At 55.8% G+C, this 56389-nt stretch carries 57 protein-coding genes, 2 tRNA genes, 1 other RNA gene and 1 pseudogene (1 of these 61 cut by a window edge); 36 read left to right on the plus strand and 25 right to left on the minus strand.

Annotated elements, in window-relative coordinates; translation table 11 throughout:
- The first annotated feature begins 117 nt into the window (after nt 1–117).
- Nucleotides 118–849 (plus strand): site-specific integrase, encoded by a 732-nt coding sequence (locus tag V7730_RS11210; protein ID WP_335747681.1) that lies wholly within the window; start codon nt 118–120, stop codon nt 847–849.
- A gap of 40 nt (nt 850–889) precedes the next feature.
- Here V7730_RS11210 and V7730_RS11215 read toward each other — a convergent pair.
- Nucleotides 890–966, minus strand: a tRNA-Ile gene (locus V7730_RS11215).
- A 114-nt stretch (nt 967–1080) separates the two neighbouring features.
- Between V7730_RS11215 and purM the strand changes: the two genes are divergently transcribed.
- Genes purM through rnd form a run of 3 tightly spaced genes read left to right on the plus strand, consistent with a single transcriptional unit; the run spans nt 1081 to nt 3938 of the window.
- Complete coding sequence (purM, locus tag V7730_RS11220; RefSeq protein ID WP_335747682.1) at nt 1081–2127, plus strand: phosphoribosylformylglycinamidine cyclo-ligase; 1047 nt, start codon at nt 1081–1083, stop codon at nt 2125–2127.
- Nucleotides 2127–2723, plus strand: coding sequence for a phosphoribosylglycinamide formyltransferase (gene purN / locus V7730_RS11225; protein WP_335747683.1), 597 nt, complete (start codon nt 2127–2129; stop codon nt 2721–2723). The genes purM and purN overlap by 1 nt, the downstream gene beginning before the upstream one ends.
- 57 nt (nt 2724–2780) lie before the next feature.
- Entirely contained in the window at nt 2781–3938 is a 1158-nt protein-coding gene (gene rnd / locus V7730_RS11230; protein WP_335747684.1) for a ribonuclease D, read from the plus strand.
- Here the strand turns inward: rnd and V7730_RS11235 are convergent.
- Nucleotides 3935–4459, minus strand: coding sequence for a hypothetical protein (locus tag V7730_RS11235; RefSeq protein WP_335747685.1), 525 nt, complete (start codon nt 4457–4459; stop codon nt 3935–3937). The two genes, rnd and V7730_RS11235, sit on opposite strands and share 4 nt — an antisense overlap.
- A 131-nt stretch (nt 4460–4590) precedes the next feature.
- On the opposite strand from V7730_RS11235, the gene V7730_RS11240 reads away from it, so the two are divergent.
- A complete protein-coding gene (locus tag V7730_RS11240) occupies nt 4591–5001 on the plus strand; it encodes a SufE family protein (RefSeq protein WP_335747686.1) in 411 nt (136 codons plus the stop codon).
- A 69-nt stretch (nt 5002–5070) separates the two neighbouring features.
- Here the strand turns inward: V7730_RS11240 and V7730_RS11245 are convergent, their stop codons facing one another.
- The 3 genes from V7730_RS11245 to bmt all read right to left on the minus strand — a co-directional run bounded on the left by V7730_RS11245 (nt 5071) and on the right by bmt (nt 7828).
- Complete coding sequence (locus V7730_RS11245; RefSeq protein ID WP_335747687.1) at nt 5071–5706, minus strand: DUF1638 domain-containing protein; 636 nt, start codon at nt 5704–5706, stop codon at nt 5071–5073.
- A 244-nt stretch (nt 5707–5950) separates the two neighbouring features.
- The gene (locus V7730_RS11250; RefSeq protein WP_335747688.1) at nt 5951–6649 is read right to left on the minus strand and encodes a corrinoid protein; all 699 of its coding nucleotides are present in this window, start codon (nt 6647–6649) and stop codon (nt 5951–5953) included.
- 165 nt (nt 6650–6814) lie between these two features.
- Nucleotides 6815–7828: a betaine--homocysteine S-methyltransferase gene (bmt, locus tag V7730_RS11255; protein WP_335747689.1), complete on the minus strand. Its 1014-nt coding sequence runs from the start codon at nt 7826–7828 to the stop codon at nt 6815–6817.
- 232 nt (nt 7829–8060) lie between these two features.
- Between bmt and purC the strand changes: the two genes are divergently transcribed.
- The 5 genes from purC to V7730_RS11280 are packed head-to-tail and all read left to right on the plus strand — an operon-like array spanning nt 8061 to nt 12914.
- On the plus strand, nt 8061–8822 hold the full coding sequence (purC, locus tag V7730_RS11260; RefSeq protein WP_335747690.1) for a phosphoribosylaminoimidazolesuccinocarboxamide synthase: 762 nt from the start codon (nt 8061–8063) through the stop codon (nt 8820–8822).
- A 50-nt stretch (nt 8823–8872) separates the two neighbouring features.
- On the plus strand, nt 8873–9103 hold the full coding sequence (purS, locus tag V7730_RS11265; RefSeq protein ID WP_335747691.1) for a phosphoribosylformylglycinamidine synthase subunit PurS: 231 nt from the start codon (nt 8873–8875) through the stop codon (nt 9101–9103).
- Complete coding sequence (purQ, locus tag V7730_RS11270) at nt 9103–9771, plus strand: phosphoribosylformylglycinamidine synthase subunit PurQ (protein ID WP_335747692.1); 669 nt, start codon at nt 9103–9105, stop codon at nt 9769–9771. The genes purS and purQ overlap by 1 nt, the downstream gene beginning before the upstream one ends.
- 35 nt (nt 9772–9806) lie before the next feature.
- Nucleotides 9807–11576: a sensor histidine kinase gene (locus tag V7730_RS11275; RefSeq protein ID WP_335747693.1), complete on the plus strand. Its 1770-nt coding sequence runs from the start codon at nt 9807–9809 to the stop codon at nt 11574–11576.
- A 3-nt stretch (nt 11577–11579) separates the two neighbouring features.
- Nucleotides 11580–12914: a sigma-54-dependent transcriptional regulator gene (locus V7730_RS11280; RefSeq protein WP_260001005.1), complete on the plus strand. Its 1335-nt coding sequence runs from the start codon at nt 11580–11582 to the stop codon at nt 12912–12914.
- An 80-nt stretch (nt 12915–12994) separates the two neighbouring features.
- On the opposite strand, the gene V7730_RS11285 is transcribed toward V7730_RS11280, so the two are convergent.
- A complete protein-coding gene (locus V7730_RS11285) occupies nt 12995–13294 on the minus strand; it encodes a hypothetical protein (protein WP_335747694.1) in 300 nt (99 codons plus the stop codon).
- Between the two features lie 571 nt (nt 13295–13865).
- On the opposite strand from V7730_RS11285, the gene V7730_RS11290 reads away from it, so the two are divergent.
- Nucleotides 13866–16625: an Rne/Rng family ribonuclease gene (locus tag V7730_RS11290; protein ID WP_335747695.1), complete on the plus strand. Its 2760-nt coding sequence runs from the start codon at nt 13866–13868 to the stop codon at nt 16623–16625.
- A gap of 70 nt (nt 16626–16695) precedes the next feature.
- Here the strand turns inward: V7730_RS11290 and V7730_RS11295 are convergent, their stop codons facing one another.
- Nucleotides 16696–16941, minus strand: coding sequence for a sulfurtransferase TusA family protein (locus tag V7730_RS11295; protein WP_335747696.1), 246 nt, complete (start codon nt 16939–16941; stop codon nt 16696–16698).
- 72 nt (nt 16942–17013) lie between these two features.
- Here V7730_RS11295 and V7730_RS11300 point away from each other — a divergent pair, with 72 nt between their 5' ends.
- The 4 genes from V7730_RS11300 to V7730_RS11315 all read left to right on the plus strand — a co-directional run bounded on the left by V7730_RS11300 (nt 17014) and on the right by V7730_RS11315 (nt 21396).
- The gene (locus tag V7730_RS11300; protein ID WP_335747697.1) at nt 17014–17766 is read left to right on the plus strand and encodes a cytochrome c biogenesis CcdA family protein; all 753 of its coding nucleotides are present in this window, start codon (nt 17014–17016) and stop codon (nt 17764–17766) included.
- Between the two features lie 72 nt (nt 17767–17838).
- Nucleotides 17839–19071, plus strand: coding sequence for a hypothetical protein (locus tag V7730_RS11305; protein ID WP_335747698.1), 1233 nt, complete (start codon nt 17839–17841; stop codon nt 19069–19071).
- Nucleotides 19068–20420 carry a cytochrome P450 gene (locus V7730_RS11310; RefSeq protein ID WP_335747699.1) on the plus strand — a complete coding sequence of 451 codons (1353 nt, stop codon included), beginning with the start codon at nt 19068–19070 and terminating at the stop codon, nt 20418–20420. Before V7730_RS11305 ends, V7730_RS11310 begins: the two co-directional genes overlap by 4 nt.
- Nucleotides 20421–20502: 82 nt before the next feature.
- The gene (locus V7730_RS11315) at nt 20503–21396 is read left to right on the plus strand and encodes a fructose bisphosphate aldolase (protein ID WP_335747700.1); all 894 of its coding nucleotides are present in this window, start codon (nt 20503–20505) and stop codon (nt 21394–21396) included.
- Nucleotides 21397–21506: 110 nt separating this feature from the next.
- Here V7730_RS11315 and V7730_RS11320 read toward each other — a convergent pair whose 3' ends face one another.
- The 6 genes from V7730_RS11320 to V7730_RS11345 all read right to left on the minus strand — a co-directional run bounded on the left by V7730_RS11320 (nt 21507) and on the right by V7730_RS11345 (nt 25980).
- The gene (locus tag V7730_RS11320) at nt 21507–21740 is read right to left on the minus strand and encodes a ribbon-helix-helix domain-containing protein (RefSeq protein ID WP_335747701.1); all 234 of its coding nucleotides are present in this window, start codon (nt 21738–21740) and stop codon (nt 21507–21509) included.
- Nucleotides 21737–21913 carry a DUF4169 family protein gene (locus V7730_RS11325; RefSeq protein ID WP_335747702.1) on the minus strand — a complete coding sequence of 59 codons (177 nt, stop codon included), beginning with the start codon at nt 21911–21913 and terminating at the stop codon, nt 21737–21739. Before V7730_RS11325 ends, V7730_RS11320 begins: the two co-directional genes overlap by 4 nt.
- The gene (fumC, locus tag V7730_RS11330; RefSeq protein ID WP_335747703.1) at nt 21910–23301 is read right to left on the minus strand and encodes a class II fumarate hydratase; all 1392 of its coding nucleotides are present in this window, start codon (nt 23299–23301) and stop codon (nt 21910–21912) included. The genes V7730_RS11325 and fumC overlap by 4 nt, the downstream gene beginning before the upstream one ends.
- A 64-nt stretch (nt 23302–23365) precedes the next feature.
- Nucleotides 23366–23854, minus strand: coding sequence for an SspB family protein (locus V7730_RS11335; protein ID WP_335747735.1), 489 nt, complete (start codon nt 23852–23854; stop codon nt 23366–23368).
- A 69-nt stretch (nt 23855–23923) separates the two neighbouring features.
- On the minus strand, nt 23924–25168 hold the full coding sequence (gene chrA, locus V7730_RS11340; protein ID WP_335747704.1) for a chromate efflux transporter: 1245 nt from the start codon (nt 25166–25168) through the stop codon (nt 23924–23926).
- Entirely contained in the window at nt 25165–25980 is an 816-nt protein-coding gene (locus V7730_RS11345; protein ID WP_335747705.1) for a sulfurtransferase/chromate resistance protein, read from the minus strand. The genes chrA and V7730_RS11345 overlap by 4 nt, the downstream gene beginning before the upstream one ends.
- A gap of 293 nt (nt 25981–26273) precedes the next feature.
- Between V7730_RS11345 and V7730_RS11350 the strand changes: the two genes are divergently transcribed.
- Nucleotides 26274–26747 carry a hypothetical protein gene (locus tag V7730_RS11350; protein ID WP_335747706.1) on the plus strand — a complete coding sequence of 158 codons (474 nt, stop codon included), beginning with the start codon at nt 26274–26276 and terminating at the stop codon, nt 26745–26747.
- Nucleotides 26748–26949: 202 nt separating this feature from the next.
- Here V7730_RS11350 and ssrA read toward each other — a convergent pair.
- Nucleotides 26950–27298, minus strand: a transfer-messenger RNA (tmRNA) gene (gene ssrA, locus V7730_RS11355).
- Nucleotides 27299–27652: a DUF4345 family protein gene (locus tag V7730_RS11360; protein WP_335747707.1), complete on the minus strand. Its 354-nt coding sequence runs from the start codon at nt 27650–27652 to the stop codon at nt 27299–27301.
- 262 nt (nt 27653–27914) lie between these two features.
- Here V7730_RS11360 and V7730_RS11365 point away from each other — a divergent pair, with 262 nt between their 5' ends.
- Nucleotides 27915–28277: a L,D-transpeptidase gene (locus V7730_RS11365; RefSeq protein ID WP_335747708.1), complete on the plus strand. Its 363-nt coding sequence runs from the start codon at nt 27915–27917 to the stop codon at nt 28275–28277.
- A gap of 26 nt (nt 28278–28303) precedes the next feature.
- Here the strand turns inward: V7730_RS11365 and V7730_RS11370 are convergent, their stop codons facing one another.
- The gene (locus V7730_RS11370) at nt 28304–29053 is read right to left on the minus strand and encodes a FadR/GntR family transcriptional regulator (RefSeq protein WP_335747709.1); all 750 of its coding nucleotides are present in this window, start codon (nt 29051–29053) and stop codon (nt 28304–28306) included.
- Between the two features lie 167 nt (nt 29054–29220).
- Between V7730_RS11370 and V7730_RS11375 the strand changes: the two genes are divergently transcribed.
- From V7730_RS11375 to V7730_RS11445, 15 genes are all read left to right on the plus strand, one after another.
- Nucleotides 29221–29727 carry a DinB family protein gene (locus V7730_RS11375; RefSeq protein ID WP_335747710.1) on the plus strand — a complete coding sequence of 169 codons (507 nt, stop codon included), beginning with the start codon at nt 29221–29223 and terminating at the stop codon, nt 29725–29727.
- Nucleotides 29727–30830: a dimethylsulfoniopropionate demethylase gene (locus V7730_RS11380; protein WP_335747736.1), complete on the plus strand. Its 1104-nt coding sequence runs from the start codon at nt 29727–29729 to the stop codon at nt 30828–30830. The genes V7730_RS11375 and V7730_RS11380 overlap by 1 nt, the downstream gene beginning before the upstream one ends.
- 112 nt (nt 30831–30942) lie before the next feature.
- Complete coding sequence (acuI, locus tag V7730_RS11385; RefSeq protein WP_335747711.1) at nt 30943–31929, plus strand: acryloyl-CoA reductase; 987 nt, start codon at nt 30943–30945, stop codon at nt 31927–31929.
- A complete protein-coding gene (locus V7730_RS11390; protein ID WP_335747712.1) occupies nt 31926–32423 on the plus strand; it encodes a hypothetical protein in 498 nt (165 codons plus the stop codon). The genes acuI and V7730_RS11390 overlap by 4 nt, the downstream gene beginning before the upstream one ends.
- Nucleotides 32424–32486: 63 nt before the next feature.
- On the plus strand, nt 32487–33710 hold the full coding sequence (locus V7730_RS11395; RefSeq protein ID WP_335747713.1) for an aminotransferase class V-fold PLP-dependent enzyme: 1224 nt from the start codon (nt 32487–32489) through the stop codon (nt 33708–33710).
- Between the two features lie 68 nt (nt 33711–33778).
- On the plus strand, nt 33779–35203 hold the full coding sequence (locus V7730_RS11400; RefSeq protein ID WP_335747714.1) for a cryptochrome/photolyase family protein: 1425 nt from the start codon (nt 33779–33781) through the stop codon (nt 35201–35203).
- 65 nt (nt 35204–35268) lie between these two features.
- Entirely contained in the window at nt 35269–36477 is a 1209-nt protein-coding gene (locus V7730_RS11405; RefSeq protein ID WP_335747715.1) for a cyclopropane-fatty-acyl-phospholipid synthase family protein, read from the plus strand.
- 30 nt (nt 36478–36507) lie between these two features.
- Nucleotides 36508–36948 (plus strand): TrgA family protein, encoded by a 441-nt coding sequence (locus V7730_RS11410; RefSeq protein WP_335747716.1) that lies wholly within the window; start codon nt 36508–36510, stop codon nt 36946–36948.
- Between the two features lie 3 nt (nt 36949–36951).
- On the plus strand, nt 36952–38055 hold the full coding sequence (locus V7730_RS11415) for an NUDIX domain-containing protein (RefSeq protein ID WP_335747717.1): 1104 nt from the start codon (nt 36952–36954) through the stop codon (nt 38053–38055).
- Nucleotides 38056–38100: 45 nt separating this feature from the next.
- Nucleotides 38101–39135, plus strand: a complete 1035-nt coding sequence (locus V7730_RS11420; RefSeq protein ID WP_335747718.1) for a cysteine synthase A — start codon at nt 38101–38103, stop codon at nt 39133–39135.
- Nucleotides 39132–41540: a DUF3772 domain-containing protein gene (locus V7730_RS11425; protein ID WP_335747719.1), complete on the plus strand. Its 2409-nt coding sequence runs from the start codon at nt 39132–39134 to the stop codon at nt 41538–41540. Before V7730_RS11420 ends, V7730_RS11425 begins: the two co-directional genes overlap by 4 nt.
- Complete coding sequence (locus V7730_RS11430) at nt 41537–42256, plus strand: alanyl-tRNA editing protein (RefSeq protein WP_335747720.1); 720 nt, start codon at nt 41537–41539, stop codon at nt 42254–42256. The genes V7730_RS11425 and V7730_RS11430 overlap by 4 nt, the downstream gene beginning before the upstream one ends.
- Nucleotides 42257–42325: 69 nt before the next feature.
- Nucleotides 42326–42415 (plus strand) — tRNA-Ser (locus V7730_RS11435).
- A gap of 331 nt (nt 42416–42746) precedes the next feature.
- Complete coding sequence (locus V7730_RS11440) at nt 42747–42932, plus strand: hypothetical protein (RefSeq protein ID WP_335747721.1); 186 nt, start codon at nt 42747–42749, stop codon at nt 42930–42932.
- A gap of 646 nt (nt 42933–43578) precedes the next feature.
- A complete protein-coding gene (locus V7730_RS11445) occupies nt 43579–44016 on the plus strand; it encodes a hypothetical protein (RefSeq protein WP_335747722.1) in 438 nt (145 codons plus the stop codon).
- An 11-nt stretch (nt 44017–44027) separates the two neighbouring features.
- Here V7730_RS11445 and V7730_RS11450 read toward each other — a convergent pair whose 3' ends face one another.
- Entirely contained in the window at nt 44028–44174 is a 147-nt protein-coding gene (locus V7730_RS11450) for a hypothetical protein (protein WP_335747723.1), read from the minus strand.
- A 193-nt stretch (nt 44175–44367) separates the two neighbouring features.
- Here V7730_RS11450 and V7730_RS11455 point away from each other — a divergent pair, with 193 nt between their 5' ends.
- Nucleotides 44368–44496 (plus strand): hypothetical protein, encoded by a 129-nt coding sequence (locus tag V7730_RS11455; RefSeq protein ID WP_335747724.1) that lies wholly within the window; start codon nt 44368–44370, stop codon nt 44494–44496.
- Nucleotides 44497–44530: 34 nt separating this feature from the next.
- On the opposite strand, the gene V7730_RS11460 is transcribed toward V7730_RS11455, so the two are convergent.
- The 7 genes from V7730_RS11460 to V7730_RS11490 form a co-directional block, all read right to left on the minus strand.
- The gene (locus tag V7730_RS11460; protein ID WP_335747725.1) at nt 44531–45406 is read right to left on the minus strand and encodes a hypothetical protein; all 876 of its coding nucleotides are present in this window, start codon (nt 45404–45406) and stop codon (nt 44531–44533) included.
- Nucleotides 45403–48540, minus strand: coding sequence for a type ISP restriction/modification enzyme (locus V7730_RS11465; protein ID WP_335747726.1), 3138 nt, complete (start codon nt 48538–48540; stop codon nt 45403–45405). Before V7730_RS11465 ends, V7730_RS11460 begins: the two co-directional genes overlap by 4 nt.
- 463 nt (nt 48541–49003) lie before the next feature.
- On the minus strand, nt 49004–49189 hold the full coding sequence (locus V7730_RS11470) for a hypothetical protein (protein WP_335747727.1): 186 nt from the start codon (nt 49187–49189) through the stop codon (nt 49004–49006).
- Nucleotides 49190–49821: 632 nt separating this feature from the next.
- Nucleotides 49822–50250, minus strand: coding sequence for a hypothetical protein (locus V7730_RS11475; protein WP_335747728.1), 429 nt, complete (start codon nt 50248–50250; stop codon nt 49822–49824).
- A 99-nt stretch (nt 50251–50349) separates the two neighbouring features.
- Nucleotides 50350–50589: a helix-turn-helix transcriptional regulator gene (locus tag V7730_RS11480; RefSeq protein WP_335747729.1), complete on the minus strand. Its 240-nt coding sequence runs from the start codon at nt 50587–50589 to the stop codon at nt 50350–50352.
- A 44-nt stretch (nt 50590–50633) separates the two neighbouring features.
- On the minus strand, nt 50634–51272 hold the full coding sequence (locus V7730_RS11485; RefSeq protein WP_335747730.1) for a hypothetical protein: 639 nt from the start codon (nt 51270–51272) through the stop codon (nt 50634–50636).
- Entirely contained in the window at nt 51269–52450 is a 1182-nt protein-coding gene (locus V7730_RS11490) for a tyrosine-type recombinase/integrase (protein WP_335747731.1), read from the minus strand. Before V7730_RS11490 ends, V7730_RS11485 begins: the two co-directional genes overlap by 4 nt.
- A gap of 304 nt (nt 52451–52754) precedes the next feature.
- On the opposite strand from V7730_RS11490, the gene V7730_RS11495 reads away from it, so the two are divergent.
- The 3 genes and pseudogenes from V7730_RS11495 to V7730_RS11505 all read left to right on the plus strand — a co-directional run bounded on the left by V7730_RS11495 (nt 52755) and on the right by V7730_RS11505 (nt 55007).
- Entirely contained in the window at nt 52755–53438 is a 684-nt protein-coding gene (locus V7730_RS11495; protein WP_335747732.1) for a tyrosine-type recombinase/integrase, read from the plus strand.
- A 31-nt stretch (nt 53439–53469) separates the two neighbouring features.
- Nucleotides 53470–54177, plus strand: a pseudogene (locus V7730_RS11500) (IS6 family transposase).
- 155 nt (nt 54178–54332) lie between these two features.
- On the plus strand, nt 54333–55007 hold the full coding sequence (locus V7730_RS11505) for a Crp/Fnr family transcriptional regulator (RefSeq protein WP_335747733.1): 675 nt from the start codon (nt 54333–54335) through the stop codon (nt 55005–55007).
- Between the two features lie 530 nt (nt 55008–55537).
- On the opposite strand, the gene V7730_RS11510 is transcribed toward V7730_RS11505, so the two are convergent.
- Nucleotides 55538–56389, minus strand: the 3' portion of a protein-coding gene (locus V7730_RS11510; RefSeq protein ID WP_335747734.1) for a hypothetical protein. It continues 21 nt past the right edge of the window; 852 of the gene's 873 nt are visible here — the last part of the coding sequence; its start codon lies beyond the right edge, outside the window; its stop codon occupies nt 55538–55540.

Raw genomic sequence — 56389 nt, forward strand, 5'->3', positions numbered from 1 at the left:
TTCGGGTTGGATACATCTTAGCACGCTGTCCAATTTTGCCGGACCACTTCAGTTATAGAACCACTCCGGAAAAAGCATGGCTTCAAACGCGTAGCGCACATGAAGGTGCCGCATGTCATGGAGATCAAAGCCGCTATGGCCGCAACCCCACAACAGGCCAACAAAACGCTCAAGAGGCTTTCGCAGATGTTGGACTTGGCGGTGAAGCTGCAATGGCGGACAGACAATCCGGTCAAGGCCGTCGATAGGTTTTCGTCTGCGACAGAAGGCTTCCATTCTTGGGATGAAGGTGAAATTTCCCGCTTTTATGAAGTGCATCCACTGGGGTCGCCCGCGCACATTTGCATGACACTAATGCTCTACACTGGGGCGGCGAAAGTTGATGCCGTGAAGCTAGGGCCAGCGAATGTTAAGGACGGACGGATCGAGTATCGCCGCCAGAAGACGCAGAAGAACCCAAGCGGCATTTTGGTCAGCTTGCCGATTCATCCGGCATTGGCGACTGCACTGGCGGCACGGCCAGTTACATTTACTTATTTGGAGACGGGACAGAATAAAGCACGGTCCCGCAAGGGTTTAGGAACGTCGATGCGTAAGTGGTGTGATGCCGCTGGCCTGCCGTTGTGTTCATCACATGGACTGCGCAAAGCCATTTGCCGTCGGATTGCCGAGGCTGGTGGAACACCTTACGAAATCATGGCTGTGAGTGGCCATGTCACGCTGTCAATGGCGCAGAAGTACTGCGAAACCTTTGGCCGCCGCGAAATGGCTGACACGGCTTTTTCTCGACTGGATGGCACAAAAAACGAACAAAACTTGACGAACCATCCAAAAAGGTTCGTCAAGTAATCTCGTAACCCTCAGAAATGTAAGGATTAAATATGATATTTGGTAGGCCCGGCAGGACTTGAACCCGCAACCAAAGCGTTATGAGCGCTCTGCTCTAACCAGTTGAGCTACAGGCCCGCCAAGGGCTTGGGTATTGTGCACGGACGGTTTCGTCAAGGGTTGGCGTTGCGACTTTTGCTTGAATGATTTAGGTCGCAAGGCAACGGGGTTTTCAGCCAGAGGCTTTTGAGAATGAACGAGCGACAGAATGGAATCACCTACGCAGACGCGGGTGTGGATATTGATGCGGGCAATGCGTTGGTGGAGCGGATCAAGCCGGCAGCAAAGCGGACGACACGTCCGGGGGTGATGTCAGGCTTGGGCGGCTTTGGTGCGCTGTTTGACCTTAAGGCCGCAGGCTATAATGATCCGGTCCTTGTGGCGGCGACTGACGGTGTCGGAACCAAGCTGCGGATTGCGATTGATACAGGCAATGTCGACGGTGTGGGCATTGATTTGGTTGCGATGTGCGTGAACGATCTGGTGTGCCAAGGCGCAGAGCCTCTGTTCTTCCTTGACTACTTTGCCACCGGCAAACTGGAGTTGGACACAGCAACCCGCATCATCGAAGGCATCGCCAAAGGCTGTGAACTTTCTGGTTGTGCGCTGATCGGCGGTGAGACGGCAGAGATGCCGGGCATGTATCCCGAAGGCGATTTCGACCTTGCCGGCTTTAGCGTCGGCGCGATGGAGCGGGGGGGGGGGCTGCCGCAGGATGTGGCGGCAGGCGATGTGTTGCTGGGTTTGGCAAGCGATGGCGTGCACTCAAATGGCTACAGCCTCGTGCGCGTAATTGTTGAGCATTCGGGTCTTCAGTGGGATGACCCATGCCCGTGGGATGGTGGCACTTTGGGTGAGGTTTTGCTCAAACCCACGCGGCTTTATGTAAAGTCCGCCCTTGCTGCAGCGCGCGCAGGTGTGGTGCATGCGCTGGCCCATATCACTGGCGGTGGTCTGACAGAAAATCTGCCTCGCGTCTTGCCGGAAGGCTTGGGCGCCGAAATCAACCTGAACGCATGGGAGCTGCCACCGGTGTTCCGCTGGCTTACCGCGCATGGCGGCATGGATGAGCCAGAGCTGCTCAAGACGTTCAACGCAGGGATCGGCATGATTGTTGTGGTGCCTGCTGACAAAGCGGATGAAGCAGCCAAGCTGCTGCGCGACGCAGGCGAGACTGTCTATACCCTTGGCACAGTGGTCGAGGGTGAAGGCGTGGCCTATGAGGGCAACCTCGTCTGATGGTCCGCGTTGCGGTTTTTATCTCGGGTGGCGGCTCCAACATGGTGTCGCTACTTGAGGATATGGCGCGAGAAGGGCACGAAGGCACGCCATGTGTGGTGCTAGCCAATAGTGCCGATGCTGGCGGGCTGGCCCGTGCAGCAGAACGCGGGGTGCCGACTGTTGTGGTCGATCATCGACCGTTCAAAGGGGACCGCACCGCGTTTGAGGCTGCGATCAACGAAGCCTTGGAACCCTTTGCACCCGATCTGATTTGTCTTGCCGGTTTTATGCGTGTCCTGACCAAAGGGTTTATGGATCAATGGGCGGGCAAGATGTTGAACATCCATCCGTCCTTACTGCCGAAGTATAAAGGCCTACATACCCATGCTCGCGCGCTAGAGGCGGGCGACGCTGTCCATGGATGCACCGTGCACGAAGTAACGGCTGCGCTCGATGATGGTCCGATTCTGGGGGAGGCGCAGGTGCCTGTGCTGGCCGGAGACACACCTGAGGCACTGGCCGCGAGGGTGCTGAAACAAGAACACCGTCTTTATCCCGCAGTGCTACGCCGCTTTGTTGCCGGCGACCGTAGCCCATTGATTTTGCAAAGCTGACTGGTCAAACCGCTGCGTATTCTGTACCGCTAGGGTAGTTGAAGGATTTTTTCGTTTATGCGCACGATTACCACCACCGAAGGATTGGCCTCTTATTGTCAGGAAGCCGCCCAACATCCCTTTGTTACCGTCGATACGGAGTTTCTGCGCGAGCGGACTTACTACTCCAAATTGTGTCTTCTTCAACTGGCCATGCCGGGGACCGATGACAGCGGCGCTGTACTGGTTGACCCGCTATCTGATGGTCTGTCGCTTGAGCCGCTGTATGAGCTGTTTCGCGATACCTCTGTGGTAAAGGTGTTCCACGCTGCACGGCAAGATTTAGAAATCTTCTATATAGATGCCGAAGTCTTTCCCGAACCTCTGTTTGACACGCAGGTCGCTGCGATGGTTTGCGGGTTTGGCGAACAGGTGGGTTATGAGACTTTGGTGCGCAAGATTGCCAAGGAAGGCGTGGACAAAACCTCGCGCTTTACTGATTGGTCGCGCCGTCCCCTGACCGAAGCGCAAAAGACCTATGCGCTGGCGGATGTGACGCACCTGCGCCAAATCTACGAATTTCTGGCCGCAAAACTGGAAGAATCGGATCGGCACAAGTGGGTCGCAGAAGAGCTCGAAGTATTGACCAACCCCGGCACCTATATCACCGCGCCCCGCGATGCGTGGAAACGCGTGAAAACCCGCACGAACTCCGGACGGTTTCTGGGCATTGTGCGTGAGCTGGCGGCGTTCCGTGAGGAATACGCCCAGACACGCAATGTTCCCCGCAGCCGTGTCTATAAGGATGATGCGCTGGTTGAGCTTGCATCGAACAAACCCAAGAATCACGAAGAGTTGGGCCGTGCACGGCTGTTGCTACGCGATGCGCGCAAGGGTGAGATTGCTGAAGGTATCCTTAAGGCCGTGGCGGCTGGTATCGCTTGCCCCAATGATGATCTGCCGCAACCTGACCGTAGCCGCGAAAAGATGCAGGTTAATCCCGCACTTGCCGATCTTCTGCGGGTTCTGCTGAAAGCCAAAACAGAAAGCTCAGGCGTTGCGGCCAAGTTGATTGCAACGGCATCTGATCTGGACGCAATCGCTGCGGGCGAGCGTGATGTCCAGGCGCTGGGCGGCTGGCGGCTGGAAGTCTTTGGCACCGATGCGATGGCATTGTGCGAGGGCAAGATTGCCCTGACTGCTGTTGGCAATGAAGTGAAGGTCGTGCCGGTTTAGCGGCGCGCCACCTGCGCGTTGCGCAGACCTTCGACGCGGATCGTCCGTACGCCGACCAGATTTTGATTGGTGACTTTGCGCGCAGCAGTGACTTCGCGTGTGGGAGGCGTGCCAATCGGGGTTGCACGACCAGGTTCCACTCCTTCAAGCTGGTAGGTGAGTACGCCATCTACGGGAATCTCTTCAGCGTTTTCGGGTGTCAGGCGGACTGAATAGATGCCTTGACGCGCAGCAAGTCCGCTGGCGCGGATAAGTGCACCGCCCGGGATGCGCTCAACTGTTAGGCTGGTGATCTCGTCAAATGGCGTGCCCGCATATGTGTATTCTTTGCCAGCACGTTTTGCAAACAGGCCGCTTTTCTGCGGAATGAGCGGATTGACTGGCTTGTCATCCGTGGGCGCCAAAGCTTCGGACGTGCTGCGACCGAACCAGTTGGCCGGATTGATCGCACTGTCGCGCACAAATCCGCATGCCCCCAAAGTCAGGGATGCAACCAAAAGAACCGAAAGGGAAATACGCATAGGACCTGCCGTGTGATACTGCCGTTGTTTAGTGAACTAACCCATCCCTGCACGCATGGGAAGAGGCAGGGCTGGACGTTTGCCCAAGTAAGCCCTACCTCATGCGCAAATGCAAATGACAGGAGCGCATGATGGCTACCGCGCAATTTGAAGAACTGGTCGAAGACTTCGAGTTTCTGGAGGATTGGGAAGACCGGTATCGCCATGTGATTGACCAAGGCAAGGCGATGGATGCCTTGCCAGAAGCGCTATGTGTGCCTGCGACCAAGGTAAATGGCTGTGCAAGCCAGGTTTGGCTGCACGCAGAAATGAACGACGGCAAGCTGCATTTTGACGGCGCGTCGGATGCGATGATCGTGTCAGGCCTGATTGCGGTACTGCGCACGCTGTATAACGGCCTCACGCCTGATGAAGTGCTGGCGGTAGATGCGCGCAGCGAATTGGGGCGGCTTGGGCTGAACGAGCACCTGTCGGCGCAACGCTCTAACGGATTGACGGCCATGATCGAGCGTGTCCGCGAGACGGCAGCGCGTTCAGTCTAAAAAGGGCGCTATATCCCTTGGCGCTGAGGTCAGTTACCACAGGCTATTGTTGAGCAAAAGAAACACGCTTTAGAGTGTCTTTAGAGCTGTGTGTAAATCGCCATAACCGGTGAAGCGCCGCTCAAATTTCAAGCCGAGACGTTCGGCGCAGGCTTGGGCCTTTTGGGTAAGTGAGGGATCGTCTGTTTGAGCTTGGTATACCAACTTCTCATAGTTGCCAAAATACATATCACGTAGTTGAGGATGTCGGTCCAACCCCATGGGCTTAATGACAAAAGCGTCGAATTGCCGAACGAGAAAGTCCGTTAGATAAAAGGTCCGTATCTCGTCTTCGCTGGTTTTCGCGAAGTGGTCATTGCCCTCAAAAAAGCTATAGCAATGCGGGCCCGCGATCATCTGCACGTCCAGCTCTTTGCAGGCTGCTTGCAATAGCCCACCAGTGCCGCAATCGGCGTAAGCGATGAAAATATCATCGTAATGGTAGCGGTGCTTGGCAACGCTTGCCCTCACAGCGTCTGTGATCTTATCCGGATAGAGGTGGTAGTTCGCTGGTAAGCAGGTGAGGTCCAGATGGGTCCATCCGTTCGCATTTTTGAGGTCGATGATTTCCCGCGCCAGCGCCCCGCAGGCGATAATCAAAATCTGGCCGCGCGGCGTATCAAGCGGCAAACCATTTTCGGTTAGCTGGGTATCGCTGAGTGTCATTTGCCAAACTTTCGGACGCAGAATGCTGCAATGAGACAGACGGGTAGGGCGACTGCTAAGGCAGCGGGGCCGCCAAGCGTCAGGAGCCACACAGTTAAACCGGCGGCGGCTATCACGCCAAGTAGCATCACGAGAAAATGCATTAGGGGCATCGGTTTCTCCATTCTACAGCCAAGATAGGGTGTCGGCGGCCATGAAAAAAGGCCCCGCACATGCAGGGCCTTTGTGTAGTACTAATTCAGGGTCATGCGTTCTGGCGGTTGTGCTTGCGGCCGACCCATTCTTTTGCGGTTTCTACCGCGACGGCGGCGTCACGGCAGTATGCGTCTGCACCGATTGCTTTGCCGAACTCTTCGTTCAGCGGTGCGCCACCTACCAGCACGATGTAGTCGTCGCGAATGCCTTGCTCGACCATCGTGTCGATCACGACCTTCATATAGGGCATCGTGGTGGTGAGCAGGGCAGACATGCCCAAGATATCAGGGCCTTCTGCTTCCATCGCTTCCAGATAGGCCTCAACCGAGTTGTTGATTCCGAGATCTACAACCTCAAAACCGGCGCCTTCCATCATCATGCCAACAAGGTTCTTGCCGATGTCGTGAATGTCGCCTTTCACGGTGCCGATGACCATTTTACCAACGCGCGGAGCGCCGGTTTCGGCCAGCAGCGGCTTGAGGATGGCCATGCCGCCCTTCATCGCATTTGCGGCCAGCAGCACTTCGGGCACAAACAGGATGCCGTCCCGGAAGTCGGCGCCAACGATGGTCATACCACCAACAAGCGCCTTGGTCAGGACATCATAAGGCACCCAGCCGCGGGCGATGAGGATGTTGACCGCTTCTTCGATCTCTTCTCTTAGACCGTCATAGAGATCGTCGAACATCTGTTGGACAAGTTCTTCGTCGTCGAGTTCAGACAGGATGATTTCGTCTTCGTCAGACATGGCTTTCCCTTTTCTTGGCGGGCCGCTGGGCCTTGCATAAATCTCTTGTGTCAGACCGTGGCAAAAATACTAAAGCATTTGCGACCACACAGGCGCGAGCCGCGACCTGTTGACGCGGATCATGCCCGGCGGTTCAGTGTCCAATGTGCGACCGTTCGTGCCGTTCTAGCTGCGGCGTCTGCCTCGACGTGGGGCGCGGGTAGGGCCTGCACCATCTGTGCCGTCACTCTCGGACGAAAATGCGCCCAAGGCAGCGGTGATTTCTTCCAGATCCGGCGCGGAGCCTTTGGGTTGTGTGTCCAGTGCTTTGCGCATGGCTTCAAGGTGGACAGGCATAGTCCCGCAGCATCCGCCGATGATCTGCGCGCCGCAATTTCGGGCCATCACAGCGTAGGTCCCCATCAGCTCTGGCGTGCCATCATAGTGAATGTGACCTTCGTGGTATTTTGGGATGCCGGCATTGCCCTTTGCAACGATGGGCAGCTTGCCGTCTTTCGCTGCAAAGCCAAGCACGGTGCGCAGTAGGTCTGATGCACCGGTGCCGCAGTTCGCGCCATAAGCCAGCGGAGCGTTCTCTATCTCTTCTACCATGTCGACCATACTGGCAGAGGTCATGCCCATCATCGTCCGGCCGGCAGTGTCAAAGCTCATGGTGCCAACCCAAGGCAAACCCGCCAACGCAAAGCCTTCGGCGGCGGCGCGATATTCTTCGGGGGCGGAAATCGTTTCAAGCCATCCGATGTCCGCGCCGCCGGCTTTGAGGCCGTCTGCTGTTTCATGGAACATCTCGACCGCATTCGCGTGGCTCAAGGTGCCGATCGGCTCCATGATCTCACCTGTGGGGCCAACGGAGCCTGCAACGATCACTTTGCGTCCGGCCGTGTCGGCCACTTCGCGTGCAAGTTCTGCTGCAACGCGGCTTAACTCATGCGCGCGGTTCTGCGCGTTGTGCAGTTTGAGACGGGAGGCATTTGCGCCAAAGCTATTGGTCAGAAACAAATCAGAGCCTGCATTTACAGCGCCGCGATATAAGGTGAGGATGTTCTCTGGCTTGTCGGTATTCCAGAACTCCGGTGGCTCACCTGACATCAACCCCATGTTGAACAAATTGGTGCCAGTCGCACCATCAGCCAGCAAATAGCCTTTTTCGGCCAGCATTTCGGACAGGGGATTGGTCATGCTAAGGCATCCTTCAATTAGCGTATCGGGTCATTTCACGCAGCGCTATTCATGGCAAGCTCATATTCTTCATCTTGTTTATGAGGCCGTTTCACGGAGATAGGTCGCGAACATGTTTTTGGGCACAATAAATAGATGCAAGGCAGTGTGCTTGCAGCAATCCTTCGTCTGCCCTAAGAGGGGGCAAAAGGGCGCCGGGACTCCCCCGCGCCTAAACAGACAGGGGACGCCCATGGCCCGCCGAAAGAAAATCTACGAAGGCAAAGCAAAGATTCTCTATGAAGGTCCCGAGCCGGGTACGATTGTTCAGTACTTCAAAGATGACGCCACTGCATTCAATGCGCAGAAGAAAGACGTCATCGACGGCAAAGGTGTGCTAAATAACCGTTTGTCCGAGTATTTTATGACCGGATTGAACCAGATCGGCGTGCCGACGCACTTTATCAAGCGTCTCAACATGCGTGAGCAGCTGGTCCGTCAGGTAGAGATTATTCCGCTGGAAGTGATTGTGCGCAACTATGCGGCGGGCAGCATGTCCAAGCGTTTGGGCATCGAAGAGGGCACGCAGCTGCCGCGTCCAATCGTCGAATATTGCTATAAAGATGATTCCCTTGGCGATCCGCTGGTCACCGAAGAGCATATCGCCGCTTTCGGTTGGGCCACACAGCAGGACATGGACGATATTCTCAGCCTCGCGCTGCGGGTAAACGACTTTATGTCAGGGGTCATGATGGCTGTCGGCATCCGCTTGGTCGATTTCAAGATTGAAGTTGGTCGCGTCTATGACGGTGATTTCCAGCGTCTGATCGTCGCAGACGAGATTTCGCCTGACAGCTGCCGTTTGTGGGATATCGAAACCGGTCGCAAGCTCGACAAGGATGTATTCCGCCGCGATCTCGGCTCGTTGACCGATGCGTATACGGAAGTTGCGCAGCGTTTGGGCGTGATGCCCAAAAAATCTGGTCCGGTAACAAAGCCTACATTGATCAACTGACAGCAGCGTCGGATTGAATTTATTGGCAAACTAAAGAAGAGGGACGCGCCATGAAAGCACGCGTGCATGTGATGTTGAAGAACGGGGTTCTGGACCCACAAGGTGAGGCCGTGCGTCATGCTTTGGGTGCGATGGGCTTTGATGGCGTGCAAGGCGTACGTCAGGGCAAAGTGATCGAGCTTGATCTGGCCGAGGGCGCCACGCAAGCGGATGTTGAACAGATGTGTGAAAAGCTTTTGGCCAACACGGTCATCGAAAGCTACACGGTGGAGATGGCCTGATGCGCGCAGCGGTAGTTGTATTTCCCGGTTCCAACTGTGATCGCGACCTTGCCGTCGCGTTCGAGCAGGCAGGCGCCGATGTCACAATGGTTTGGCACAAGGACAGAGAACTGCCGCAGGGCATTGATATTGTTGGTATCCCTGGCGGGTTTTCCTATGGGGATTACCTGCGTTGCGGCGCGATTGCGGCAAACTCTCCCATTTGTAAATCCGTGGCGGCCCACGCGGGGCGCGGTGGGTACGTTATGGGGATCTGCAACGGCTTTCAGGTTCTGACAGAGACGGGCCTATTGCCAGGCGCGCTGCTGCGTAACGCTGGTCTGAAATACATCTGCAAGACCGTTGGCCTGAAGGTCGCGACCTCGGCTTCCGACTTTACTGCGGGTTATAATGCTGGCGATGTGATCGATATTCCAATCGCACACCACGACGGCAGTTATTTCGCTGATGCGGAAACGATTGCCGCTCTGAAAGGTGAAGATCGCATTGCCTTTACCTACACCGATAACCCCAACGGCGCGCTGGAAGACATTGCAGGCATCCTGTCAGACAACCGCCGGGTGCTGGGCATGATGCCACACCCTGAGCGTGCGGCGGATGCTGGTCACGGCGGCACCGATGGGGTGGCGCTCTTCCGCGCATTGGCAGGGGCGCTGGCAACAGCCTGACTTGAGCGCGCGCTGCCCTGTGGTAGTGTGTCAGGATGAACAACGATACGCCCGACACTACTGCCCCTTGGCAACCCACCGCGATCAGTTGGCGGGTGCGCGTTGCTTTGGCGGTGATGCTAGTTTTTGCCATCGTTGTTATTTCAGTCACGAACCGTCTGTTGACCGACCGTTTTACTGAAAGCACCCGAAACCGTGCCGAACTGCGCATCGCGCTTTACGGAGGCAATCTTTTGGCCGAATTGCGCCAGAACGCGATTGTGCCGCAGCTGCTTGGCCGTGACCCGACGTTGATCTCCGCCTTGGAAAGTGCGGATTATACGCTTTCAACACAACGTCTTATCTCCTTCGTCGAAGAAATCGGCGCAGCGTCCCTGATGTTGCTTGATATGGACGGGCGCACGGTGGCGGCGACAGACCGTAACCGGATTGGTGCCGCACACCGCTCGGAGCCGTATTTCGTGGACGCGATCCGGTCGAATTCGACCATCTTCAGTGTGATCAAGGAAGAAACAGGCGGCTACGGCTTTTTCTATTCGCGCCGTATCCAGAATGGCGGCACCACGGTGGGTGTTATCGCGGTTGAGGTCGATCTCAAGAAGTTCGAGCGCGCTTGGGCGGGAATATCAGATGCTGTGATCGTGCTGGATAGCAACGAAGAAATCCTGCTTGCGACCGAGCCGCGCTGGCGCGGCAAGACAGAAGCAGAGGCGCTGGAAAACCAGACACCGCAAAGCGCGATCGAGCGGGCCATTAAGGCCACCGCTGATTGGACAGCTTTGCCGCCCGATGCCTACCTGCGCGGAGAGGCCGTGATGCGGTTGGATGCGCGAGTGAATTTCCGTGGTTGGCGGATGGTCAGCTACACCACCTACGCCAGCGTGCGTGAGCGGGTGAACGGTGTTCTCGCGCTCGAAGTCATGGGCTTTGCGATTCTTCTGGCGCTGACCTTCTACTTCCTCAGCCGCCGAACAGCGGGACGGGCGGCGATTTTTCAGCGGGAGTCGGCAGAGCTTCGCGCATTGAACGCGGCACTGCAGCGGGAAATCGCTGAGCGTAAGCGCGTCCAAGAGACGCTTGCCGTGGCCGAGCAGACGCTGGAACAGTCCAGCAAACTCGCCGCTTTGGGTGAAATGTCAGCCGCAGTGAGCCATGAGCTGAACCAGCCACTGGCCGCGATGAAGACCTATCTGGCGGGTGCGCGACTGCTTTTGCAGCGCAACCGGCCTGATGAAGCGCTCAGTTCTTTCGGGCGGATTGATGATTTGATCGAACGGATGGGAGCGATCACCAGACAGCTGAAATCCTATGCCCGTAAGGGGCAAGAGGTGTTTTCACCCGTAAATATGGCCGATGCGCTGGCCTCGTCGCTATCGATGATGGAACCTCAGTTACGCCAGCGTCAGGTGCAGATCGTGCGTATACTGCCGGATGAGCCAGTTTATACCTTGGGTGACCGGATGCGGATCGAGCAGGTTTTGGTCAACCTCTTGCGCAATGCCCTTGATGCCACCAAATCAGAACGGCACCCGAAGGTGGAGATTATTTTGAGCGCGGGGGAGACTGTTACGCTTACAGTGCGTGACAACGGCCCGGGCATTGAGGATTTGGATGCGCTGTTCGAGCCGTTTTATACAACGAAGCAGCCCGGCGATGGCGTCGGCCTTGGCCTTGCGATCTCATCCGGGATTGTGAGCGATCTGGGCGGGCGGTTGACTGCGCGCAACGGACAGGCCGGCGGCGCGGTATTCGAGATGCAATTGCCGTTCTATGACGGCACACAGGAAACAAAGGCGGCGGAGTAAAATATGGCACAGGCGATGAAGATTGCGATAGTCGACGACGAAAAAGATATGCGCCAGTCGATCAGTCAGTGGCTGGCCCTGTCGGGCTATGACACAGAAACGTTCGCCAGCGCGGAAGACGCGCTTAAGGTGCTGGGCCCCGATTATCCGGGCATTGTGATTTCCGACATCAAGATGCCGGGCATGGACGGGATGCAGTTTCTCAAAAAGCTGATGGGCAGTGACTCTGCGCTGCCGGTTATCATGATCACCGGTCACGGCGATGTGCCGATGGCCGTTGAGGCGATGCGCGTTGGTGCGTTTGATTTTCTGGAAAAGCCATTCAACCCGGACCGGATGAGCGAACTTGCCAAAAAAGCGACAGCCACGCGCCGTCTGGTGATGGACAACCGTTTGCTCCGCCGTGAGTTGAGTGACGGCGGCCAGTTGATGAAAAAGCTGATTGGCCAAAGCCCTGTGATGGAGCGCTTGCGCGAGGATATCCTTGATCTGGGACAGGCGGATGGCCACGTGCTCATCGACGGCGAGACAGGCACAGGCAAAACACTGGTGGCCCACGCGCTACACGCGGTCGGTAGCCGTGCGGGTAAGAAATTCGTTTTGGTCAGCGCATCGGCCTATGAAGAGGACGCGCTGAGCAAGCGTTTGTTCGGCCCTATGCAGCCAGAGGACGCGCAGCTGCCTGCGATTGAAGAGGCGCGCGGCGGCACGCTGGTGCTTGAGGACGTCGAAGCGCTGAGCGAGACACTGCAGGCCCGGCTGTTGTCAGTCATCAATGAGCAGGGCACGCCAGCAGAGACGCGGATCGTGGCGATTTCAAACCTGCAAGAAGCGGGCCGCACCTCTGAGGATGTGCTGCGCTCGGATCTATTCTACCGTCTGGCCGCATTGCGCATCACCGTGCCACCGCTGCGCCAACGCGGCGAGGACATTCTGACGCTGTTTACCCGTCTGAGCGATCAGTTCGCTGAAGAATACGGGTGTGACGCGCCGCAGGTGACCGCTCAGGAAGCCGCGCAATTGTTGCAGGCGCCGTGGCCGGGCAATGTGCGTCAACTGATCAATGTGGCCGAACGTGCGGTGCTTCAGTCACGCCGTGGCTCCGGCACGATCGCGTCGCTCCTGATGTCGGACCACGACGAGATGCAGCCGGTGATGACCACCGAAGGCAAACCGCTCAAGGAATACGTAGAAGCCTTCGAGCGGATGTTGATCGACAACACCATGCGCCGTCACAAGGGGTCTATCTCATCTGTGATGGATGAGCTGTGTCTGCCACGTCGCACGCTGAACGAGAAGATGGCCAAGTACCAACTCCAGCGCTCTGACTATCTTTGAGCCACTAGACGCATCAAAGAAAAGGGGCGCCGAAACGGTGCCCCTTTTGCTATTTAGTCTGCAATTTTCCGTACGAAAGATCAGCCGACGCCAAGCTTGTACATCTGGGTCGGGTTGCCTTCGTCATCGGTCCGGCACATCCAACGTTCCTGAAGCGCAGGCGCATCAACGATGAACTGGTTGATCTCTACAATTGGCAAAGTTGTGTTGAGCTGGGCTGTCGCATCGCCGGTTTGCTCTTTGATCACAGCCACACATTTGCGGTTAGCGCGCGCATCGCGGCGCACATCTGGGTCTGCGTCAAACTCGGCCGGATCACAGGCCGTAAGGGCCAGGGTAGCCAGGCTCAGGAAGAGGGCAGGGCGTGTAAGAAATCGCATATTGTCTCCTAGGTGTTAGCAGTGAGCGCAAATGCACCCTGATTATTGCTTAAAACCGTAAGGACAAAACTCGCGAACGGCAACATGTCACAAGACGCTTTTAACGGGCAATCTCTTGGCGGAATTCACCGTGATGTGCAATTTAGGTGGCTTCAGGCGTGATTGCCCATTGTGTTTGTTGCCTTCGTCCTCTTATCTAGGGGGATGGGCTGCTGTGATTACACACAGCACTTACAGCCCAATCATGAGTTTCGCTGCTGCCTTTGGCACACCGCTTTTGTGCAGCAGACCGATTGGCCGGAAACGGCAAAGAGACGCTGATGGACATCGAGGGTTAAATGCCTGGAATGACACAGTTTTTAATGGATACGCGGCGCGCCTTGGACAACGAGGCTGTGATCCCGCATCGGAGAAGAACCGCGATGACGCGCGCAAACGCTGATAACAGTTTCGGGAGTGGCCCTCTGGGCCGCACCGCTGTGCCGTACAACATCGCCCTAACAAGACACTTGGCCCAGCGTGCAGCTCCCCCAGGGAGGCCTGCGCGTGCGCGCCCGTGCAAAAGAGTAAAATGCCTAAGAAAATGCTTATCGATGCCACCCACGCGGAAGAAACCCGCGTTGTTGTGGTGGACGGAAACAAGGTCGAAGAATTCGATTTCGAATCTGAAAACAAACGCCAGCTAGCCGGTAATATTTACCTCGCCAAAGTGACGCGCGTAGAGCCGTCGCTGCAGGCGGCCTTTGTGGACTACGGCGGAAATCGCCACGGCTTCCTCGCGTTCTCGGAAATTCATCCCGATTACTACCAGATCCCTGTCGCAGACCGTGAGGCGCTGCTGGCAGAAGAGCGTGCCTTTGCCGAAGCGCAGGACGCCAAGGACGAGGAAGACGAAAAGCCCAAGCGCCGCTCGCGCAAGCCTAAGGCAACGGATGCGGCAACGGATGATGCTAAAGCATCAATCGAGATCATGGGCATGGAAACGGTCGATCTGGATGCTGATGAGGTTGAAGTCTCAGAAGATGAGGCCTCTTCGCCAATGGAACGGGTGAAAGAAACACCTGTTGAAACACCTGCGGAAGCAACCGAGAGCGACGCGGAGGATGATGACACGTCTGAAGATCAAGACGACGCAGATGGCGACGCCTCTGCTGATGCTTCTGATAAAGATGACAGCATCGAATCTGTTGCCGATGAGGATGACAGCGAAGATATTCGTCGGGTCCGTAAGCCGCGTCCGCGCCGCTACAAAATCCAGGAAGTGATCAAAGTTCGCCAGATCCTGCTGGTTCAGGTCGTTAAAGAAGAGCGTGGCAACAAAGGCGCTGCTCTCACCACTTACCTGTCACTGGCGGGCCGCTACTGCGTTCTGATGCCAAACACTGCGCGCGGTGGTGGTATTTCTCGCAAGATCACCAATGCCGTAGACCGCAAGAAGCTCAAAGAAATCGCGCAAGAGATCGAAGTGCCGCAGGGCGCTGGCCTTATCGTGCGCACTGCAGGCGCCAAGCGCACCAAAGCGGAAATCAAGCGCGACTATGAATATTTGCAGCGCATGTGGGAGCAAATCCGCGAGCTGACGCTGAAGTCCATAGCACCTGCTAAGATTTACGAAGAAGGCGATCTGATCAAACGGTCGATCCGCGACCTCTATAACCGTGACATCGACGAAGTGTTTGTGGAAGGTGAGCGCGGCTACCGCATCGCCAAGGACTTCATGAAGATGATCATGCCGTCCCACGCGAAAAACGTGAAGCGCTACGAAAAAAACTTGCCGCTGTTCGCCAGCTATCAGGTGGAATCGTATCTGTCGGGCATGTTTAACCCCACTGTACAGCTGCCGTCCGGTGGCTACATCGTGATCGGTGTGACCGAAGCGCTGGTGGCTGTGGACGTGAACTCTGGACGTGCTACCAAAGAAGGCAGCATCGAGCAGACTGCGCTTAAAACTAACCTTGAGGCCGCCGCCGAAGTGGCGCGTCAGCTGCGTCTGCGCGACCTTGCTGGTCTGATCGTGATTGACTTCATCGACATGGATGAGCGTAAGAACAACGCCGCCGTTGAAAAGATGATGAAAGACAAGCTCAAGACTGATCGTGCGCGCATCCAGATCGGGCGCATCTCGGGCTTTGGTTTGATGGAAATGTCCCGTCAGCGTCTGCGCCCCGGTATGATCGAGGCGACGACACAGCCTTGTTCGGCTTGCCACGGCACGGGTCTGATCCGCTCCGATGACAACCTTGCTTTGGCAATCTTGCGGACCATCGAAGAGGAAGGCACTCGCCGTCGCTCACGTGAGGTGCTGATCAAGGCACCTGTGGGCATTGCCAACTTCCTGATGAACCAAAAACGCGAACACATCGCCAACATTGAGATCCGCTATGGTCTGAGCGTACGGATCGAAGGGGACCCGCATCTGGTGAGCCCTGATTTCTCCATGGAGAAATTCAAGACCGCCACGCGTGTTGTACAGCAGATCTCGCATGTTGTGTCTGTTGATACATCCCTCATGGATGAGATTGACGAAGCGGATGCAGCCGAAGCAGAAGCAGCGGAAGCCGCAGCCGAAGCAGAGGACGATAACCAGACAAGCCCAGTTGCAACCACGCCGACCCCAGAGGATGGCGAGGACAAGCCCAAGCGTAAACGTCGTCGGCGGAGGCGCAGCCGTGGTGGCCGCTCAACTTCTGATGAGCAGCAGTCGTACGAGGATCAGTCAGACGACAGCCAGTCTGACGTTGATAAGTCGACGGATGCAGCCGAGCCGTCTGAGCCAGAAGCTGTAGAAGCTAATGCTGAAGAGGCCCCCAAGCCGAAGACGCGTAGCCGTTCACGCAGCCGCAAGCCCAAGGCTGAGCCTGTTGCAGCAGATGCGCCAGCGGAAACCACCGAAGCGCTTGTAGAAACAGCCGCCGAGGAAGCACCCGCAGCGGATGAAAAGCCCAAGCCTAAGCCCAAGCGGACCCGTGCGCCGCGCAAGCCAAAGGTCGCTCCGGTTGCTGATGCGGAAGAAGCTGCGGCACCAGAAGCCGTTGCTGCTTTGGATGCGCCTGCTGCCCCTGTCGCGAAGGCCGAGCCAAAGCTAAGGGCCCCACGCAAGCCGCGCACGACCACGAAGAAGGCCGCGCCGAAGAAGACTGAAGAGTCAGCCGAGGCAGGTGCGCCTGTCGAAGCACCCGTTGCTGTGGCAGAACCTGCGCCGGTTGCCACGCCAGAGCTGGTTGCCGAGAAGGTGCAAGCGCCCGAACCGGTGGCTGTGCCAGAGGTGAAGGTTGAAGAAGAGCTTGCAAAACCTCGGCGCAAGGGCTGGTGGTCGCTTGGCGGTCGCTAAGCACCCCACGAACTAGAACGCAAAAAAGGCAGGCTTTCGGGCCTGCCTTTTACTTTGCGCAGGGGCGGTATCAGCCCACTTTTTCAATCACATATATTTGTGTGTCGCCATCTTCACTGCTCTCGACTAGCGTGTGTCCCGCTTCGGCGCAGAAATGCGGCACGTCGATAATAGCTGCAGGATCATTAGCGCGCATGCGCAGCCTATCGCCCGCGTTGAGAGATTGCAGGCGCTTGCGTGCTTTTAGCACGGGCAGGGGGCAAAGCAGCCCTGTGGCATCAAGATCATGTATCATGCGCCGAGATGTAGGCCGCATGTTACAGCCTGTCCACAGCCTTGTGACAATGTGACAGGTGACGTCAGGCGCAGCAGCGTATAGCTGTGATCCATGTTTGGAATCGAGATCATTGACGCAAGTCTTTTGCCCGCGATGGCCGTGGCCCTTATGGCCGGTGTGATCAGTTTTCTGTCGCCCTGTGTGCTGCCGATTGTGCCGCCCTATCTGGCCTATATGAGTGGGGTGAGCTTGAATGACATGAGCTCGGTTGGCTCTGCGCGGCGCCGCGCTATTGTCGCAGCCCTGTTCTTTGTCATGGGGCTGAGCACGGTCTTTTTGATCCTGGGCTTTACGGCGTCGGCCTTCGGGGCATTTTTCCTGCAAAACCAGATACTCTTCAGCCAAATCTCAGGCGTTGTGGTGATCATATTCGGCATCCATTTCCTTGGTGTGTTCCGCATCCCGTTCCTTGACCGCGAGGCGCGAATGGATGCGGGTGACAAGGGCGGCTCATCTTTCGGTGCTTACCTTTTGGGGCTGGCCTTTGCGTTTGGCTGGACACCTTGCATTGGTCCACAACTGGGCGCGATCCTGTCGCTGGCTGCTTCCGAGGCATCAGTGACGCGCGGCACGTTGTTGCTGGGTGTTTACGCGCTTGGGCTTGGTATTCCGTTCTTGCTGGCGGCCATGTTCATGACCCGCGCTGTAGGCGTGATGAATCGTCTCAAGCGGCATATGAAGGCCATCGAGCGCGCGATGGGCCTGCTGTTGCTGGTCGTGGGGATCATGATGCTGACCGGAGCCTTCTCTACCTTCAGTTTCTGGTTGTTGGAAACCTTTCCAGCGCTCGGTAAACTCGGCTGAGGTCAAGGGCCTTACTTTGACCGAGAACCCGCGTTAGCATGGGCCAAACAGATGTGAGGCCCGAGCAGACCCATGGCTGCCACCCGTACTACCGTATCCCGCCGGCGGGTGTTCTACATCCCCGGTTACGACCCGATCCATCCCCGCCGCTACCGCGAGCTTTACCGCAAGGAATCCGCCATTCAGGCGGGGGTCTCCGGCTATGGTATAAGCTTGTGTGCACGTCAGGGTGGTGCCCGATACGGATGGGATGTCAAAGGTTTGATTGATGGTGTGCATGTGGATGCTTCGGTGGATGTACTGGTTTGGTCCGACATCGTCCGCGACAGCATGGAGACCTCAATCTCTGCGACGTACTGGCAACTTCTGCGCACCGCTTGGGTCTATATCAGCACCAGCGCGTTGTGGCGGCTGATGCGGCTGCGCAAGGGGCCTGTGATTGCCGCGCTCTATCCTGTGGCGATGCTGCTGGGGCAGCTATTGATCGCCTATGCGGCGGGGGTTTTTGTCCATTGGATGACCAAGGAACTGCTTGAGCCGCTTATGGGATCGGCTGGCCAGATTACAGCGATGGCGGCAGCAGTAGGCCTGTTCGTCTGGCTGATGCGCTGGTTCAAAGCCAAGGACGGCAAGTTCTTCGCCTACTATCTAATGCATGACTATGCCTACGGCGCCTCCACACGCGGCGCCAACACGCCCGAGCTGGAGGCGCGCATCAGCAATTTCGCCGACGCCATCGCAGAGGCATTGGCGGACGACGTGGATGAGGTTCTGGTCGTCGGTCATTCCTCTGGTGCGCATCTTGGCGTGTCGGTGCTGGCCGATCTGATCCGTGCAGGGCGCGTGCCTCAGCATGGTCCAGCGCTCGGGTTTCTAAGCTTGGGGCAGGTGGTGCCGATGGTGTCTTTTCTGCCTGACGCGCACCGACTGCGCGCCGATCTGGCGTATCTCAGCGTGACGGACGCACTCACGTGGGTGGATGTGACAGCCCCCGGTGATGGTTGCGCCTTTGCGCTGTGCGATCCGGTCAGTGTCTCAGGAGTTGCGCCAGAGGGTAAACGTTGGCCGCTAGTGTTCTCGGCTGCCTTCACACAATCATTGAGCCCGAAGCGCTGGAAGGCCCTGCGCTGGCGGTTCTTTCGGCTGCATTTCCAGTATATGTGTGCGTTCGATCAGCCCCGTGATTATGACTACTTCCAGATTACGGCTGGCCCTATGACCCTTGAGGCACGTTATGCCGATAGGCCCGCATCAAAATCACGGATCGAGACTCCGGTGAACAAATTCACGAGCGTTGCACCATGATCCTACCGCCCAAACCCGCAAGCAGACCCGACAAGGTCTCGCTTTGGCGCTATGCCAAGCTGTTTAGGGCTGACATTCTGTCGGCCCAGCCTGCGCGCCTTTACCGTGCCTGGATGGCGGAGTTTCGCACGCCGTTCTTTCGCAGCTATCTGCTTAACCAACCCGATCTGGTGCAGTGTGTTCTGAAAGAGCGGCCAGATGATTTTCCAAAGTCCACTCGCGTGAACGAAGGGCTGCGTCCGCTTTTGGGCAACTCCGTGTTTGTCACCAACGGTGAGACTTGGAAGCGTCAGCGCCGCATCATTGATCCTGCCTTTGAGGGTGGCCGCCTGCGTGAGACTTTTCCGGCAATGTGGGATGCGGCGGAGGCTGCGGCTGCGCGGCTTGCCCCCCTCAATGGCCAAGAGATCGAGATCGAGGAAGAGACAAGCCATGCGGCGGCGGATGTGATCTTTCGAACGCTGTTCTCCTTGCCTATCGAACACCATCTGGCGCGCGATGTGTTTGAGGAATTTCGTGCCTATCAGCGCAGCCAGCCGATCCTGAACCTTGCGGCGCTTGTACCGCTTCCGCGCTGGATGCCGCGCCTGTTTCGCCGCGATACGACGCGCAGTGCCGGGCGTATCCGCGCGTTAATCACGAAGCTGACCCAACAGCGCGCAGATGAGATCGCTGCGGGCACAGCACCCGATGATCTTGCGACCAAGATCATGACAACACCTGATCCTGATACGGGGGAGACGTTTACCACCGAAGAAATGGTGGATCAGGTGGCGATTTTTTTTCTTGCAGGACATGAGACAAGCGCCTCAACTTTGGCTTGGGCGCTGTATCTGATGGCGCTCTATCCTGATTGGCAGGACAAGCTGGCAGAAGAGGCAAAAGCGCTTGAAACCTGCGATTTCAGTGTTATGAGCAAACTGCGCCTGAGCCGCGATGTGTTTCGCGAAACCCTCAGACTTTATCCGCCGGTGCCTATGATGGTGCGTGAAAACCGCTGCCCTGAGCAGATTCGAGACCGAGAGGTTCCGGTGGGCTCACAGTTGGTCATTAGCCCATGGCATCTACACCGTCATACACGCCTTTGGGACAACCCCGATGGTTTCGATCCGAACCGCTGGCAGACCGAGAATGGCAAAACCTGCAAGCGTGAGGCTTTCATTCCATTCAGTGCCGGTGCACGTGTCTGTCCAGGTGCGGGGTTTGCGATGATCGAAGGGCCGCTGATCCTCAGCCGTATCTTGCGCGACTACCGTGTAGAGGCAGGGCCAGTACCCGTACCAGTGGCACATCTGACAGTACGTGCGAAAAATGGTATTCGCCTCAAAATCAAGCACCGTGAGCGTTAACAGTGTCAAAGCATCTGGCGCTGTAGAGGCGAACGCTTTAGAACGTCTTCTAATCAGTTTCCAGCTTACAAAGGCAGTTTTTATGTCCGCAAAAGACGCACAACGCACCCGTATCGCAACTGCACCCGGCTTTATCGCCGCGCTGGACCAGTCGGGTGGGTCAACGCCGAAGGCATTGCAGCAGTACGGGGTCGAGCCTTCGGATTATTCGGGTGACACCGAAATGTACGCGGCCGTTCACGCCATGCGCAGCCGGATCATTCTGTCTGAGCCGTTTACCTCTGAAAAAGTTCTGGGCGCCATTTTGTTTGAACGGACGATGGACAGCGATATCAACGGCAAACCCACAGCACAGCTTTTGTGGGAAGAGCGCGGCGTGGTGCCGTTTCTGAAGATCGACAAGGGCCTTGCGGATGAGGCCAACGGGGTTCAGCTGCTCAAGCCGATGCCGGATCTGGACGCTCTGCTGGCCAAGGCCAATGAAAAGGGCATCTTCGGCACCAAGGAGCGCTCGCTAGTGCTGGAGGCTAATGCGCAAGGGATCGCAGATGTTGTCGCCCAGCAGTTCGACGTTGCCAAGCAGGTGGCCGCTGCGGGACTTGTGCCGATTGTAGAGCCTGAAGTGCATATCGATAGTGCAACCAAAGTGCAGGCCGAAGATATGTTGAATTCCGAAATTTTGAAACATCTGAACAGCTTGCCAGAAGAAATTGATGTTATACTTAAGCTGACTGTTCCGACCAAGGCGGGGCTGTATGATACCGCTGCAGATCATCCACGCGTCTTGCGTGTTGTCGCTTTGTCGGGAGGGTACTCCACAGACAAAGCCTGTGAGCTTCTCAGCCAGAACCACAAAATGATCGCGAGCTTCAGCCGCGCCCTTGCAGAAGGCTTGAACGTCAAAATGAGCGACGCTGAGTTCGACGCATCGCTTGGCCGTAACATCGAAAAGATTTATGCGGCTTCGGTGGCGTAAGTCACGGAGATCTACAAAATGTAGCCGCGACGCACGAGCACATGCTCAAAGGCGTCGCGGCGCAGGTACCAATCGGAATGAATGGTTGATGGGGCGTTGATCGGCCCAGCCTAGTCTGATCGGGGCAACCGATCCTTCAACGCATTTAAGACATAGACGCGGATGGCCGAGGCCAATCCGCTGTCCATGCCGCGTTCTGCATCAATCTCGGCCACCAAGGCATTGATTGGCATGGATTTATCCTGCGCGATTGCGCGCAATTCAGCCCAAAACGGTGCCTCAAGCGAGATAGAGGTGCGGTGCCCGTGTAACGTGACCGAGTGTTTGACGGGCCGCGCGCTCATGTCTCTCGCTTATGGCCTTCGAGGTTGCGCGCGATCTGTTCCGCACGCGCCTTAAGCGCCTCTTTCTGCGCCTTGGACTGACCGAAAGCGACAGCGTTTTCATTCGCACGGGCCTTACGGGACGTGCGGCCGCGCTCTTTGTGGATTTTGTTGAGGTTCAGGGGCGTGGTCATTTCGGTCCAATCATATTTTCCGGCCGCACCACGCGGTCGAATGTCTTTGCGTCCACAAAGCCGAGCGCGATAGCTTCTTCTTTGAGGGTCGTGCCGTTCTTATGCGCAGTTTTGGCAACTTTCGTCGCGTTGTCATACCCGATTTCAGGCGCCAGCGCTGTCACCAGCATCAGCGACTCGCGCATCAGTTTTTCGATCCGGTCAGCGTCAGCTTTCAGGCCAACAACGAGGTTGTCGGTGAACGCGGACGCCGAATCGCCTAAAAGTTGCATGGATTGCAGGACGTTATAGGCCATCATTGGCTTGTAAACGTTCAATTCGAAATGGCCCTGAGAGCCGGCAAACCCGACGGCTGCATCGTTACCGAAGACGTGGGCGCAAACTTGTGTCAGCGCTTCGCACTGCGTCGGGTTCACTTTGCCCGGCATGATTGAACTGCCAGGTTCGTTTTCGGGCAGGATCAACTCACCCAAACCACAGCGCGGGCCAGAGCCAAGAAGGCGGATGTCGTTTGCGATTTTGAACAGGCTGGCAGCAACTGTTTTCAAATGGCCGGAAATCTCGACCATTGCGTCATGCGCGGCCAGTGCTTCGAATTTGTTGGGGGCCGTGATGAAGGGCAGGCCAGAGATTCGCGCCATATTGGCAGCTACTGTCTCGGCCCAGCCTTTGCGGGTGTTCAGGCCTGTACCAACGGCTGTGCCGCCTTGGGCCAGTTCATAGATCCGGCCAAGACCGTCTTCGACGCGTTTGATGCCCATCGCTACCTGATGGGTGTAGCCAGAAAATTCCTGCGACAGGGTCAGCGGTGTTGCGTCCTGTGTGTGAGTGCGGCCGATCTTGATGATGCCGTCGAACTCTTCGACCTTTGTTTGAAGGGCTGCGTGCAGCTTTTTCAGGCCGGGTAGCAGCACGTTATGCGCTGTAGTGGCCGCGGCAATGTGCATGGCTGTCGGGAAAGTGTCGTTTGAGGACTGGCCCATGTTGCAGTGATCGTTCGGGTGAACCGGATCTTTGGAGCCGATAACGCCGCCCATGATTTCAATCGCACGGTTGGCGATGACTTCGTTGGCGTTCATGTTTGACTGGGTGCCGGAGCCTGTCTGCCACACAACCAGCGGGAAGTTGTCGTCGAACTTGCCCGCAACCACTTCGGAGGCCGCCTGCACAATCGCATTGCCGCGGTCTGCGTCTAGTGTGCCTTGTGCCATGTTTGCTTCGGCACAGGCTTGTTTGATCACGCCTAACGCGCGCACGATGGCGATCGGCTGCTTTTCCCAACCGATGGGGAAGTTGATAATCGAGCGTTGCGTCTGCGCGCCCCAGTACTTGTCGGACGGTACTTCCAAGGGGCCAAAGCTGTCGGTTTCTGTGCGGGTATCGGCCATGGGAGAGGCTCCTGATCTGATATGTTCAGGCGCTGTTTAGCCGCTGCTGCTGCCCCGCGCAAACCTATGTTTTGCGAAAACTGTCCAGAGAGACGATTTCAGCAGCCTTTGCCGACGTTTCCTCGACCTCAAGATCGGATTCGTCGGTCTGGGGCAGCTCGGTTGGCTTGGTGGCTGCCTTTGCCTTTGCCTCACCGTCTTCTTGCTGTTCGAACCGTAGGCCGAACTCCACTGACGGGTCCACAAAGGTGCGGATCGCATCGTAGGGGATATACAAAGGCTCTGGTGCATCGCCAAAGTTCAGCGTGATGGAAAAGCCATCGTTTGTAACCTCAAGGTTGTCATACCAATGTTGCATCACAACAGTCATTTCATCCGGATAGCGGTCTGACAGCCAGTCGGCCAGCTCTGCATCAGGGTGGGACGTGTCAAACGTGATGAAAAAATGGTGCGCGCCTGGCAAACCGTTGTCCGCCACGTCCAGCAGGACATTGCGGATAAGGCTGCGCATGGCATCGTGCATGAGGTTGCCGTAGTCGATGGTGCGGCTCATGTCATGTCCCTCAGGTGTGTCAATTAAACCCATCATAGGCGATTCCGAGCGGGATGAAAGGGCCTGTGCTTAGATCAACCCCAGCCCGAGTGCGCAGAGACCAAGAACCACCATTGCTTGTACAAACCCGACACGCAAGCCGAGCATGAGCACGGCGGCAAGAGCAGTTAAGCTAGCGGCAACCGGTTCAAAACTGGACCAGACGGGCAGGGGAAGTTGCAAGCTCCCTGCCGTGCCAACACTGCTGAACAGAACGTGCATGGCAAACCAGACTGTGAGATTTGCAATCACCCCGACGACGGCGGCAGTGATAGCTTGCAATCCGGCCGTAAGGCGCGGTTGGGCGCTAAGCCGTTCGAGGTAGGGACCGGCAAGGAAAATCCACAAAAAGCAGGGTGTGAATGTGACCCAAAGCGCCAGAAGACCAGTGGCGATGGCACCTGTGAGACCGGATTGTGCATATCCGGCCAGAAGCGCCACAAATTCGGTCACCAGTATCAGCGGCCCCGGTGTTGTTTCAGCCAGCCCCAAGGCGTCAATCATTGCTTCGGGGCTAATCCAGCCAAGGTCCGTGACGACCGTTTGTGTCATGTATCCCAGCACGGCATAGGCGCCACCGAACGCCACCACAGCGAGCTTTGAAAAGAACAGGCCCAGATCAAGAAGGAATTGTTGATCGAGCATCCACAAAGCCAATAGCGGTGCCGCCCAAAGCGCCCCCCATAGGGCAAGAACGCGCAAAGGCGCGGCCTGAACGGGATCAGGCATCGGCATCTGCGGTGCAATGCGGGCCTGCGCCAACCCCCAAAGCCCTGCAACGATGATAATCAGAGGAAATGGAAGGCCAAAGACAAATAGGGCTACGAAAGACAAAGCAGCAAGAACCCATCCTTGCACGCCAATCAACGCTTTGCCTGCCACTTTGCGCAGGGCTTGAAATACCACGACGATGACAGCGGCTTTGATCCCCAGAAATGCGGCTTGCACCAGTGGTAACTGACCGTAAGCGGCATAAAACAGAGCAAGCACAGCGATGACCAAAGCGCCGGGGATCACAAACAGGAGGCCTGCCAACAGCCCTCCGGCGGTGCCCCGCATCCGCCATCCTGCGTAAGTCGCCAACTGCATTGCCTCTGGTCCGGGCAAGAGCATGCACAGGCTGAGCGCCCGCAGATAGGTCTGTTCGCTTAGCCAGTCACGTTTGCTCACCAATTCTTCGTGCATCAACGCGATCTGAGCCGCAGGTCCGCCAAAGGACAGCAACCCGATCCGGCCAAAGACGCGGGTCATCTCCCGCCAGTCGGGCGCGCTCATGTCTGTTGGCCCGCTGGCCAGTCGTGGCCTTCCGTGCTGCCATCGCGTGCCCAGCGATAAAGCGCGTCATAGATGGCCAGGCCTGCCTCAAGCTGCGCGTTGTCATCACGGTATTGCCGCGACAAGCCGACAGAGAGCGCAAGTAGCCCTGCAGCCTGAGGCGCAAGATCGTGAGTATTGGTGTCTGCCGCGCTAATGACCGTTGCCATGCGTGTCAGCGCGGCTGTGTTTAGGCCGAACTCATCAAGCATGGTATCGAAGGTACAGCGTTCCCCCCGATGGGACCAGAACACCCCCTCTATATCGAAGGGTTGCGCGCCATACCGGTCGGCCACACCAACCACTTCGCTGGGTGAGACAAAAAGCACGCGGGCCTGCGTGTCGACAAAGCGGCGGATGAGCCACGGGCAGGCGATGCGATCAATCTTGGGACGGTGGCGGGTCACCCACAGAGTTGCGCCATCCATCAGCGGGGGCAAAGCAGCGGCGGGCAAGCGTGGGGCATCCGGATGGGCAGCCCAGCCAAGGTTGCCGCCCTGAAGATACTCCGCAACGATACCGTCACAGCGCAACAGCGCATCGAGCCCTTGGCTTAGCTTAATGCCTTTTTGGCAAACAATCACACAGGCGCGTCCTGCTGTGCGATCTTTGAGGCCGGCCAAATCGGTGTGAGGGTGGCGAAACGCGCCAGGGATCAGAAAGGGGTCCGCTGCAAAGTCTTCATCAATCGAGATATCGACAATCACAGGGGCATCGGGCGAGCCGATGAGGCGGATCAGTTGCGGTACAATTATTTCATTTGGGGCAGCCATAGCATGCATCCTTCCGTGTTTGGAAAAATGCGAACCTCCAGCTTGCGCCTCACGGGGCGTTCGCAGCGCTCCCCTTAAAATAATCTTTGCCACGCGCTTTGGCTTCGGTCAACCGGCTGCAATCCGGACTTAAGCGTATGGATGGGAGGATTTTCTGCAAGAACGCTTCAGATCAGGGTTGAACTACATAGCGATTTATTGCGAAATCCCCGCAGATATTGTGGTAGTGTTTCAAGCTGCCACTACAGAATGACAAGCGCTCAAGAGAATGAGCTGTCCTGGGGGGGACTGAAATGGAAATCAAAGATATGGTCGGCATGATGTCGACTGGTGCACTGCTGGCAATTGGTGTCATGTATTTGGGCGATAAGATTGGTGGGTCCAACGATCAGTCAGAGCCTGCGGCGGTGGCGGTCATTGCAGACCAGCAGCCGATCGATCAAGGAACAGAGATCGTGAGCCGGACGGATATCAGCCATCTGGGGCAAAGCACGGCGCAACAGCTTCAGCGCATCGTTGCCATTTCCGCACAAGGTCTGAGGCAGACCCCAGATCTGACGCCAGAACAACAAGAGATCGTCACCTTTTTCGAGCGTGCCGCGCGGGACATGAACCAGACTGCCGATCGCTCTGACGAGAGCAGCTATGTCCAGTTCAGCAATATGGCCGTGCAAGGACTGAAAGTGCGCTACTTCTACCGCGTCGGGCAGACTTATGAAGCGGTCGACAAGGTCTCGCTTTTTGCAGACCAGCAGGCCATGATGTAAGATGCCATGTGTGGCAATGATGCGATACGCACGTTGCTCAGCGATTACGGTTTTGAATATACCTATACCTACATCAGCGCAGACAGTCGCCATGTCGGTGCGCTTCAGGCGAATAAGGCCGTTTGCGCGTAAACACACGCGTGTGGTGTGCCCGGCCGGGCACACCATGTGCATGTCTGGTGGTGTGATCGGTAGGGGGGAAGGTGCCGGATTCTGTTGCCAGGCTCCGGCGGGCCCCGCCTTACGTCGCTAAACGCAAGGACTTAGATTTCAATAGTTCCGGTCGCTTACGCGGCCATCGCCATTGGAGCACGATTGTCATTTGCAATTGTACATTTTGGGCCGATACGGTGGCACCCAGCCGAGATAAAGCATAACCCCTTTAGACGTTCGTCGATCCTATTTCGACCCCATGATCCGCAAATGACGGATGATTGGTGGAGTCGCCGGGTACCGCCCCCGGGTCCGAACCGCTTATTACGAGCGCGTTTATATCCATAGTCCCTAAGGACAACTCATAGATAGAGCCGGGGCGCGCGCAATTCAAGGGCCTAGAGGTTCACTGACAGCGCAATAGCTGCGATTGCGGCTTCACTGGCAAAGAATATCCACTTAAGCCGTGTTGTCCCATCCAGAACCAGCGACGTCAGGCGGCCAACAGTACCACCGCCCCAGATGAACCCGATCATCGCAAAAGCTGCGGGTGTGGATAAAAGTAGTGCGCCAATGCCTGCCATCACGAACAACGCACCAGAGGCCGCGCGGACCTCTGACATACCCATGGTCGATCCGGTGTCTTGCAAATCAAGGGTGCGCATCGTGTGATCGGGCCGCAGCCAGCCCAACGCGCCAAAACCGATGCTGAGCAGGGCCAATGCCCAGTTGATGAACGTCACAAAGTCCATTTGCCTCTCCGATCCCGTTATTCTGCACCAGCTCGGGTCACGCGTCGTTTGGTGCCTCAACGCAGACAGAGGTGCATTGGTTGCTACGAAGGGCCGGTCAAAGAGGTATGCAGATCCGTAGTTTTGGCCGAGTTGCCGCAGCTATCCTTTGACAATAAGAGCTTAGGTGCATGATTTCATATGACATTGCGCATTTCGAGTTGGAAGTTGTTACCAAATGAGATTTTTATCCGCCACTCTGTTGATCGCATCTCTGATCCATATGTTCCCTGCCGTGGTTGAGGCGGGGCAACTTTTTGCTAAAGTTGATGTCTCCGAGCAGACGATGCGTGTCTATCGCGATGGTACGCAAATCCATACTTGGCAGGTCTCAACTGCGCGCAAAGGTAAGATCACGCCGCGCGGCGTTTTGCATGCTAAGTGGCTCTCGAAGGAACATAAATCCGGCTTTTACAACAATGCATTGATGCCGTTTGCGATCTTTTGCAGTGGAAATTTCGCGATCCATTGCACTAATCAGATCAGTCGACTTGGCCATCCCGCATCATCAGGCTGCATCCGTTTACACCCTGACAAGGCGGCCAAGCTTTTCGCCATGACGCCGCAGGTAGGCTGCGCAATATGAAGGTGATTATTCAGGACTAGCCCAGCTTATCTGGCCAAACCCGCCGACCCTTGCGCGGCGCGGGCGGCAAAAATACCGGCGCCCAGCGTCTGGGTTTCTTCTTCGAGTGCAGTCAGGCCGCTAAAGACTGCATCGGGATCCTGCGCCTCTACCGCTTCGGCGATGGCCTTGTGCAGCGCCACAATACGCGCGCGGTCGCGGGCAGAGAAGGTGATCATGTTCATCAGTGGCTGCATCGCCTCCACCGCGCCGGCAAGCTGGTAGGACAGAACGGGGTTGCACGCCCCGTCTACCAGTGCACGGTGGAACGCCACATCCGAAGCGCAGAAGGCCTCATCCGTAAGGCCTGGTTGCGCCTGACGGTGGATTTCGGCGCGCATGTCGGCAAGGTGGTCCGCCGTACGGCGTTGCGCACTAAGTGTCGCGCACGAACGCTCCAGTGCGAACCGTGCCTCGCACGCGGTCTCAAAGCTCACCTCGTTCATCGACAGCAGCAGGGTAGAGGTGGTGATCTGCTGGGCGTAAGCTTCGGGAAAGCTGATGCGGTTGACAAAAGCGCCGCCGGTGGCTCCGCGCTGGGTTCGGATAAGCGACTGAGCCGCAAGCCTTTTCAGCGCCTCGCGTACAGTAGGGCGTGACACTTTGAACTGCTCGGCCAGCTCGGTCTCTGATGGCAATCGTGCGTCCACAATCAATCGGCCCGCAATGATTTCATCACGGATGGCAGTGGCGATTTGGGCGGGCAGGTCAGCGGGGCTTTGTGGGTCTAATTTCATATGTCTTACATTTATTATTTGGCAAAAGAGTAATTGTCTGACATTAAATTTGCAACGTGTGACTCGCAGGACTTCGCTATGCCGCATCTTCTTCTTTTGATAATCCGGCTGGCCTTCGTTGGTCTTACGCCCAAGGTCCGCGTAATTGACTGGAAAGGTGGCGTTACATGATTGAGAAAGATTACGTGCTGCAGATGGCGCGTTATAACGCGTTGCAAAACAATCAGTTGCGGGGCGTTGTTCAACAGATTGACGAGGCAGACGTTCAGGCTGACCGTGGCGCGTTCTTCGGGTCCATCTTTGCCACGCTTAACCACATTCTGTGGGGCGATACCCTTTGGATGAGCCGCTGGTGTAGTGATGTTTGCCCTCCTGCTGCAGGGGCCGAGCATACGTCCTTTACGTTAACAACCGGCGTCTGGGAGTCAGAGCGGTTCCGTATGGATGACCGCATACGGAACTGGGCGCAAACCTTGTCCAATATGGACCTGCGCAGCGATCTTGAGTGGCACTCCCAGGCTGCTGGAATGACGTTCACTCAACCCTTGGCGTTGTGCGTGGCGCATATGTTCAATCACCAAACCCACCACCGTGGGCAGATTAGCCAGATGCTGTCTGCTGCTGGGATGACCCCGCCGGTGTCTGACCTTGTCTATTTGCCGGAGGATGCATGATGGCGACTGTTTCTCAAACACGGCGGCTGCGCCGGACGCCTTTCTCGGATGGTGTCGAAGCGGCGGGTGTCAGCGCCTACACGGTCTATAACCGGATGCTGCTGCCCACTGTCTTCGAGAGTGTCGAGGCGGACTACCACCACCTCAAATCCGCCGTTCAGGTCTGGGATGTCGCGTGTGAGCGGCAGGTCGAATTGCGCGGCCCGGATTCTGCGCGCCTGATGCAGATGCTGACGCCGCGCGATCTGCGCGGGATGTTGCCGGGCCGTTGCTATTACGTGCCCATCGTCGATGAGACCGGCGGGATGCTGAACGATCCGGTTTGTGTGAAGCTGGCAGAAGACCGTTGGTGGATATCGATCGCTGACAGTGATCTGTTGCTGTGGGTCAAGGGGATCGCCAACGGCTACCGTCTGGACGTGCTTGTGGACGAGCCGGATGTGAGCCCGTTGGCAATTCAGGGACCAAAGTCCGACGAGTTGATGGCGCGGGTTTTCGGCGATGCGGTGCGCGATGTTCGGTTTTTCCGATTTGGCATGTTTGATTTTCAGGGGCACTCCCTTGCTGTGGCGCGCTCGGGCTATTCCAAGCAGGGCGGTTTCGAAATTTATGTCGAGGGCTCTGAAATCGGGATGCCGCTGTGGAACGCGCTGATGGAGGCGGGCCGTGATTTGGACGTGCGCGCGGGATGTCCCAACGGTATTGAACGTGTCGAGAGCGGATTGTTAAGCTATGGCAATGACATGACCGACGACAACACGCCTCATGAATGCGGTCTGGGCAGGTTCTGTGACACGCAAACGGCGATCGGTTGTATCGGGCGTGATGCCTTGCTACGCGTTGCGAAGGAGGGCCCTGTTCAGCAGGTCCGCGCGATTGAGATTGCAGGGAATCCGGTCGGACCCTGTGACCGCGTCTGGCCTCTGATGGCGGGCACCAAGCGGGTTGGGCAGGTGACCTCGGCAGCATGGTCGCCGGATTTCAATACCAATGTGGCCATCGGAATGGTGCGCATGACCCATTGGGATGACGGAACATCGCTTAGGGTGGAGACACCTGACGGGCCGCGCGATGCGCTGGTGCGCGAGGCCTTCTGGGCCTGAGCGGGTTGAGAATTCGGAACCGGAGGGGGCAACCCCTCGGAAGACCTGGGATATTTATGGCCAAAGGAAAATGGCCGAACGAATTGGGGAAAGCCCCCGGAAGGAGAGACATATGTTTAATGCAATGATCGTCAGCAAGGATGATGACGGAAATACATCTGCACAGATTACGCAGATTTCCGAGGATCAGTTGCCGCATGGCGAGGTGCTTGTCGCGGTCGAGTTTACGACCGTCAATTATAAAGACGGTTTGTGCATGAGCCCGGGTGGCGGCGGTCTTGTCCGAAACTATCCGCACGTACCGGGCATCGATTTTTCCGGCATGGTCGAAGAGTCATCCGATCCGCGCTATAAGGCCGGTGACAAAGTTGTGCTGACGGGCTGGCGCGTCGGCGAGGCCCACTGGGGCGGCTATGCGCAAAAGGCGCGTGTGAAGGCGGATTGGCTTGTGCCGCTTCCGGATGGCATTGATGCGCGTCAGGCCATGGCTGTCGGTACTGCGGGCTTGACGTCGATGCTGTCCGTGATGGCGCTTGAGGATCACGGTATCAAAGCTGGTCCGGTATTGGTTACCGGTGCTGCGGGGGGCGTAGGCTCGGTCGCGGTGGCGATTTTGGCCAACCTTGGCTACAAGGTCGCGGCAGTCACGGGGCGGCCTGAAACAGCGGATTACCTGACATCTTTGGGGGCGACGCAGATTGTTGCCCGCGAAGAGATCAACGAGACGGTCAAGCGTCCGTTGGAGGGCGAAACTTGGGGCGGTTGCGTAGACGCCGTGGGCGGCGCCATGCTGGCACGCGTGCTTGGACAGATGGAATACGGTGCTTCAGTGGCGTCTGTCGGTCTGGCTGGCGGTGCGGCATTGCCTGCAACTGTGATCCCGTTCTTGTTGCGCGGCGTGAATTTGCTGGGCATCGACAGTGTCATGCAGCCCTATGACAACCGCTTGCGCGCTTGGAAGCGGGTTGCGGCCGATCTGCCCATGGACAAGCTTGAAGCGATGGCAGTGCCGGCCAAGATGTCGGACCTGCCCAAGCTGACGGCTGATATCCTCAAGGGGCAGGTCAAGGGCCGCGTTGTGGTTGACGTTAACGCGTGACCATTGCGGAATGCCCTGTCCCGCATGGCGCGTTTCTAGCGCGCTATGTGGGGCAGGGTGCCACCTACACCGATTGCTTTATGATCGACCTTTCGCGCGACGTGACGCTGGAGGACTATCTCGGGGCCTTTTATACATCACCGCTTTTTCGGGCGGAGCGTGCAGTGCTGACGCTGTTGCTGCGCAGGTGGATCAAGGATAGTGAGCTTTCGCAGATGCTAAGCGGCGGGCGTGATAGCTTTGCTGCGTGGAATGTGGAGGCGCGGAGCAAAGACCAGATCCTGATGCGGGACTTTTCTGGGTCCACTCGGTCGTGGTTTTCCGCAGAGGTTAGCACCGATGGCACTAGGCTGAGCTTTGGTTCAGCTGTTATGGCCACCGAAGGAGTGAAGCTGCCGTTTGTTGCGCGGTTGGCTATGCCGCTGCACCGCATTTATGCAAAAGCCTTGTTGAGGGCGGCGCACCGGCGGCTTTCGCGTTGTACAAAGCACTGAAATATCTCGTGCTCCATGTGATTTTCGTTTGACGGCTGGGATCGCTTGAAACATCCTAGCCGCATGAAACTAGATACAGAATTTGTGCGCAGCCAGTTTCCAGCTTTTGCGGAACCTGTGTTGCAGGGGCAGGCGTTTTTCGAGAACGCTGGTGGTTCCTATACATGTGGCGCCGTGATTGACCGGCTCACCCGTTTTTATACCCAGCGCAAGGTGCAGCCCTATGCGCCTTATGCGGCAAGCACCCTTGGTGGTGAAGAAATGGACGAGGCGCGCAGCCGTATGGCCGCGATCCTTGGGGTTGACGGTGATGAGTTGTCGTTTGGGCCGTCCACCACTCAGAACACCTATGTTTTGGCGCAGGCGTTCGGGCAGATGATGGAGCCCGGCGAAGCAATTATTGTGACCAATCAGGATCATGAAGCCAACACCGGACCGTGGCGCAGGCTGGCCGATCGTGGCATCGAGGTGCGCGAATGGGGCATTGATCCTGAAACCGGCCATCTGAATCCGGAAGACCTTGAGGATTTGCTGGACGATAAGGTGCGGCTAGTGTGTTTTCCCCATTGCTCCAACGTTGTGGGAGAAATCAATCCGGTCACTGAAATTACGGCGCTGGCCCATGCCGCAGGTGCCTTTGTCTGTGTGGATGGGGTGTCCTATGCACCGCACGGGTTTGTTGATGTGGGTGCGCTAGGGCCGGATATTTACCTGTTCTCTGCATACAAAACCTATGGACCGCATCAGGGGTTGATGGTCATTCGTCGCGCTCTGGGAGAGCTGCTACCGAATCAGGGGCACTATTTTAACGCCGATACCCTATATAAGCGCTTCACACCTGCTGGGCCGGATCATGCCCAGATCGCGGCTTGTGCAGGTATGGCGGATTATATCAATGCGCTTTACGCCCATCACGGTGGCGGGAATACCAATGCCGTAGCGCGTGGGACAATGGTGCATGATCTGATGCGCAACCACGAGACACAGTTGCTTCAGCAGCTTCTGGATGCTGTCAAAGATCGCAATTCAGTACGTCTGATCGGACCTCAGGATGCACATCAGCGTGCACCGACCGTGGCGCTTGCGCTCAACCGGCCCGGATTGGATGTCGCCCGTGAACTGGCCGACAAAGGGATCATGACAGGCGGCGGCGATTTCTACGCTGTGCGCGTATTAAAGGCGATGGGCGTGGACGCGGAGAAGGGCGTTTTGCGGCTCAGTTTCACACATTATACCTCTCAAGCGGAAATAGATCAGCTTTTGAACGCTTTGGATGACGTTTTGTGAAACCTTTGCCTTGATCCTGTCGTGGTTGGCCTAAGTAGTTAACAGAAGCGAGATAAGGGCAAACACCGTTGAGCGAGACATCCCCCATCCTGATATGGCTCCGCCGCGATTTGCGGCTGAGCGATCATCCAGCTTTCCATGCCGCCTGTGCCACAGGTCGGCCGGTCATTCCGGTTTTCATTCTTGATCCTCTCTATGACACCCTAGGTGCTGCGCCGAAGTATCGGATGGGCCTTGGGTTAGAGCATTTCGGTGAAACGCTGGCCGAAAAGGGCAGCAGATTGATCCTTCGTCGGTCAGGTAGTGCGTTAGACGCGTTGCAAAAACTGATCGACGAGACGGGAGCAGGCGCGGTTTACTGGACGCGGCAATATGATCCTGACGCATTGGAACGTGACAGCGCAGTAAAGGCCACGCTCAAAGAAGATGGCATCGACGTGCGGTCATTCGGCGGGCATTTGATGTTTGAGCCGTGGACGGTCGAGACCAAGACTGGGGGGTACTATAAGGTCTACACGCCATTCTGGCGCTCGGTGAAGGACCGTGCGGTTGACGCGCCGCTGTCCGCCCCGTCGAATATCTCTACGCCAGAAAGCTGGCCTGCCTCCGATAATCTGGCAGACTGGCAGATGGGTGCTGCGATGGTTCGCGGCGCGGATGTACTGCGACCTTTCGTGCAATTGGGTGAGAAAGCCGCCCAATCGCGGCTTGGGGCGTTTCTGGCGCATAAAGTTGCTGACTATAATGCCAACCGCGATCTACCCTCTGTCGACGGGACATCTAACCTGAGCGAAAACCTCGCTTTAGGAGAGATCAGTCCGCACCAATGCTGGCATGCAGGTCAACGCGCGCTTCATGAAGGCAAGGTCGGGGCGGAGACGTTCCTCAAGGAACTGGTCTGGCGCGAGTTTGCCTATCATCTGATGCATCATACGCCGCGCATTTTAACCTCTAACTGGCGCGAAGAATGGACCGGCTTCAACTGGAATGAAGATGAGCGCCGCGCAGAGGTGAAGGCGTGGAAACAGGGGCGCACCGGAATTCCCTTTGTCGATGCAGCGATGCGTGAGATGTATGTAACGGGTCGGATGCACAATCGTGGCCGCATGATCGTGGCAAGTTACCTGACAAAGCACCTTTTATGTCATTGGAAGATAGGCCAAAAATGGTTTGAGGAGTGTCTGATTGACTGGGATCCGGCCGCCAACGCGATGGGGTGGCAGTGGTCAGCGGGCTCCGGCCCTGATGCTACGCCCTATTTCCGGGTGTTCAATCCGGTGAGCCAGCTCGACAAGTTTGACAAAAAGCACGCCTATCCTGATCGCTGGATCGCCGAGGGACGCAATGCACCGCACAAGGACGCTTTGGCCTATTTTGACGCGATGCCGGAGCATTGGAATATGTCGCCAGACGATGATTATCCGGAGCCGATTGTCGACGTAAGTGATGGCCGCAAGCGCGCCCTACATGCTTATGAAAGTAGGGGGTTTTAAGTGAATATAATTGCTGAAACATGCAAATTGGCTATAATAGACAAGTCGAAAAACAGGGACCTGACATGATTTTGACCACCGCCGAAGGCCATAAAGATCTGCCACGCTACTTTGCCCGCGTGCTTGGTATGGCTTCAGGCTTGCGTCATGGCCGCATTGATTTTTTACTCCCCGACGGCCGTCATTTTCGCGCAGAAGGGGCGAAGCCCGGACCGGTTGCCGAATTGCATGTGCATAACGATGACCTGTTTGCCCGACTGATCCGCGAGGGTGACCTGGGGTTTTGTGACGCCTACCTCGATGGCTGGTGGAGCACACCCGATTTGCAGGCCTTTATGGACTTCATTCATGCCGACAATGAAGAGCTTTATGACGGCTTTCCTGGCATGGGTTTGGTCCGCAGGTTCGAACAGCTTCGGTTTTGGCTGCAGCGTAATTCCAAAAAGCAAGCGCGTAAGAACATCTCCTATCACTATGATTTAGGTAATGATTTTTACAGTCTATGGCTGGATGAGACGATGAGTTATTCCAGCGCGATCTTCCGCGACCCGCAGCAAAGCATGGAAGCCGCGCAGACCGAGAAATACAAATCCATGGTTGACCAGATGGGCGTGCAGCCCGGTGACCATGTACTGGAAATCGGCTGTGGCTGGGGTGGTTTTGCGGAATACGCAGCAGCTGAGCGCGGCTTGCAGGTGACTTGCCTCACAATTAGCGAAGAGCAGTTTAAGTATGCTGTGAACCGCATTGAAGAAGCTGGTCTTTCTGAAAAAGTGACGTTTAAGCTGCAAGATTACCGCGATGAAAAAGGCGTCTTTGATGGCATCGCCAGCATTGAGATGTTCGAAGCCGTGGGAGAGCAATACTGGCCGGTTTATTTCGACACGGTGCGCAAGCGTCTCAAGCCCGGCAAAATGGCGACCTTCCAGATCATCACCGTCGCGGACCGCCGGTGGCAGGTCTACAAACGCGGCGTTGATTTCATCCAGAAATACATCTTTCCGGGTGGTATGCTGCCCAGCCCCTCCGCGTTGCGCCAACAGATCGAAACGGCAGGGCTTGCGGTAGAGAAATCTATCGAATTTGGCAAAAGCTATGACATCACGCTGCGCCGTTGGCATGAGACCTTTAATGAAAAGTGGGACGAAATCGCGGAAATGGGCTTTGATGAGCGGTTCAAACGCATGTGGAATTTTTACCTCACTTCCTGCGCTGCGACATTTGACAGTGGAAATTGTGATGTAACGCAGATTACGGTGCGCAAGCCGGGGTGATCCCGTCATAGGCACCAAAGGAAAATCGCAATGCCAACAGCTGCACGTCTCGTCGCGGGGATACTACTCGCTGTTCTGGGCTGGATCTTGTCTGACCTTATCCGTCCGTTGTTGCCTGATGGGACTGATTTCGGTTGGTTCAACTTCGTTAACGCATTCCTTGGATTATGTATCGGGTGGGTCGTGATGGGGCGCCGCGCTGGTCGCGGCGTTGTGTCGGCTATCAATAACGGTGTCACCGGCGTTGCGGTGCTGTTCATTTACGGGATTGCTGTGCATTCGTGCTATGAGATGTTTCGCCTCGCCTTGCTCAACCGCTACGATAGCCCGATGGAGGCGATTACAGCGATTTTCCTCATTGCCTCTGAATTTGGCCTGATGATCGCAACTTTCCCTGTCATCATCACGGCGACCATTGGCGCTTTGGTTGTCGGCCTGTTGACCGATTCTGCAGCAAAGAGATGGCGTTAAGGCATGGCCTCCCTCTTTTTTTACGGTAGCTTGCGGCACGCGCCGCTTCTCGAAACCGTGCTCGGTCGGTCGTTTGACGCTGATACTCTGCGCGCGACCACGTTAAGCGATCATTCCGTTTACGCTGTGGCGGATCAGCCTTTCCCTATGCTTGTTCCTGAGGCCGGCGGTCGCGCTGAGGGCCTTCTGGCAAGCGGTCTCACAGCTTCTGATGTTGCGCGCCTGAACTTTTATGAAGGCGGTTTTGCCTACGATTTGGTTGACGTTGTGCTGGAAAATGGCGAAGCGGCAGAGGTCTATTTATGCGCGCCAGACCAATGGCGGACAGAAGGGCTATGGGATTTTGAGGCTTGGGTTGATCGCTGGGCTGCGATGTCCTGCCATGCGGCGCGGGAGGTAATGCGATACCTGACCTCTCATACCCCCGAACAGGTCGCGGCCATGTTCCCGCAAATCCGCGCTCGCGCATGGTCCAGGGTGTTGGGCGCACGAACTCATGCGGGGCAGGGCGTGTTCGATGGCAAAGTTGAGATTAATAGGCAAGAGTGCGCCTATGTCGGTTTCTTTGCGATGCAAGAGGTGAGCCTGCGCCATAGCCGATTTGGCGGGGGCATGTCTCCCATGCTGGAACGGTCTTATTTGGTCGGGGGGGACGCCGCTTTGGTGCTGCCTTACGACCCCAAGCGGGACCGTGTGCTTCTGGTTGAGCAGATGCGCGTGGGTCCGTTGGGGCGTGGTGATCCAGAGATTTGGCATCTTGAGCCTATCGCAGGCCGTATTGATCCGGGCGAGAGCCCAGAACAGACCGCCCGGCGTGAAGCGCGCGAAGAGGCTAACCTTGAGATCGAGGCGCTTGAGACAGTGGCTCGCGGCTATTGCAGCCCCGGCGACTCGACCGGGTATTTTCACATTTTCGTTGGGCTAGCCGATCTGCCCGATGACGCTGCCGTTGTGAGTGGTCTGGAAAGTGAGGCGGAAGATATCCGATCTCGCCTTATTTCCTATACGGATTTCATCGACATGGCCGAACAGCAGGCAATTGCAAACACACCGCTGGCGCTGTTGGCCTATTGGTTGGTGCATCACCGATGCAGGTTGAGGTCCTGACGCGGCAGGGGTAGATGTAGGGGGCATAAAAAACGAGGTGCCCCGATGCAAGTAGCGCGCGATCTGGAACAAGCTGTGGGCAATACGCCCCTCATCAAATTGCGCCGTGCGAGTGCGGAAACGGGTTGTGAGATTTACGGCAAGGCCGAGTTCATGAACCCGGGCCAGTCGGTAAAAGACCGTGCCGCGCTGTTCATTATCCGTGATGCCATTGCCCGCGGCGATCTCAAGCCTGGCGGCACCATCGTCGAAGGTACTGCAGGCAACACAGGCATTGGTCTGGCGTTGGTAGGGGCCTCTATGGGGTTCAAATCCGTGATCGTTATTCCGGAAACCCAGTCCGAAGAGAAAAAGCAGATGCTCCGCCTTGCGGGTGCAGAACTGGTACAGGTGCCGGCTGCCCCTTATCGCAATCCCAACAATTTTATCCGCTATTCAGAGCGGTTGGCAAATGCATTGGCCCGCACCAGCAAGGAAGGCGTGATTTGGGCAAACCAGTTTGACAACCTGGCGAACCGTCAGTCCCACATCGAAACCACAGGCCCTGAGATTTGGGCACAAACCGATGGTAAGATCGACGGCTTTATCTGTGCTGTTGGTTCTGGCGGTACACTTGTTGGGACGGCGATGGCGTTGCAGCCCAAAGGCGTGAAGATCGGTATTGCTGATCCGGATGGTGCTGCGCTTTACAACTATTACACCCGTGGTGTGCTTGAGATGGAAGGCGGATCAATCGCCGAAGGCATCGGGCAGGTCCGCATCACCCGCAACCTTGAAGGGTTCACCCCTGATTTTGCGTATAATATTCCGGATGCAGAAGCGCTGCCGTTGGTGTTTGATATGCTTGAGCATGAGGGTCTGTGCCTTGGTGCATCCTCTGGCGTTAACGTGGCCGGTGCAATGCGCATGGCGCGTGAAATGGGGCCGGGGCACACGATTGTGACGATCCTGTGCGACTATGGCACGCGCTACCAGGCCAAGCTGTTCAACCCGACCTTCCTGCGCGAAAAGGGTCTGCCTTTCCCCGCATGGCTGGACCGTGAACCAGCCGAAATTCCAGCGGTTTTCGAAGACGTATGATCAGCGCGTTCAAAGGCGGCCTCATCCGGTTTGTCGGTCTTCTCGGGCTGTTGGTACTATGTGCCGGTGCCGTTCTGGCGCAGGATCTGCCCGGTATCGACATGTCGCAGTGGCAGGATCTGGCGCAGCGCGCCGAAAAGTCGGTGGACGAGGCTGATACAGCGGACGAAACGCTGGAAGCCTTGCGAGGCGAGATTGCCAAATATCGCGAGCAATTTAATGAGGCACGCAGCGTCAACGCCGCGCGGATCACCAGCTTGCGCGATCAGCTCGCATTATTGGGCGGGCAGCCGACCGATGCTGAAGAGGTGCTGGAAGCGGCTGAAGTTGTCGCCAAGCGCAAGGAGCTGGAAGAGCAGCTTGCCGTATTGATGGGGCCGGTACAGGTGGCAGACAGTGCCTATGCCCGTGCTGATGGCCTTGTTGGCGAGATCGACGCAATTTTGCGCAACCGGCAAACCGAAGCTTTGCTGGAGGTCGTTGAATCTCCGCTCATCCCGACGCACTGGCCAGTGGCAGTTGAAGCCCTAAACGGTGCGATATCCAAGCTGTGGAGTGCGCCGGCGGAAGACGAGCTTGCTGCGCGCCGTGCCGAGTTGATGCGCAACCTGCCGGTCATTCTGCTTGCCTCGGTAGCGGGCTTGATCCTCATTTTGCGTGGCCGCCGCTGGTCTACAAAGATCGTTACCCGGTTCAGCCGTGTTGGCGGACGCAGATTAAGTGTTTGGCGGTTCGTCTTTTCGCTTTTACGGATCGTATTCCCGCTGATCGGCCTGTCACTGCTTGCATTCGCCGCGCTTACGACAGGGTATCTGGGCGAGCGCGGCGACCAACTGGTGTTGTTGATTCCGTTTCTGGGTGGTCTCATGCTTGGCTTTCGCTGGGTGGCCGAACAGATATTTGCCCGCGAGGACGACGAAGCACTGCTGGAGCTAGATCAAAGAGACCGCAGCGAAGCGCGCTTTCTTGTGAGTGGCATCACGCTGCTGATTATCATCAACATGCTGTTGTTGCGCATCTTATCTCTTGATGACGGAAGCAGCCTTTCCAAAACCGTTGTGAGCTTTCCGTTCACGGTTCTAATGTCCTACGCGGTCTACCGGATCGGCCGCTTGCTGCGCCACTCCGGCGCCGAAGCGGTAGAGCAGGAGGATGAGGAGCTGACCCGCGCCAGCACGCTGGGACGGCTTGTGCGCAGCTTGGGTACCGCGACTATTTGTGTGGCGATCATGGCGCCGGTGTTGCAGGCGGCGGGCTATTACAACGCCAGCGCTTTTGTACTTCACCCGACGGTTCTGACGCTGGTGATCCTTGGTTTGGTGCTTGCCCTTCAGCGGTTCAGTGCGGACGTCTACGGCGCTATCACAGGGCTGGGCGTGCAGGCGCGTGATGCCCTGATGCCAGTATTCTTTGGCATGCTCTTGCTGCTTTTGGCATTGCCCGCGCTGGCGCTCGCGTGGGGCGCGCGGGTGGCTGACCTGACCGAGATTTGGGCTGTCTTCCGGCGTGGATTTTCTATCGGTGAATCCCGTATCTCGCCCACAGATTTTCTGACCTTTGCGCTGATTTTTACTTTTGGCTACCTTGCTACGCGGCTTGCCCAAGGGGCGCTCAAGACAAACGTCTTGCCCAAAACGCGGATCGACAAGGGCGGTCAGAACGCCATCGTTTCGGGCCTGGGCTATGTGGGTATTTTCCTTGCGGCGCTAGCAGCGATTACGGGTGCGGGCATTGATCTAAGCTCGTTCGCTATTGTCGCTGGTGCGCTTTCTGTGGGTATCGGTTTTGGTTTGCAGAACATCGTGTCGAACTTTGTTTCCGGTATCATTCTTCTGATCGAGCGTCCTATTTCTGAAGGTGACTGGATTGAGGTGACAGGTGGGCAGATGGGTTTTGTCCGCGACATTTCCGTGCGCTCAACCCGTATCGAGACATTCGACAAGACGGATGTGATCGTGCCCAACGCCGATCTGGTGAGCGGCACAGTGATCAATTACACGCGCGGTAATACGTTAGGCCGTGTGATTATCCCTATTGGCGTGGCGTATGGTACGGATACAAAAAAGGTTGAAAAGATCCTGTTGGAGATCGCCAACGCCCAACCCATGGCGCTGGCCAATCCTGCGGTACAGGTCTTGTTTTTGAACTTTGGCGCTTCCTCAATGGATTTCGAGATCCGCATCTTCTTGCGTGACGTCACATGGCTCAATATCGTTAAAAACGATGTGAACCACGAGATCGCCAGACGCTTTGCCGAAGAAGGGATCGAGATACCCTTCGCCCAGCAAGACATCTGGTTGCGCAATCCCGAAGCATTTCAGCCAGCCAAACCGAAGCGCAAAGCTTCCTCTTCTGCAAAAGCGGCACCTGCTGCAGAAGCACCAGAAAAAGATGATGACCAATGACTATAAAGCTGTTCCTTGAAGATCCTTACCAACGGGATGCAACAGCAACGGTGGTGGCCCATACCGCCGAGGGCGGCATCGTGCTTGATGCGACTGTGTTCTATACGAAGGGAGGCGGTCAGCCCGGCGATAGTGGTGTTCTAAGCTGGCAGGGCAACCGCCTTGCGATTGCGACGGCCGTGAAGGGCGAGGGGGATCAGATCGTGCTGGTCCCGTCCGAGCCTTTGTCGCTGCCGCCTGTTGGTGCTCAAGTGATGCAACAGCTTGATTGGGACCGCAGGCATAGACACATGCGGGTGCACACGGCGTTGCATCTGCTGTCTGTAGCGGTGCCATTCGGGGTGACGGGCGGCGCCATCTCGGCCACGCACGGACGGCTTGATTTCGATATGCCCGATGCGCCAGAGGATCGGCAGGCGATTGAGGAAACCCTTAACGACTTTGTTGAGCGCGACGCGCGCGTCAGTGAAGGCTGGATTGCCGAGGCCGAGCTTGAGGCTGCACCCCAACTGGTCAAGACAATGGCCGTAAAGCCGCCGCGTGGATCGGGGGATATTAGACTGGTGCGCATCGGCGAAGAGACCGATTGGATTGATCTGCAACCTTGCGGCGGGACCCATGTTGCGCGCACGGGTGAGATCGGCGCATTGCGCCTTGGAAAGATCGAAAAGAAGGGCAAGATGAACCGCCGGATTTATCTTCATCTCGATAGCTGATGATTTCCCGCGTTTTGGTCCACTTTCGGGCTTGCACATACGCGCACTCCCTTGCTAAGGACCTCCAACGGACAGGTGGCCGAGTGGTCGAAGGCGCACGCCTGGAAAGTGTGTAGGCGGGAGACCGTCTCCAGGGTTCGAATCCCTGTCTGTCCGCCAAATCTATCAGCCAATACCTTGTATTTGTTGGTGAAATATGGTTTTTCTAAATCCATCCCACCAATTTTCCCGCCATTTACTCCGAGCGTGACTGACTTTTCTTCTTCCCGCCCAACTTCATGGGCTCAATCTCGAAGGACGAAAAATAAAAGTCGAACAATTTTACGAAGCAATCCGGAACCTCACCCTTTCTGCCCGCGCGAAGGTTCATGCGCTGATTGCATCGCAAGCCGCACCGGTAGGCCGACACGTTCAATGGCTGGTCGAATGGCATGCGGCGCGGGATGCAGCATGTGATGCACCGGACAATGGCGACGAAGAAAAGACCTTGATGGACACGGAGCATGGCCTGAGCGTTCTTCTTGCTTCTACACCGGCCACGTCAACGGCTGACATGATCGCACAGATTGAGTGGTTCAAAGAGGATCTTGGGGGGTACGTGCTGGGCAATGCGTCACCCGCGCATGACACCATCTTTGATACCATTTCCCAGAGTGCGCAGAACATCGGCGCTTAGACGTCGCAGCATCGAGATAAATAAGGTGCGGCTGGTCTATGTGATCGGCCGCGGAATTTCCACAATTCAAGTGCTGGCCTGCCCCTCATAGCCATAGAACGCGGGGGAACGGGAGGGTGTAGGGGGGGCGATCCCGGAGGGGGGTGGGGGTAAAACGCGCGGCGTCAGATCCTGTAGTCGTCTCCCTCTCGCGCGGCATTCAAAATTTTTCAATTACAAATAGTTGTGGTTCCGTAAGTGTTGCAGATCGTTGTTATACTAGGCTCGAAAGCCCGAGCCTTCACCGCTTCTAGGCGCTGTCGTGCACTATCTATCTCGCGCGCGATGCACTCGGCCATTTTGTCCGTATTAGGCTTAAAGCCATAGCCCCCACAGATACTTTGAAAATGTGCCACACGCTCAGACCGAGAGGCACTGCTAAACCATGCAAGGCTTCCCTGTTGGGCGGGGCCGCAGCCAAGTAGCAATAGTGCGGAAAATATCAGTGCGCGCATTTTGTCTTACCTACCAAGCACAATCTATAATCAATATGTACTTAGCCAACAAAAACCACAACTTGCGTTTTCAATGCATTTGCCCTCACGGATCCAAAGGGCACAATACCTCTATGTCAGAGCTTTCCATAATCCCGCCTCGCCCCCTACGTATGCGCACTGCGCTGCGCCATGCAATTAATTTGAGGGTTAAACAAGGAATGACGATAGCGGCCGCCTGCGCAGAAGCGGGAATGAGCCCCCAAGGCTATCACAAAGCCATGAAGCGGCCTGAGGTGCGCGACTACCTCCAAACAGTACAGCTTGAATTCATCGCCAGCATCGAGGCCGACAAGGCGGTGTATAAGGCCCGAGCATTCGAGGTTGGCATGGACCTGATGCTCAATTCAAAGAGCGAGGCTGTAAGGGCAAGGATGGTGGAATTCTTCGCCAGCGATGGGAAGGTTTCTGCGGTATCCGTTCACATCGACGCACGGCAGAGCCATGGTTACGAGTATGTACGCCCAGGGCAGCAAGTCGTAGAGATCCGGCCCATTGATGGTGAGGCTGAAGCACTCCCCAATCTGGAGACCAAAGCGGGATTAGATTAACTGCGTCTTGATTAGGGTCTGCTGGCCTGCTGCCGTGCCTTCCGATGCTTTAGCAAAAGCCGCGCTCCCGCCAGCGCCCGCTCCCAGTTCTCCGGTGGCAGTCCGGGATCGGCCAGTGTCTCCTCCAGCCGCTCGACCTGTTTCTCGGATCTTGTCAACTGCATCCTGGATCGGTTCAAAGACGCGATGGAGAAAACGGGGCGCGCGCGTCGTGTCGGTCTCGGACACCGCGCACTTCTGGGCCGGGATTCAAGTCATCGAGTCCGGCGCGCTGCCGAGCGGCCAGATCGTGATGGCCTACTCGGACCGGACAATGAAAATCATCGACCTAGACGCAGAGGAGCAAAACTGATGGGACTTGCAGACGGACAAGCCTGGGAGCGGGACTTCCCGTTCGACCCAGAGCAACGGCGGATCGACCGCGAGGCAGCGGCGTTTGAAGAAGCGCAGGAGCGCAAGGGGACAAGGGGGCAAATGTGAGCGCGCAGTACTCTAGGGGTCACAGAACGTGTCGCTACCCGGCTCTCTGCTGTCTGGCCCGTTCTATGAGATTGCGCAACAAATCTGTGTGGTCCTTCAAATCCTTGTCGGTAATCCGAATGCGGTAGTTTGACCAGCGCGTGCTGTATTCGAGCGTTTCAACACCAGCCTGTTCAAGCATGGCGTCTACCTCGTCCGAGCGCGCGATTTTCGGCTCTACAAGGACAGAAGTTTTCTGAGGGCGGAAAGTGACATAGTTGCTGGCGCGCCCTTCTTTGATAAGCCCTACATAGAACTTGTTATATTTGAGTTCGCTCTCTGGGTCGCCCTCCTTGACTAAGGCAAAGATGCGGTCCATCAGCGCGACCGTTTTGCTGCTGCCCTTATCATTTTCCCAGTAAGCACGGTCAGTGGGTGCGCTAATGGCGTCCTCGTCTTCGTCCACAAGGCCGCGCTGCATCTCGTCCAGCACCTTGGTAAATACCAGTGTTACATGCTCCCCCACCTCAAAGGCTTGCATCTGCATGGCGATGATTGGAAAAGAGCCGTTGAATAAGGACACCACGTTCAGAAAGCGGCTGGTGATATTCTCAGCCAATAGTACGGCGCAATGCTCATATTGGGGGTATCGTTTCCGCTCAATGTCCCAGTATTCGATGGTACGGATGATATGCGTTTCGTCCGTTGCGCCAAGTTGTAGCTCAACCTCATAACGTTTGTAGGTTTCTGGGTCTTGGAGCAGGAGGTCAAGTCGTCCAGCGCGGTTCTGGATGCGCTCGCGGTCGCGTAGAACCAGCTTGCCTAGTCCAAGGATTGAAGGGTCTTCAGCAATGATGTCCTGCACCCAGTTTTCGGAATAGATAGGGTGGTTTTTGAGGGAGATGCGTTTGGGGCGGGTAAAGGCGGTCAAGCTTCGAACTCCATCTCAATCGTTTGCATGATGCGGTCAGTCTCAGACAGGATTTTGAGGATGCTTTGGTAGTGCTTCACATCGTCAAAGCTGAGCGCGCGACCTCTGCGGTCTTTGAGCCATTTTTGCGCGGGCTGATAGCCACCGATGTAGAACTCCCATGAGACTGGCGGGATATCTTCAAAATACTGTGTTTCGTTGATCCAGACACGACCGTCTTTGAGTTCGGGCTTGTCTACCATTCCTTCCCCTTCACCTTTGAAGGGGAAGGGCGCTTTGCCCACGGCGGCGGGGTCCATCAGGTGCAGTTTGCGTAAGGCGCTGCCTTTTTCCGAGATATCCCAGAACGCGTCTGGCCTGGCGGGCCACGGGATGCGGGGGAAGTCGATTTTCAGGAACTCGGCATAGGTCTCGCGGTAGGCTGGGCAGTGGAGCACGCCATAGATGTAATCGAAGGTCTGGATTTCGTCGGGAATGCCGTGGGTCGGATGCTTGGCCTTGGCTTGGAGTTGTTTCCAGAGTTTAGGGTCAAAGTTGACGCGGCGGGTTTGGTCTAAGTCTTGTTCGTCGGGGTATAGATAGAGGGGGAAGAAATACGTTTGATCGTAACGTGACCCTGTCTTGTTTGAGATTATCGTCTCCGACACGAGCGGCGAATATTCGTCGGCTGTCATTCGGGGGGACAAAAGTGCAATATTTTTCCCATCATTAAAGTGAGCTAACACTTCCTGCCTTGGCCAATCAACGATATCGGGGTCATAGCAAATCCATCGATTGTCCAAGGGCCGATATTGAATCGGCTGGATTGCTGCAAGAACATCTTTTTGTTGCAGTATTTCCCTTTTTTCGTCTAGCTTCCATCCGCGACTATCACCCTTAAGGTACTTACCCGCTTTTTTGCTGCCAAAAAATTCTGCTCGGGTCTGCGACACAGTTCTAGACGCGTCTAGAAACCTCTGCAGACGGCGCTCCAATTCTGATTTGCTGGTATCAACGACGAGTTCGTCTCTGGCAGATATTATGCCTGTACAATGGCTTGCCGCAAATTCTTGGAGTGAAAAGCCTGTGTCGTAATTTTCGAGCACTGACAAATTCACATCATAAAACATAAAATAAGGAGCAGCGGGTGAAAGTTCTAGGCTGTCATCCGTACCTATTTTGGCAACTTGTAACTCCGCATATTTTCCAGCGCGGTTCCCCCAAAGCTCTTTATGAAAAACTCGTGCATTCCCGGGAGCACTATTAGCCAATTTCACACCGAGAATGATTGAAACACCCTGCCGAATATCAAAGACATTCTTGTCAGGCTTTCCCTCTGGAGTGACTTCCTTTTTGTTCGCATTGCCATGGAGATCAAGCACATAAATCTTGTCAAACGTCTGCATCAGGTGCCAACGCATCCCTCGAAAAGTAGGGTTGTCCAGATAACCGTGGTTTGTGATGAAACCGAGCACGCCTTCGCCGTTCTTTTCAATCAGGTTTTCTGACATGCGGATGAATTTCACATAGTCGTCATTCAGCCAATGTTTTCGCTCACCAAAATGCACCCCATCCACATACTTGTAGTCATCTATGAGGCCAGTAATCCATGCTCCTTTGTTGGTGGAAATCCCAGAATAGGGCGGGTTCCCAACGATGCACATAATCGGCATGTCTCGCTTTACCGTATTCGCCTCTTTCACCTCGTTGGAGAGCCACTGAGCAAAGGGCAGAGTCTGGTTCGCAGGTTCCCCCTCCTCCAGCGAGTTGGTGAGGTACACCCCAAGGCGGGGCGGGGTGCCTGTGGGTTTGTAGCCCAACTCTGTCAGCATCATGTCCAGCTTCATATGGCACATGGCATAGGACGCCATGAGCAGCTCGAACCCGTGCAAACGCGGTATCAGGTCTTTCTCGATATAGGGGGACCACATGCCCTCGGCCACGTCTTTGACTTTTGGCGCAATCTGTTTAATCACCTCGGCCAGAAACGTGCCTGTGCCTGTGGCGGGGTCCAGCACTTGAACGCGGTGGACCTCCTTTTTGATCATCACAGGCTTGCCCTTTTTATCGGTTTGGCCTGTGTCCCAAGGGATTGTCACCTTTGACGTATCGGCAAGCCCATCAGGCAAGCCAAATTCAGTTTGCAGCACATCGTCCACCGCGCGCACGATGAAATTGACTACGGGTTCGGGCGTGTACCAAACCCCGCGCGCCTTACGCTTGGCGGGGTTGTAGGCGGCAAGGAACGTCTCATAAAAGTGCAGGAAGGGGTCATTCTGGCCTGTGAGCTTGCCAAAGTTCTCCATCAGCTTGGCAACATCGGCGGCGCGGAACACGCGGGCCAAATCGTCAATGATCCACTTTATTCGCTCGTCCAGATCATGCCCAGCGATGTAGCCAAAGAGGGAACGCAAAAAAGGGTTGGATTTGGGCAATAGCTCCAACGCCTCTTGGCGGTCAAAGGTGTCTAGCGTCTGGTCATGCAAGCGCGCGGCGAACATGCCGTAGGCGATAGTTTCCGCATAGATATCCGCAAAGTCAGTTGCCGTAATATCGTGGATCAGGTGTTCCTTGAAAGCGCGGTATTGCCCTGCCAGTTCGGTTTGCAGGTTCTCGTCCTCTTTGAGTGCGTTTTGCAGAACGTCCTTAATCAGGACAGCTTTGCCCGCCATACGCTCCGCAAGGTTCTTCGGAGATGTAATCGTCTGTGGGCGCTGGGCGATGTAGTTGCGTAGGAGGTTTTCGAGTTCTTCGTACTTGTCTGGGCTTGGCTGTATACCCATTACCTTGTCAGCGATGGTGACAGAGGCGTAAAGCTCTCCATCGCGGTAGAAATCCCAATCCAGACAGTTGGTGTAGATCAGGTTCGACAGCGCCTTGCGGTAGCGGTTTTGTTGATCCTTGTTGGCGTCCTTCATGCCGCGCAAGCCGATGTGCAAGTCCTTGGCCTCAACATGGCCGATAACGATATCGCCTTGATTGATGATAAAATCAGGTGCGCCACATTTTACGCGCTTCGGTTCATTCAGGGCGGTTGTGTTCTCGTCTAGACCAGAGAAGAGGAACTCGATTGCAGAACGGTAGGAGTGTTCAGTCGCTTCCCCAGTCGCGTGGATAGCCTGAACCTTTGCCATGAAGTCGCTGATAAGTGCCATGTAGATTCCCCGAAAATATATTCTGATAGAACCCGTTAGAAGGCTTAGGCACAACCCCTCGTTGATCATTCATAGAAATAGATCTCGCGTTCCGCTGGGTTGAGAAGGTGTGCAAATTTGCTGAGAAACAGTTGGTTTGCTAAGTTCTCGCACCACTGTATCTCGAACCGTTTGCGGTCGTAGGTGCGTTGCCACATGCCTTTGGGTTTGAGGGCGATTAAATGCGCAGTACCTGGCTCTCCGCCCAGCGCCGTGCGTAGTTTGTTGGCACGGCGCAAAATGCGGTCGTAGCGGGCCTCAGATTGGCTGGAATAGGCGATGTTGTAGCAATGGCGGCAAAGGAAGTAGCGCCCACCCGCAAACAGCTTGCCAACGCGCCGCCCACAATGTCTGCCATTGATAACGCCGGGGCAGGGGGACGTAATCTTCGGACGTAATCTTCGGGGGTGTCGCCATTGTTCTGCTAAGCCAGAAGTTGCGCAAACACGTACAGCGCACCGGCACCGAACGTAAAGACGGCTGCAGCAGTTAGAAAATGGTGCATACCATCACGGACCTTGTATTTTTCGGAGCCGAAATTTGCTCCCAAAACCACCAATGCAGCGATAGCGCCAAATGTGGCGAACACTTCCACGATCGAAGCAATCAAAATATGACCCTCCTTTCCGCACCCAAGCACAGCTTGCCGCGGCTGTCACGTCGAGAGGTGCTGTGAGGACTTGGGCTCCACTCTTGTGAGCCGACACTAACAGATGCCGCCCTGACGGCCCTCCTGCGGCCTGCATTGCGATCCTCGGGTCCCCTCGTCATGGTCCTTGCCGATATACCCGATGAAATGACAGGCGACCCCCTGCGCTTCCGTGACCTCGTCCGCCGCAAAGAACTGCAACCCGAGATCATAGGAGACGGTAAAGACCTATTCGACAGGAGATGGATCCATAGGAGCGCGCAACTCCCCCCTTGGGGCTGCAACAGAGCCTAGAAGGCGCCCACAGGCCATATTTGTCAGAACAGAATGCGACACCCTGTAACCACTGGTTAAAACGCGAAACTTTTTCGGACGCCTTAAAATAAGGACTTCGGCAAGGTTTCCGGTGCGAGGGAAGGTTGGGGGAGTGGAGTTTCTCACGGGCGGGAGGTTCCCGAAGGTCGCCGCTGTTTGATCCGGGGCACCGTGTAGCGCAGGTGTCTGCCGTTTCTCCTCTTGTTTCTAAGCAATCTTTGTTTTGGTACTGTCCTATCACCCGCCAGTGCCGGAGGCACTAACTCAATAACTGGATGCTACAGATCGTCTTGGTGATCTATGACCTCTCCAAATGAAACGACTTTTGCAGTCGAAGCGCCGTTCTTCGTAATTGTTCTTCTTAGCAACCCATCATTTCTGCGCACAGCTTTCAAAGGTTCAGCATCACTTTCTGAACCCATGTTTTGTTTGCTCAGCTTGGGCCATGTGACTTGTACACGAATGCCCGCGACTTTCCCATCAAGGTAAGCAGTGCTCTTCTTGAGAAAACCTAAATTAACGAGCTTTCTCATTCGTTTGTTGTATTTAGGTTCTGCCATTCCAAGGCGATCACGAACAGTCGGACCTTTTATGATGTAATTTGGCGCATGACTACTGAGCCAAGTTAATATTGCGATATCCTCGCCATCAAGCCGAACATCATCCCAAACATAATTGGGCACTTTTGTGTAGCCTTTGCGATGCATCGGTCATGCCCTTGATCGAAAGCGGGCAGGCAAGTAGAAATATCGCATCCACGCGATTTCCACGCCCCTGCCGCGCTTGTTATAGCCGGTGGGGGTTTCTTATGCTGAGGTCTGGATGTGCTTGCGCAGATCGCTTTCACGCCAGCGGACGCTCCGGCCAATTCTAACAGGCTGCGGGAGATCTCCGGTTTTAGTCAGGCGCCAGACTGAGGCAACCGAGATGGCGGCACGCTCTGCAACTTGTTTGACTGTCAAAAGCTGGTCGAAGGTATTCGCGTTGGGCTGGGTAGTATTCATATCGTATGCGCTCCAGTTATAAGGTGCGACAAGAAATGGCATACCTGCCCATCCATAACCTCAGAAAGAATATCTGGGCTTCCCTCTTAGTTCTTTACTGTGCCAGTGATCAGGGAAATGCCTTTTCCATTCGTAGCGCGCATCTGCATCATTTGATTAAACTCCCGATAGTCATCAGCTTTTAACCACGCAACAGCTTCGCGGCACGGCCTACGAAAGTTGTCTGGAAAATTCAAGAAATTGAAAACCTCAGCTACAGCTATAGCAAAATCTCCGGATGGTTCCCCGTCAACTTTGGCCCCTGAGCCTGGCATTTGACCGCGGCCTAGAACAAATATTCTGGCTAGGTGCTTGGCAATATCCAAACCGGCGATGCGGCGCGATGCCCCGGGTCCGCTCCAAATCAGATCCTTCTCAGTCTGAGCTAGAGCCGTCAGTTCAATCACTGCAAAAGCCACGTCAAACAGCGGATCTCGGCTCGTTTCCCAATCCTCGGCGCGCCTGGCGTGGTCGTTGATTAGAGCTAGAAGGTAAGGGGGGGTTGATTGAATAAGATCAGTAATTTTGCGTAAGTGCTTAGTACCTTCCTCCGCTTCCTTCTTATCTTTGAAATGCCTGTTTCCTCGCTCATTCGGCTCCCAAAACTGAAATGCAAGGCTGCGATCGTAAGCAAGTGCTTCCGTGTACCCGATCTCTTTAAGGATCTTTTCCAGTTCCGGCCTCATGCTCTGCGGAACTCCAGCACATCACCACTTTTACCGGTAGCATATCGGCCCCATGCGTCCATCAGGCTGCGCCGCCGTTCAAACAGGTCTGACCGGAAATAGGCGCCCTCTACGCCACCCACCTTGTGCGCCAGCGCAGCTTCGGCAAGCTGTCTGTCTTGGGCTTTTTCTGCGCACCAATCACGGAAAGAAGATCGAAACCCGTGTGCGGTCATGCCTTCGCGGTTCATGCGTTGGAAGAGGGGGCGGAAGGCATTAACGCTCAATGGCTTTCCCGTGAGGCTTTTACTACTGTTTGGAGAGGGAAACGGCAGGGCTGGATCCAGACCCTTCACCAGCTCGAGAATTGCCATTGCCTCGGCACTCAGGGGAACCCTGTGTTCTTCACCCGCTTTCATGCGGGCGGCCGGAATAGTCCATGTTGAGCCGTCTAGGTCAAACTCGGACCACGTTGCGGATCGTGCCTCACCACTACGCGCGGCGGTCAGAATTGCAAACCGGAGGCACAGCGCAGCGATGGCCTTGCGGTCTGACAGATCGTCCATGAAACTCGGTACTTCCTGCCAGCTGAGCGCTGAATGATGCTTCGGCTTGTGCTTGCCTTTTGGCAGGGCGCGCCGCAGCGCTCCATCCACGGGGTTCGGGGCCTCTCGACTGCCTTTCCCTATGGCGTGATCGAACACGGCCTCTAGGCGCTGTTTCAGCCGCTTGGCGGTGGGGTGCATATCTACCCAAATCGGGCTTAAGACTTCGAGCACGTCCTGACGTTGAATGTCGGCCACGCTGCGGCCGCCAATCTTAGGGAAGGCGTGATTGTTCAAGCTGGAAAGCCACTGGGCCCTATGCTTTTCATTACGGAAGGTTGGGGCCAGATCCTTGTGCAACTCTCTGGCGGCTTCCTCAAACGTAATTTGACAGTGGTCCCGTTTAACTCGTGGATCGCGTCCCGCTTTCGCTTCGGAGCGAAGCTGCTGCGAGGTAGTGCGAGCATCGGCCAGCGAAAGTGTATCGATGCTTCCTAAGCCAATCTCACGCCGCTTTGATTGACCTTTGATCGTGACACGGAGAAGCCAGCTTTTTGTGCCACCAGTTGCCACGTTCAAATACAGGCCAGCACCATCGCCATACATTCCGGGTTCTTTAAGCGACTGTACCTTCTTAGCGTTCAGCTTTGACATCTCGTCCCACCCTTTTTCCCACCAGTTCTTGTGAGATACTGTGCATACAGGTGCGATCCCTTGCAAGGGAAATAGAACTAACATACCATATTTATTGGAAGAAATGATTTGTCTTGATAACGAATGGTAAAGTGATGTGGCTGTCTGTCTGTCCGCCACCCCATCATTTCGTTCAGTTTGATCAGGTCGCCAAGGGCATCTTTTTTTGTTCTGTTGGGTTTGTGTGCTTTTGAGTTTTCCTTGAGTTTCTTTCGATGATGCCTATCTTCGTTCCTTGAGTGGTAGAGAATGTGGTATTTTTGAAATGGCCCTAACTGGCAAACTGACAAAGAAGCTGGTCGAGAACCTTGGCGCGGGGCGGCACGGGGATGGCAGCGGTCTTTATCTGGTGGTTGATCCATCGGGCGCGCGGCGCTGGATTGTTCGAGTGGTGGTAAAAGGCCAGAAAAACAAGAAGGGCGCGCCACTGTGGACCGACTTTGGTTTGGGCGGTGCTGACATTGTGACGCTGAACCAAGCGCGTGAACGGGCGCTGGAATATCGCCGGATGGCCAAGCAAGGGCTGAACCCGCGTTTCAATGCGCGCCAAGACGTGCCGACTTTTGAAGAAGTGGCGCAACAGGTCCATATCGACCGGATGCCGACTTGGACGAACGCCAAGCACGGCCAGCAATGGATCAACACGCTGCGCGACTACGCCTTTCCCATGATCGGGCGGATGCCGATTGATAGCGTTGATCAGCCGGAAGTGATGATGTGCCTTGCTCCTATCTGGACAGAAAAGCACGAAACGGCGAAACGGTTGGCACAACGGATTAAGACGGTGCTGGACGTGGCACGTTCAAAGGGTTTCTGGTCTGGCGAAAACCCAGTAACGGCGATCAAAGAGGCGGGATCACTCCCTAAGGTCAAAGCCAAAGTGAAACATCACAAGGCGATGGGGTGGCAAGATGTGCCAGCCTGGCACTGTCAGAGCAAAATAGGTTGAGGCGGGGAGGGTGAGCAATTAGCGTCGCGGGATGACAAAACACTCCCCCTTTCGCTACTTCAAGACGAGCCCAGAGATCATCCGTCTTGCCATCATGATGTATGTTCGGTTTCCGCTTTCGCTTAGGAACGTGGAAGATATTTTGCATGAACGCGGTATCGACATCAGCCACGAAACGGTTCGATTTTGGTGGAACTGATTTGGGCCGCTGTTTGCAGCTGAAATTCGCAGAAAAATGGTCAGCCAGATGTGCGCATATTCGAACTGGCAATGGCATCTGGACGAGGTATTCGTGAAGATTAACGGCGAGAGCCACTATCTTTGGCGGGCTGTGGATCACGAAGGGGAAGTCCTGGAAAGCTTTGTCACAAAGCGCCGTGATCGCAAGGCAGCGTTGAAATTCCTTAGGAAAACAATGAAACGTCATGGACGCGCACATATTGTTGTCACCGACAAGCTACGTTCCTACGGTGTGGCGCTGAAGGTCATCGGCAATGTGGACAAACAGGAAACCGGCCGTTGGCTCAACAATCGAGCCGAAAATTCACACCAGCCATTTGGACGAAGAGAGCGGGCCATGCTTCGCTTCAGGCGGATGCGAACCCTGCAGAAGTTCGTCGCCGTTCACGCCTCAGTCCACAACCATTTCAACGCGGAGCGGCACCTTTACAGGCGATCAAATTTCAAACTGAACCGCGCCGCCGCCCTTAGCGAGTGGCGTCAACTTTGTTCAGCATAGGTTCCGGCGTTTGGCGGCCCACTGAGACTGGTTCGCATTCGTCTGACACCACCCGACAGGACCCTTGATAGGGTTGTAAAACTGAGGCACCGTCCAAGATGAAGTATTTTACTTGAGAAATATCGACTAAGTTCGATGCGGTAAGGGGAGCCGATGTGAAGCAAACAGATTTACCAAAGGTTGGGTTTCTTTCCGGGGCGTCGACAGAGTTGCGGGAAATGCTCAGAGAGCAAGCCACCGAAATCTCATTGGAGGTCGGTGAAATCCTGTTTGAACAGGGCGACAAGGGCGGTGCCTTGTTTGCGGTCTCCGCAGGATCATTGGAAATCAGCGTGTTGGCACAAGATGGGCGCAAGCTTGGTCTGGCGGTTATGCGTACGGGCGCGTTATTCGGAGAAATTTCATTGTTCGATCCAGGTGACCGCACGGCCACAGCAACTGCGGTTGAACCTTCAACTGTGTTGCGAGTTGGAAATTCTGACGTGCTTGACCAGGTTCGGAAAAACCCCGAATTCGCTGTCGACATGATCCATTTGGCTGGTCAACGCTTACGATGGATGGGACAGCAAATTCATGAACAAGTGTTCTTATCGATGCCAACCCGATTGGCACGTAAAGTCTTGTACCTATCCCTTGAGCACGCAAATGGTCTAACTAAGCTCAATATGTCACAGGCGGAGTTGGCGGAATTTGTAGGGGCAACCCGCGAATCTGTCTCAAAAACTCTGGCCGAATGGAAACGTATTGGTTTGATTGAAGCCTCTAGAGGTGGCCTTGTGGTGTTGGATCGCTCCGCACTAACAGTGCTTGCCCAGCCGGATCAGATTTAAATCTATCTTGTGTAAGCTAGTTCACTGACATCGGAGCAAACTGGGTGCAACCTGTAGTCAGATGACTAAATAAATGGCCTACCAATCCCGAGTAACCCGAATAAAAGGACTGCTCCAATGACCCCGAAATACATCAGCGAGACGACATCCCACGCAAAAGATAAACTATTTGCCGCTGTAGCAACTTTCATTGGCTGGGCTGCAACCGCAGACAGCCAGTATCACGACACTCAATCCAGGATTGACGCGCAACGTAGCTATTTTGGAGTATTTCGGGCTTTGTAACAGCTTTGCCACGTTAAGTCGGATGGACGAAAAATGTCGACGTAATCCCTACGACACACAAAATTGACGTAATTTCGCAGTGATGTAGCTGAACCAGTTTTTCCTGAATCCTGTTACCGCCCGCCAGCGCCTGAAGCCATCGCCTTGATGGACCAAAAACGTCGGTCAGCGGACCTAATCAACATCGGAGCCGAAAAATTCTATCACGATGTGTGGCCTGATTTTTCGAGTTTTTTTGGAACGGTTTAGTCAGGCTTTGCCACATCCATTGCACCTGGAAATGGTCCAAGACAACTTGCGCGGTGAGAGACTTGAAAGACATGATTGTAAAGCTGTGCCACCCACTGCTTACCTTCCATCGTCTGCTCGAGATGAATGAGTGCTGGGCCGATCAATGGTTGCACTTGATGCCAGAAGAACTGTGGAAACTGTTCCATTAAATCCATCGGCGTCTCATATCCAAGTTTTTCCGCGAAACCGATTTCGACGAACTCGCAATATAACCCGCCGATCTTCCGATGGTAAAACGGGTCTGCGATCTGGCCGATTAGATCGGCAGCTCGCACCAAAGCAGGCTCGCTCGTTGTATCGGAATAGGCCAGATCAACGGGAACGGGAAACCGAGTGTATTCAATGGCGGCGGCTATCCTCTCTTCATCGATAAGGCTGGATTCTGCAAAGCGCTGACGAACATAAATTTTGCCGCGATCGATGTGATAGGGCGCGAGAAAAGCATCTGAAGCACCACGCGGCGGACTTATCTTGTCCCCGGCCGCATTTATGATGACCTCGGTGTCCGTGTCACCTTCACAGATGTTGCGTAAGTATCCGATGTCATGAACCAAAAGCGCTACGATGAAATGTAGCCAATCTTCCGGTTTGACAGCGCGGGTAACCAACTGACCACGAATGATTTGCTGACCGACGAGTGTCACCATCATCGTATGTTCGGCATTATGATAAAGAGCGTCCGAATTGCCCAAACGCTCAAGCAATATTCGAGCGCTACCACTTATGAATGCAGCGTATTCAGCCTTCCGTCCCGAGAAATACTGAAGGTAGGTCTGAGCGAGATGATCTCCAAATTCTGCTGCAAC

The organism is Sulfitobacter sp. (assembly GCF_036961165.1).
In the GTDB taxonomy this organism is placed as follows: Bacteria; Pseudomonadota; Alphaproteobacteria; order Rhodobacterales; family Rhodobacteraceae; genus Sulfitobacter.

Bases quoted from the DNA above. Each gene is read 5' to 3' on its own strand.
- V7730_RS11495 (WP_335747732.1), top strand. From the start codon at position 52,755: ATGGCCCTAACTGGCAAACTGACAAAGAAGCTGGTCGAGAACCTTGGC.
- V7730_RS11345 (WP_335747705.1), bottom strand. From the start codon at position 25,980: ATGGCTGCCCCAAATGAAATAATTGTACCGCAACTGATCCGCCTCATC.
- V7730_RS11280 (WP_260001005.1), top strand. From the start codon at position 11,580: ATGGCACAGGCGATGAAGATTGCGATAGTCGACGACGAAAAAGATATG.
- V7730_RS11335 (WP_335747735.1), bottom strand. From the start codon at position 23,854: ATGAGCCGCACCATCGACTACGGCAACCTCATGCACGATGCCATGCGC.
- purC (WP_335747690.1), top strand. From the start codon at position 8,061: ATGGCCCGCCGAAAGAAAATCTACGAAGGCAAAGCAAAGATTCTCTAT.
- V7730_RS11485 (WP_335747730.1), bottom strand. From the start codon at position 51,272: ATGAGGCCGGAACTGGAAAAGATCCTTAAAGAGATCGGGTACACGGAA.
- V7730_RS11480 (WP_335747729.1), bottom strand. From the start codon at position 50,589: ATGCCATTTCTTGTCGCACCTTATAACTGGAGCGCATACGATATGAAT.
- V7730_RS11315 (WP_335747700.1), top strand. From the start codon at position 20,503: ATGTCCGCAAAAGACGCACAACGCACCCGTATCGCAACTGCACCCGGC.
- V7730_RS11295 (WP_335747696.1), bottom strand. From the start codon at position 16,941: ATGCGGCCTACATCTCGGCGCATGATACATGATCTTGATGCCACAGGG.
- V7730_RS11290 (WP_335747695.1), top strand. From the start codon at position 13,866: ATGCCTAAGAAAATGCTTATCGATGCCACCCACGCGGAAGAAACCCGC.
- V7730_RS11475 (WP_335747728.1), bottom strand. From the start codon at position 50,250: ATGCATCGCAAAGGCTACACAAAAGTGCCCAATTATGTTTGGGATGAT.
- purS (WP_335747691.1), top strand. From the start codon at position 8,873: ATGAAAGCACGCGTGCATGTGATGTTGAAGAACGGGGTTCTGGACCCA.
- fumC (WP_335747703.1), bottom strand. From the start codon at position 23,301: ATGGCCGATACCCGCACAGAAACCGACAGCTTTGGCCCCTTGGAAGTA.
- V7730_RS11370 (WP_335747709.1), bottom strand. From the start codon at position 29,053: ATGAAATTAGACCCACAAAGCCCCGCTGACCTGCCCGCCCAAATCGCC.
- chrA (WP_335747704.1), bottom strand. From the start codon at position 25,168: ATGAGCGCGCCCGACTGGCGGGAGATGACCCGCGTCTTTGGCCGGATC.
- V7730_RS11405 (WP_335747715.1), top strand. From the start codon at position 35,269: ATGATTTTGACCACCGCCGAAGGCCATAAAGATCTGCCACGCTACTTT.
- V7730_RS11445 (WP_335747722.1), top strand. From the start codon at position 43,579: ATGCGCACTGCGCTGCGCCATGCAATTAATTTGAGGGTTAAACAAGGA.
- V7730_RS11250 (WP_335747688.1), bottom strand. From the start codon at position 6,649: ATGTCTGACGAAGACGAAATCATCCTGTCTGAACTCGACGACGAAGAA.
- V7730_RS11440 (WP_335747721.1), top strand. From the start codon at position 42,747: ATGGACACGGAGCATGGCCTGAGCGTTCTTCTTGCTTCTACACCGGCC.
- purQ (WP_335747692.1), top strand. From the start codon at position 9,103: ATGCGCGCAGCGGTAGTTGTATTTCCCGGTTCCAACTGTGATCGCGAC.
- V7730_RS11240 (WP_335747686.1), top strand. From the start codon at position 4,591: ATGGCTACCGCGCAATTTGAAGAACTGGTCGAAGACTTCGAGTTTCTG.
- V7730_RS11380 (WP_335747736.1), top strand. From the start codon at position 29,727: ATGGCGACTGTTTCTCAAACACGGCGGCTGCGCCGGACGCCTTTCTCG.
- V7730_RS11375 (WP_335747710.1), top strand. From the start codon at position 29,221: ATGATTGAGAAAGATTACGTGCTGCAGATGGCGCGTTATAACGCGTTG.
- V7730_RS11465 (WP_335747726.1), bottom strand. From the start codon at position 48,540: ATGGCACTTATCAGCGACTTCATGGCAAAGGTTCAGGCTATCCACGCG.
- V7730_RS11275 (WP_335747693.1), top strand. From the start codon at position 9,807: ATGAACAACGATACGCCCGACACTACTGCCCCTTGGCAACCCACCGCG.
- bmt (WP_335747689.1), bottom strand. From the start codon at position 7,828: ATGACCAATCCCCTGTCCGAAATGCTGGCCGAAAAAGGCTATTTGCTG.
- V7730_RS11305 (WP_335747698.1), top strand. From the start codon at position 17,839: ATGGCTGCCACCCGTACTACCGTATCCCGCCGGCGGGTGTTCTACATC.
- acuI (WP_335747711.1), top strand. From the start codon at position 30,943: ATGTTTAATGCAATGATCGTCAGCAAGGATGATGACGGAAATACATCT.
- V7730_RS11430 (WP_335747720.1), top strand. From the start codon at position 41,537: ATGACTATAAAGCTGTTCCTTGAAGATCCTTACCAACGGGATGCAACA.
- V7730_RS11350 (WP_335747706.1), top strand. From the start codon at position 26,274: ATGGAAATCAAAGATATGGTCGGCATGATGTCGACTGGTGCACTGCTG.
- V7730_RS11420 (WP_335747718.1), top strand. From the start codon at position 38,101: ATGCAAGTAGCGCGCGATCTGGAACAAGCTGTGGGCAATACGCCCCTC.
- V7730_RS11245 (WP_335747687.1), bottom strand. From the start codon at position 5,706: ATGACACTCAGCGATACCCAGCTAACCGAAAATGGTTTGCCGCTTGAT.
- V7730_RS11490 (WP_335747731.1), bottom strand. From the start codon at position 52,450: ATGTCAAAGCTGAACGCTAAGAAGGTACAGTCGCTTAAAGAACCCGGA.
- V7730_RS11360 (WP_335747707.1), bottom strand. From the start codon at position 27,652: ATGGACTTTGTGACGTTCATCAACTGGGCATTGGCCCTGCTCAGCATC.
- V7730_RS11210 (WP_335747681.1), top strand. From the start codon at position 118: ATGGAGATCAAAGCCGCTATGGCCGCAACCCCACAACAGGCCAACAAA.
- rnd (WP_335747684.1), top strand. From the start codon at position 2,781: ATGCGCACGATTACCACCACCGAAGGATTGGCCTCTTATTGTCAGGAA.
- V7730_RS11310 (WP_335747699.1), top strand. From the start codon at position 19,068: ATGATCCTACCGCCCAAACCCGCAAGCAGACCCGACAAGGTCTCGCTT.
- V7730_RS11425 (WP_335747719.1), top strand. From the start codon at position 39,132: ATGATCAGCGCGTTCAAAGGCGGCCTCATCCGGTTTGTCGGTCTTCTC.
- V7730_RS11235 (WP_335747685.1), bottom strand. From the start codon at position 4,459: ATGCGTATTTCCCTTTCGGTTCTTTTGGTTGCATCCCTGACTTTGGGG.
- V7730_RS11410 (WP_335747716.1), top strand. From the start codon at position 36,508: ATGCCAACAGCTGCACGTCTCGTCGCGGGGATACTACTCGCTGTTCTG.
- purN (WP_335747683.1), top strand. From the start codon at position 2,127: ATGGTCCGCGTTGCGGTTTTTATCTCGGGTGGCGGCTCCAACATGGTG.
- V7730_RS11285 (WP_335747694.1), bottom strand. From the start codon at position 13,294: ATGCGATTTCTTACACGCCCTGCCCTCTTCCTGAGCCTGGCTACCCTG.
- purM (WP_335747682.1), top strand. From the start codon at position 1,081: ATGAACGAGCGACAGAATGGAATCACCTACGCAGACGCGGGTGTGGAT.
- V7730_RS11320 (WP_335747701.1), bottom strand. From the start codon at position 21,740: ATGAGCGCGCGGCCCGTCAAACACTCGGTCACGTTACACGGGCACCGC.
- V7730_RS11325 (WP_335747702.1), bottom strand. From the start codon at position 21,913: ATGACCACGCCCCTGAACCTCAACAAAATCCACAAAGAGCGCGGCCGC.
- V7730_RS11395 (WP_335747713.1), top strand. From the start codon at position 32,487: ATGAAACTAGATACAGAATTTGTGCGCAGCCAGTTTCCAGCTTTTGCG.
- V7730_RS11415 (WP_335747717.1), top strand. From the start codon at position 36,952: ATGGCCTCCCTCTTTTTTTACGGTAGCTTGCGGCACGCGCCGCTTCTC.
- V7730_RS11365 (WP_335747708.1), top strand. From the start codon at position 27,915: ATGTTCCCTGCCGTGGTTGAGGCGGGGCAACTTTTTGCTAAAGTTGAT.
- V7730_RS11455 (WP_335747724.1), top strand. From the start codon at position 44,368: ATGGGACTTGCAGACGGACAAGCCTGGGAGCGGGACTTCCCGTTCGAC.
- V7730_RS11300 (WP_335747697.1), top strand. From the start codon at position 17,014: ATGTTTGGAATCGAGATCATTGACGCAAGTCTTTTGCCCGCGATGGCC.